This is a genomic window from Croceimicrobium hydrocarbonivorans (genome assembly GCF_014524565.1).
Classification (GTDB): Bacteria; Bacteroidota; Bacteroidia; order Flavobacteriales; family Schleiferiaceae; genus Croceimicrobium; species Croceimicrobium hydrocarbonivorans.
In genome coordinates this window covers 57,672-115,342 of record NZ_CP060139.1, presented here as the reverse complement: position 1 = coordinate 115,342, position 57,671 = coordinate 57,672, and the positions used below count along the sequence as shown (strand labels likewise).

The 57,671-nt window shown below is 41.8% G+C and carries 47 protein-coding genes, 1 tRNA gene and 1 pseudogene (2 of these 49 cut by a window edge); 25 read left to right on the top strand and 24 right to left on the bottom strand.

The genetic code is table 11. From position 1 onward, the window contains the following. The 4 genes from H4K34_RS00540 to gyrB form a co-directional block, all read left to right on the top strand. Positions 1 to 419, top strand: the 3' portion of a protein-coding gene (locus H4K34_RS00540) for a DUF4199 domain-containing protein (protein ID WP_210758884.1). It extends 121 nt beyond the left edge of the window; 419 of the gene's 540 nt are visible here — the last part of the coding sequence; the start codon falls outside the window, past its left edge; it ends in the stop codon at positions 417 to 419. A 3-nt stretch (positions 420 to 422) separates the two neighbouring features. Further along, complete coding sequence (locus tag H4K34_RS00535; protein WP_210758883.1) at positions 423 to 1,244, top strand: rhomboid family protein; 822 nt, start codon at positions 423 to 425, stop codon at positions 1,242 to 1,244. Between the two features lie 43 nt (positions 1,245 to 1,287). Next, positions 1,288 to 2,103, top strand: a complete 816-nt coding sequence (locus H4K34_RS00530; protein ID WP_210758882.1) for an enoyl-ACP reductase FabI — start codon at positions 1,288 to 1,290, stop codon at positions 2,101 to 2,103. A 251-nt stretch (positions 2,104 to 2,354) separates the two neighbouring features. Next, positions 2,355 to 4,298, top strand: coding sequence for a DNA topoisomerase (ATP-hydrolyzing) subunit B (gyrB, locus tag H4K34_RS00525; protein ID WP_210758881.1), 1,944 nt, complete (start codon positions 2,355 to 2,357; stop codon positions 4,296 to 4,298). 4 nt (positions 4,299 to 4,302) lie between these two features. Here gyrB and H4K34_RS00520 read toward each other — a convergent pair whose 3' ends face one another. Continuing rightward, positions 4,303 to 4,632 (bottom strand): zinc-ribbon domain-containing protein, encoded by a 330-nt coding sequence (locus H4K34_RS00520; RefSeq protein ID WP_210758880.1) that lies wholly within the window; start codon positions 4,630 to 4,632, stop codon positions 4,303 to 4,305. Continuing rightward, positions 4,629 to 5,213 carry an anthranilate synthase component II gene (locus H4K34_RS00515; RefSeq protein ID WP_210758879.1) on the bottom strand — a complete coding sequence of 195 codons (585 nt, stop codon included), beginning with the start codon at positions 5,211 to 5,213 and terminating at the stop codon, positions 4,629 to 4,631. The genes H4K34_RS00520 and H4K34_RS00515 overlap by 4 nt, the downstream gene beginning before the upstream one ends. Positions 5,214 to 5,238: 25 nt before the next feature. Between H4K34_RS00515 and H4K34_RS00510 the strand changes: the two genes are divergently transcribed. The 7 genes from H4K34_RS00510 (at position 5,239) to H4K34_RS00480 (ending at position 15,761) form a co-directional block, all read left to right on the top strand. Next, complete coding sequence (locus H4K34_RS00510) at positions 5,239 to 5,625, top strand: Rid family detoxifying hydrolase (RefSeq protein ID WP_210758878.1); 387 nt, start codon at positions 5,239 to 5,241, stop codon at positions 5,623 to 5,625. Between the two features lie 82 nt (positions 5,626 to 5,707). Then, positions 5,708 to 7,096, top strand: coding sequence for a dihydrolipoyl dehydrogenase (gene lpdA, locus H4K34_RS00505; RefSeq protein ID WP_210758877.1), 1,389 nt, complete (start codon positions 5,708 to 5,710; stop codon positions 7,094 to 7,096). Between the two features lie 238 nt (positions 7,097 to 7,334). Next, positions 7,335 to 8,225 carry a helix-turn-helix domain-containing protein gene (locus tag H4K34_RS00500; protein ID WP_210758876.1) on the top strand — a complete coding sequence of 297 codons (891 nt, stop codon included), beginning with the start codon at positions 7,335 to 7,337 and terminating at the stop codon, positions 8,223 to 8,225. 256 nt (positions 8,226 to 8,481) lie between these two features. After that, the gene (gene aroC, locus H4K34_RS00495) at positions 8,482 to 9,549 is read left to right on the top strand and encodes a chorismate synthase (RefSeq protein WP_210758875.1); all 1,068 of its coding nucleotides are present in this window, start codon (positions 8,482 to 8,484) and stop codon (positions 9,547 to 9,549) included. Next, the gene (locus tag H4K34_RS00490; protein ID WP_210760511.1) at positions 9,543 to 10,994 is read left to right on the top strand and encodes a dicarboxylate/amino acid:cation symporter; all 1,452 of its coding nucleotides are present in this window, start codon (positions 9,543 to 9,545) and stop codon (positions 10,992 to 10,994) included. The genes aroC and H4K34_RS00490 overlap by 7 nt, the downstream gene beginning before the upstream one ends. A gap of 11 nt (positions 10,995 to 11,005) precedes the next feature. Then, positions 11,006 to 13,807 (top strand): AsmA-like C-terminal region-containing protein, encoded by a 2,802-nt coding sequence (locus tag H4K34_RS00485; RefSeq protein ID WP_210758874.1) that lies wholly within the window; start codon positions 11,006 to 11,008, stop codon positions 13,805 to 13,807. After that, entirely contained in the window at positions 13,782 to 15,761 is a 1,980-nt protein-coding gene (locus H4K34_RS00480; RefSeq protein ID WP_210758873.1) for an OmpA family protein, read from the top strand. Before H4K34_RS00485 ends, H4K34_RS00480 begins: the two co-directional genes overlap by 26 nt. Positions 15,762 to 16,045: 284 nt before the next feature. Here H4K34_RS00480 and rplS read toward each other — a convergent pair whose 3' ends face one another. The 4 genes from rplS to H4K34_RS00460 all read right to left on the bottom strand — a co-directional run bounded on the left by rplS (position 16,046) and on the right by H4K34_RS00460 (position 18,632). Then, positions 16,046 to 16,393, bottom strand: coding sequence for a 50S ribosomal protein L19 (gene rplS, locus H4K34_RS00475; RefSeq protein WP_210758872.1), 348 nt, complete (start codon positions 16,391 to 16,393; stop codon positions 16,046 to 16,048). Between the two features lie 97 nt (positions 16,394 to 16,490). Next, positions 16,491 to 17,186, bottom strand: a complete 696-nt coding sequence (gene trmD / locus H4K34_RS00470; protein WP_210758871.1) for a tRNA (guanosine(37)-N1)-methyltransferase TrmD — start codon at positions 17,184 to 17,186, stop codon at positions 16,491 to 16,493. Positions 17,187 to 17,224: 38 nt separating this feature from the next. Then, positions 17,225 to 17,743 (bottom strand): peptide-methionine (R)-S-oxide reductase MsrB, encoded by a 519-nt coding sequence (gene msrB / locus H4K34_RS00465; protein WP_210758870.1) that lies wholly within the window; start codon positions 17,741 to 17,743, stop codon positions 17,225 to 17,227. A gap of 37 nt (positions 17,744 to 17,780) precedes the next feature. Then, entirely contained in the window at positions 17,781 to 18,632 is an 852-nt protein-coding gene (locus H4K34_RS00460) for an alpha/beta fold hydrolase (RefSeq protein ID WP_210758869.1), read from the bottom strand. A 178-nt stretch (positions 18,633 to 18,810) separates the two neighbouring features. Here H4K34_RS00460 and H4K34_RS00455 point away from each other — a divergent pair, with 178 nt between their 5' ends. Continuing rightward, positions 18,811 to 21,894, top strand: coding sequence for a PAS domain-containing protein (locus tag H4K34_RS00455; protein WP_210758868.1), 3,084 nt, complete (start codon positions 18,811 to 18,813; stop codon positions 21,892 to 21,894). Between the two features lie 191 nt (positions 21,895 to 22,085). Further along, the gene (locus H4K34_RS00450) at positions 22,086 to 23,768 is read left to right on the top strand and encodes a sensor histidine kinase (RefSeq protein WP_210758867.1); all 1,683 of its coding nucleotides are present in this window, start codon (positions 22,086 to 22,088) and stop codon (positions 23,766 to 23,768) included. On the opposite strand, the gene H4K34_RS00445 is transcribed toward H4K34_RS00450, so the two are convergent. After that, positions 23,769 to 25,196 carry a sensor histidine kinase gene (locus tag H4K34_RS00445; RefSeq protein WP_210758866.1) on the bottom strand — a complete coding sequence of 476 codons (1,428 nt, stop codon included), beginning with the start codon at positions 25,194 to 25,196 and terminating at the stop codon, positions 23,769 to 23,771. 249 nt (positions 25,197 to 25,445) lie between these two features. Between H4K34_RS00445 and H4K34_RS00440 the strand changes: the two genes are divergently transcribed. The 3 genes from H4K34_RS00440 to H4K34_RS00430 all read left to right on the top strand — a co-directional run bounded on the left by H4K34_RS00440 (position 25,446) and on the right by H4K34_RS00430 (position 31,097). Beyond that, entirely contained in the window at positions 25,446 to 26,372 is a 927-nt protein-coding gene (locus H4K34_RS00440) for a sensor histidine kinase (protein WP_210758865.1), read from the top strand. Positions 26,373 to 26,928: 556 nt separating this feature from the next. Continuing rightward, positions 26,929 to 29,580, top strand: coding sequence for a T9SS type A sorting domain-containing protein (locus H4K34_RS00435; protein ID WP_210758864.1), 2,652 nt, complete (start codon positions 26,929 to 26,931; stop codon positions 29,578 to 29,580). 5 nt (positions 29,581 to 29,585) lie between these two features. Then, complete coding sequence (locus tag H4K34_RS00430; protein WP_210758863.1) at positions 29,586 to 31,097, top strand: T9SS type A sorting domain-containing protein; 1,512 nt, start codon at positions 29,586 to 29,588, stop codon at positions 31,095 to 31,097. A 94-nt stretch (positions 31,098 to 31,191) separates the two neighbouring features. Here the strand turns inward: H4K34_RS00430 and H4K34_RS00425 are convergent, their stop codons facing one another. After that, a complete protein-coding gene (locus H4K34_RS00425; protein ID WP_210758862.1) occupies positions 31,192 to 31,731 on the bottom strand; it encodes an Arm DNA-binding domain-containing protein in 540 nt (179 codons plus the stop codon). A 125-nt stretch (positions 31,732 to 31,856) separates the two neighbouring features. On the opposite strand from H4K34_RS00425, the pseudogene H4K34_RS00420 reads away from it, so the two are divergent. Continuing rightward, a pseudogene (locus H4K34_RS00420) lies at positions 31,857 to 32,132 on the top strand (ATP-binding protein); the annotation flags it as partial. Positions 32,133 to 32,232: 100 nt separating this feature from the next. Here H4K34_RS00420 and H4K34_RS00415 read toward each other — a convergent pair. From H4K34_RS00415 to H4K34_RS00400, 4 genes are all read right to left on the bottom strand, one after another. After that, positions 32,233 to 32,571 (bottom strand): hypothetical protein, encoded by a 339-nt coding sequence (locus tag H4K34_RS00415; RefSeq protein WP_210758860.1) that lies wholly within the window; start codon positions 32,569 to 32,571, stop codon positions 32,233 to 32,235. A gap of 282 nt (positions 32,572 to 32,853) precedes the next feature. After that, on the bottom strand, positions 32,854 to 33,609 hold the full coding sequence (locus H4K34_RS00410; RefSeq protein ID WP_210758859.1) for a hypothetical protein: 756 nt from the start codon (positions 33,607 to 33,609) through the stop codon (positions 32,854 to 32,856). An 82-nt stretch (positions 33,610 to 33,691) separates the two neighbouring features. Beyond that, positions 33,692 to 34,513 (bottom strand): phospholipase D family protein, encoded by an 822-nt coding sequence (locus H4K34_RS00405; RefSeq protein ID WP_210758858.1) that lies wholly within the window; start codon positions 34,511 to 34,513, stop codon positions 33,692 to 33,694. Positions 34,514 to 35,259: 746 nt separating this feature from the next. Beyond that, positions 35,260 to 35,332, bottom strand: a tRNA-Phe gene (locus tag H4K34_RS00400). 81 nt (positions 35,333 to 35,413) lie between these two features. Between H4K34_RS00400 and H4K34_RS00395 the strand changes: the two genes are divergently transcribed. From H4K34_RS00395 to H4K34_RS00365, 7 genes are all read left to right on the top strand, one after another. Next, the gene (locus H4K34_RS00395; RefSeq protein WP_210758857.1) at positions 35,414 to 36,175 is read left to right on the top strand and encodes a type III pantothenate kinase; all 762 of its coding nucleotides are present in this window, start codon (positions 35,414 to 35,416) and stop codon (positions 36,173 to 36,175) included. A gap of 28 nt (positions 36,176 to 36,203) precedes the next feature. Then, on the top strand, positions 36,204 to 37,481 hold the full coding sequence (locus H4K34_RS00390) for a hypothetical protein (protein WP_210758856.1): 1,278 nt from the start codon (positions 36,204 to 36,206) through the stop codon (positions 37,479 to 37,481). Between the two features lie 14 nt (positions 37,482 to 37,495). Further along, complete coding sequence (locus H4K34_RS00385) at positions 37,496 to 38,914, top strand: tetratricopeptide repeat protein (RefSeq protein WP_210758855.1); 1,419 nt, start codon at positions 37,496 to 37,498, stop codon at positions 38,912 to 38,914. Beyond that, positions 38,914 to 39,480, top strand: a complete 567-nt coding sequence (lptC, locus tag H4K34_RS00380) for an LPS export ABC transporter periplasmic protein LptC (protein WP_210758854.1) — start codon at positions 38,914 to 38,916, stop codon at positions 39,478 to 39,480. The genes H4K34_RS00385 and lptC overlap by 1 nt, the downstream gene beginning before the upstream one ends. A gap of 1 nt (position 39,481) precedes the next feature. Further along, positions 39,482 to 39,685 carry a hypothetical protein gene (locus tag H4K34_RS00375; RefSeq protein WP_210758853.1) on the top strand — a complete coding sequence of 68 codons (204 nt, stop codon included), beginning with the start codon at positions 39,482 to 39,484 and terminating at the stop codon, positions 39,683 to 39,685. A gap of 3 nt (positions 39,686 to 39,688) precedes the next feature. Next, positions 39,689 to 40,942 carry a hemolysin family protein gene (locus H4K34_RS00370; protein ID WP_210758852.1) on the top strand — a complete coding sequence of 418 codons (1,254 nt, stop codon included), beginning with the start codon at positions 39,689 to 39,691 and terminating at the stop codon, positions 40,940 to 40,942. Between the two features lie 63 nt (positions 40,943 to 41,005). After that, a complete protein-coding gene (locus tag H4K34_RS00365; protein ID WP_210758851.1) occupies positions 41,006 to 42,811 on the top strand; it encodes a M28 family peptidase in 1,806 nt (601 codons plus the stop codon). Between the two features lie 255 nt (positions 42,812 to 43,066). Here H4K34_RS00365 and H4K34_RS00360 read toward each other — a convergent pair whose 3' ends face one another. The 3 genes from H4K34_RS00360 to murQ form a co-directional block, all read right to left on the bottom strand. After that, positions 43,067 to 43,975 (bottom strand): nucleotidyl transferase AbiEii/AbiGii toxin family protein, encoded by a 909-nt coding sequence (locus H4K34_RS00360; RefSeq protein ID WP_210758850.1) that lies wholly within the window; start codon positions 43,973 to 43,975, stop codon positions 43,067 to 43,069. Beyond that, positions 43,956 to 44,738: a type IV toxin-antitoxin system AbiEi family antitoxin gene (locus tag H4K34_RS00355; RefSeq protein WP_210758849.1), complete on the bottom strand. Its 783-nt coding sequence runs from the start codon at positions 44,736 to 44,738 to the stop codon at positions 43,956 to 43,958. Before H4K34_RS00355 ends, H4K34_RS00360 begins: the two co-directional genes overlap by 20 nt. Positions 44,739 to 45,319: 581 nt before the next feature. Further along, entirely contained in the window at positions 45,320 to 46,135 is an 816-nt protein-coding gene (gene murQ / locus H4K34_RS00350; protein ID WP_210758848.1) for an N-acetylmuramic acid 6-phosphate etherase, read from the bottom strand. A gap of 36 nt (positions 46,136 to 46,171) precedes the next feature. Between murQ and H4K34_RS00345 the strand changes: the two genes are divergently transcribed. After that, positions 46,172 to 47,641: a hypothetical protein gene (locus tag H4K34_RS00345; protein WP_210758847.1), complete on the top strand. Its 1,470-nt coding sequence runs from the start codon at positions 46,172 to 46,174 to the stop codon at positions 47,639 to 47,641. Here H4K34_RS00345 and H4K34_RS00340 read toward each other — a convergent pair. The 9 genes from H4K34_RS00340 to H4K34_RS00305 form a co-directional block, all read right to left on the bottom strand. Further along, the gene (locus tag H4K34_RS00340) at positions 47,638 to 48,849 is read right to left on the bottom strand and encodes an RsmB/NOP family class I SAM-dependent RNA methyltransferase (protein ID WP_210758846.1); all 1,212 of its coding nucleotides are present in this window, start codon (positions 48,847 to 48,849) and stop codon (positions 47,638 to 47,640) included. The genes H4K34_RS00345 and H4K34_RS00340 overlap by 4 nt on opposite strands. Continuing rightward, the gene (locus H4K34_RS00335) at positions 48,850 to 51,270 is read right to left on the bottom strand and encodes an alpha-ketoacid dehydrogenase subunit alpha/beta (RefSeq protein WP_210758845.1); all 2,421 of its coding nucleotides are present in this window, start codon (positions 51,268 to 51,270) and stop codon (positions 48,850 to 48,852) included. Between the two features lie 99 nt (positions 51,271 to 51,369). Beyond that, complete coding sequence (gene lepB, locus H4K34_RS00330; protein ID WP_210758844.1) at positions 51,370 to 52,533, bottom strand: signal peptidase I; 1,164 nt, start codon at positions 52,531 to 52,533, stop codon at positions 51,370 to 51,372. Next, the gene (locus H4K34_RS00325; RefSeq protein ID WP_210758843.1) at positions 52,517 to 54,901 is read right to left on the bottom strand and encodes a DUF2339 domain-containing protein; all 2,385 of its coding nucleotides are present in this window, start codon (positions 54,899 to 54,901) and stop codon (positions 52,517 to 52,519) included. The genes lepB and H4K34_RS00325 overlap by 17 nt, the downstream gene beginning before the upstream one ends. A gap of 44 nt (positions 54,902 to 54,945) precedes the next feature. Then, positions 54,946 to 56,007 (bottom strand): cytochrome-c peroxidase, encoded by a 1,062-nt coding sequence (locus H4K34_RS00320; RefSeq protein ID WP_210758842.1) that lies wholly within the window; start codon positions 56,005 to 56,007, stop codon positions 54,946 to 54,948. Next, positions 56,004 to 56,909, bottom strand: coding sequence for a T9SS type A sorting domain-containing protein (locus H4K34_RS00315; protein WP_210758841.1), 906 nt, complete (start codon positions 56,907 to 56,909; stop codon positions 56,004 to 56,006). Before H4K34_RS00315 ends, H4K34_RS00320 begins: the two co-directional genes overlap by 4 nt. A gap of 48 nt (positions 56,910 to 56,957) precedes the next feature. Beyond that, positions 56,958 to 57,401: a DUF1287 domain-containing protein gene (locus H4K34_RS00310; protein ID WP_322107641.1), complete on the bottom strand. Its 444-nt coding sequence runs from the start codon at positions 57,399 to 57,401 to the stop codon at positions 56,958 to 56,960. After that, positions 57,402 to 57,539 (bottom strand): hypothetical protein, encoded by a 138-nt coding sequence (locus H4K34_RS18150; protein WP_322107635.1) that lies wholly within the window; start codon positions 57,537 to 57,539, stop codon positions 57,402 to 57,404. Between the two features lie 39 nt (positions 57,540 to 57,578). Then, positions 57,579 to 57,671, bottom strand: partial view of a YgaP family membrane protein gene (locus H4K34_RS00305; protein WP_210758840.1) — the 3' end only. The gene runs 180 nt beyond the window's last position; only the last 93 of its 273 coding nucleotides appear in the window; its start codon lies off the right edge, out of view; its stop codon occupies positions 57,579 to 57,581.

The following is a 57,671-nucleotide window of genomic DNA, read 5'->3' as shown; positions in this document are numbered from 1 at the left end:
TCATGATTTTGGTTTTTGGCCTCATCCTATTTTTTGCCGTGCGATTACTGCAGCAAAAAGTGTTTTTAGGAGAAATCAATTTTTCGAGGGCCTTTATTGGTGGGTTTTACATAGTCTTGATTGCCTCAGTGGTTTATGCATTGATGTGGGAATTGTATTTCGCCAACCATGGCCATGAGTATGTAAGTGCCTACTTGGCGAAGATGAAGGAACGTTTGGATGCCAGTAGTCTGGGGCAATTGGAAATTGAATCTCGCTATACCAATCAAAAACAAATTATGCAGTCTTATGAGGATAGTTTCCTGGTTCGATTTGGTTTAACTACCGCAGAGATATTTCCGATTGGATTAATCATCGCTTTGGCCAATGCATTTTACTATTCTGTTTTGGCTCGTAAGACTGAAAAAAGCCATCTTTGATCCATGCATTCATTGGAAACAGCGGGCTTCCTGATTTTAGGTTTAACCGCTCTTACGACATATTTAGCTTTTCAAGATCGTCAACGTTTTGAGGCCATGCTCTTAAGGGTGGCCGATCTAAAAGCCGGTCAATATTATCGCCTCTTTACATCGGGCTTTATTCATGTAGACTGGACCCATTTCTTCTTTAATATGTTCAGCTTGTACATCTTCGCTGGCTCCTTGGAAGATTCATTAGGCATGCTCAATTTCGTTTTGATTTATTTCAGTAGCATGGCAGCCGGAAGCTTATTAGCCTGGTTTTACCACCAGAATAATCCGGAATATAGAGCGGTGGGAGCCTCCGGAGCGATAAGCGGAATTATTTTTTCGGCCATTGTTATGGAGCCGGGCATGGAGTTGAGTATGTTCTTCCTGCCTTTCTTTTTTCCTGCTTGGATCTATGGATTGGGCTTTATTCTCTATTCCATTTATGGAATCGGTAAGCAACACGATAATATTGGTCATGAGGCGCATTTAGGTGGCGCTTTAGCCGGATTGCTCTTAACATTGCTGCTCGAGCCACAGGTTATGCAAACCAATACAATGACGATTATTTACCTGGCGGTTCCCAGTTTAGTGTTCTTGATCATCTTGTTTTTCAGACCTCAATTATTGCAATGGAATACTGGTGGACCTGGTCAGTCTATGACCATTGATGATCGATATAGGGCTCGTCGGGCAGATCAAGAAGAGGAATTAAATCGTATTCTGGATAAGGTAAAACATTCGGGTCCAGAGACTCTAACTGATCAAGAACGTCAATTCCTTCGCGATCATTATTGAAGCTGGCTAAAAGCCGTATTTTAGCCCCATCTAAATCAGTAAAATGGCCAATAACTTATTAGCTGGAAAGAAAGGAATCATCTTCGGAGCTTTGAATGAAGATTCTATCGCCTGGAAAATTGCCGAGAAGGCACATGAACAAGGTGCTCAATTTGTTTTGACTAATGCTCCCGTTGCGATGCGCATGGGAGAAATTAATAATCTGGCAGCCAAAACCGGTTCGGAAGTAGTTCCTGCTGATGCTACCAGTATGGATGATCTTAATAACCTGTTCGAAAAGGCAGAGTCCATTTTGGGAGGTAAATTGAATTTTATCCTGCACAGTATCGGGATGAGCGTAAACGTTCGTAAAGGCAAGGAGTACACCGATCTCAATTACGATTGGTTAACCAAGGGATGGGATGTAAGTGCCGTGTCCTTCCATCGTGTAATGCAAGTGGCTTGGCAACGTGAAGCCATGAACGATTGGGGTAGCATTTTAGCCCTTACTTATATTGCAGCGCAACGTACATTCCCCGACTATAATGATATGGCTGATAATAAAGCCTTTTTGGAGAGCATTGCTCGTAGCTTCGGATATCAGTGGGGTGTGCGCAATAAAGTGCGTGTAAACACCATTTCACAATCACCAACTCCAACTACTGCCGGTAGCGGTGTTAAAGGATTTGGTGGTTTCATTAACTACGCTGAAAAAATGAGCCCATTGGGTAATGCTACAGCAGATGATTGTGCAGACTATGCCATTTCTCTCTTTAGCGATTTAACCCGCAAGGTAACCATGCAAAACCTCTTCCACGATGGTGGCTTTAGCAGCACCGGAGTAAGTGAAGCCGTAATTGAGCGCTTCGAGGAAGATTAGAATAAAGAATTTGTTTTAGAAAGGCCCTTCGAATTTCGAGGGGCTTTTTTTTTGTGACTATTCCCAAAAGGAATCCTATCACTTTGTAATTCAGGGTATCAAATTCACCTTTTTAAGGAAAAGACCCTTCTCATTAAGCCAATGTTAAAAACATGTGGAAAAAGCCTGCAATTAGGCCCTGGTAAAGGCTTTCAAGCTAGGTCTAATTCGGTATCTTTGAGAATTATCACATTTAGCGTAACTGCAAGAATATGAGTGAAGTACAAAAAGATTACGGCGCTAGCAGCATTCAGGTACTGGAAGGTCTGGAAGCGGTTCGTAAACGTCCTTCGATGTATATCGGAGATGTGGGGGTTAAAGGTTTGCACCATTTAGTATATGAGGTTGTAGATAACTCCATCGACGAAGCCCTCGCTGGCTACTGCGATACCATTGAGGTTACTATTAACGAAGACAATTCTATTACCGTAAAGGATAATGGACGGGGTATTCCAACGGATATCCACGAAAAGGAAGGTCGCTCTGCCGTAGAGGTAGTTATGACCGTTCTCCATGCCGGAGGTAAGTTTGATAAAGACTCCTATAAAGTATCCGGTGGTTTGCACGGGGTAGGGGTTTCCTGTGTGAATGCTCTTTCAGACTATTTAAGAGTAGATGTTCACCGTCAGGGTAAGAAATACTACCAGGAATACAAGCGTGGGGTACCTGATTATCCCCTAAAAGAAGACGGTGCCACGGATTACCGCGGAACCATCGTGAGCTTTAAGCCCGATGCGACCATCTTCCAGGTAATGGAATACCAATATGAAATTTTAGCTTCTCGTTTACGTGAATTGGCTTTCTTGAATAAAGGAATTAGCATTTCACTTACCGATAAGCGGGTTACTGATGAGGACGATAAGTACTTAAGCGATCGTTTCTTCAGTGAAGGTGGATTGGGAGAATTTGTAGAGTTCATCGATGAGAACCGTGAAAAACTGATGCCTCAGGTGATCAGCATGGAAGGTGAGCGTAACGATATCCCGGTAGAGGTTGCGATGCATTACAATACCTCTTTTAGTGAGAATATCCACTCTTATGTAAACAACATTAATACCCATGAAGGGGGAACCCACCTGGCTGGTTTCCGAAGAGCTTTAACTCGTACCCTTAAGCGTTATGCGGATGAAAGCGGAATGTTGACCAAGGAGAAGGTAGATGTGAGCGGAGATGACTTCCGTGAAGGTCTTACCGCCGTAATTTCGGTTAAGGTGATGGAGCCTCAGTTTGAAGGTCAGACCAAAACCAAATTGGGTAACTCCGAAGTATCGGGAGCGGTTGATCAATTAGTAGGGGAGATGCTTTCCAATTATTTGGAAGAAAATCCCAATGAAGCTAAAATGATCGTTCAGAAAGTTATTCTGGCGGCCAAGGCGCGTGTTGCTGCGAAAAAAGCACGCGAAATGGTGCAGCGGAAAACGGTAATGGGGGGCACTAGCCTACCCGGTAAGCTTTCCGATTGTTCTGAAACAGATCCCGAAGTATGTGAGATCTTCCTCGTGGAGGGTGATTCGGCCGGTGGTACTGCCAAACAAGGGCGTGACCGTAATTTCCAGGCCATCCTTCCATTGCGTGGTAAAATCCTCAATGTGGAGAAAGCCATGCAACACAAGGTTTTCGAAAATGAGGAGATTAAAAACATCTTTACCGCGCTTGGGGTAAGTATGGGAACCGAAGAGGATTCCAAAGCTCTGAATACTTCTAAGCTCCGTTATCATAAAGTAATTATCATGTGTGATGCGGATGTGGATGGTAGCCACATCGCCACTTTGATTCTTACCTTCTTCTTCCGTTATATGAAGGAATTGATTGAAGCGGGTAATATCTACATTGCCGCTCCTCCTTTATACTTAGTGAAGAAAGGCAAGAAAGAAGAATACGCTTGGAATGATGATCAACGTGATGTTTTAATCAGTCAGATTGGCGGTGAAAATAAATCTTCAGTAGGTGTACAACGTTATAAGGGTCTTGGTGAGATGAACGCTGAGCAATTGTGGGAAACCACCATGGATCCTGAGAAACGCACAATGCGTAGAGTTACGATTGACAGTGCTGCTGAGGCCGATCGCGTATTCTCCATGTTAATGGGAGACGATGTACCCCCTCGTCGGGAGTTCATCGAAAAGAATGCGAAATACGCCAAAATCGACGTATAAATTTTTAAAAGCCCTCTCCGGAGGGCTTTTTTAATGCTTCTTTGCGACGAAGATATTCCTCATCTGCCAGGCCATTAATAGCGGCTTGATTTAAGGCCGCCAAATCGCGATAGTAGTTTTGAGAGCTTTCCGGTATTTCTTGGGCCCAATGGCAAATAGGGCAGTGTTCTATAAGCTTGCGCTTAACCGGAATTACAGGAATAAAGAATAAGCTGATGAAGTTCTTTAATTCCAATAATTGAAAGTAGGAGCTATTATTACAATGGGGACACTTCCTCTCTTCAGTAGGGCCCAATAAATTCTCCTTTTGATCGTATCCGAAAATAAATATCATCCTTTTAATCTTTCAATCGTATTCATCCAATTCATCAGCATTTCACGTCCGCCCTCCGTCATTATACTTTCCGGGTGAAATTGGATTCCGGCTAAAGCAGTTTCTTCGGCTTCAAATGCCATAACAATAGAATTGGAGCGTTTAGCTACCACTTTAAAGCGATCTGCAAATTCTCCCTGAGGTCGAATGGCCCAACTATGATACAGGCCAACATTAAAGCTCTCATCCAAACCCTTTAAAAGCCAAGTGTTCTCCTCCCGATGTACTATCCGACTTATACCATGAGCCACCTCTTGCTGATTGTAGAGCTCGGCACCAAAGTACTCGGCGATAGCCTGTGCTCCCAGACAAATTCCTAAGATGGGCTTAGATCTATGATATTGATCGATAAGCTCCATGCAGAGTCCGGCATCTTGCGGCAAGCCTGGCCCTGGTGATAGAACCACAGCGTCAAATTCTTCAACTTCCTCCAGTTTAAAATCGCGATTGCGTTTCACCATTACATCGGCGCCCAATGCGCTGAAATAATGTTCCAGATTATAGGTGAAGGAGTCGTAATTATCGATCAGTAAAAGCTTCATAACTTGAGCGCAAATTGATGAAAAAATGAAAGAAATCGTATATACGGATCAGGCTCCAGCCCCGATTGGTCCTTATTCGCAGGCTACTGTGTTTGGAAATCAGGTTTTTACTTCCGGACAAATTGCCATTCATCCCCAAAGCGGAGACTTGATTACCGATACTATTGAAGCTGAAACACGCCAGGTTTTGGAAAATTTGAAAGCGGTTTTGGCTGCGGCCGGATGCGAAATGAGCGATGTTCTTAAATGCAGCATCTTTATTTGCGATATGAATCAGTTTCAAGCCATCAATGCGGTTTATGCCGAATACTTCGATGAAGCAATGGCTCCAGCTCGCGAAACAGTGCAGGTAGCAGTATTACCTAAGCACGTAAATATCGAGATATCAGCAATCGCCATTCGTAAGGGATAAAAGCCCAGCAGGGGAGGCAGCCTTGCTTCTTTTCTGCTAAATTTGTGGCTTCCAAATTCTACAATCATTAAAGCATATTTCAATGGAATTTGATTTGATCGTATTAGGTAGCGGCCCCGGAGGATACGTTACCGCTATTCGCGCTTCGCAATTAGGCTTAAAAACAGCCATCGTTGAGCGTGAAAGTCTGGGCGGAATCTGCCTCAACTGGGGTTGTATTCCAACTAAAGCTTTGCTAAAAAGTGCCAACGTATTTGAATACATCAACCATGCAGAAGACTATGGTCTGAAGGTGGATAATGCCGATAAAGATTTTGGCGCTGTGGTGAAACGTAGCCGTAGCGTAGCAGAAGGAATGAGCAATGGTGTGCAATTCCTGATGAAAAAGAACAAAATCGAGGTTATTAAAGGTGAAGGAAAAGTTCTTCCCGGTAAGAAGATCGAAGTAAAGGATGCTGATGGTAAAAGTCAGACCTATAGCGCTAAAAATGTAATTATCGCCACAGGTGCTCGCAGTCGTGAACTTCCTAACTTACCTCAAGATGGTAAGAAGATCATCGGATATCGTCAAGCGATGGTATTACCCGAGCAACCTAAGAAATTAGTAGTGGTAGGTTCTGGTGCCATTGGAGTGGAGTTTGCTTATTTCTACAATGCCATGGGTACTGAGGTAACCATTGTAGAGTATATGCCTAATATCGTTCCGGTAGAAGATGAAGAGGTATCCAAGCAATTGGAGCGTAGCTTTAAGAAAGCCGGAATTAAAATCATGACCAATGCCGAAGTAACCGGTGTTGATACCAGTGGTGATGGTTGTGTAGTAAAAGTGAACAGCAAGAAAGGCGAAAGCAGCATCGAATGTGATGTAGTATTATCCGCCGTTGGTGTTCAAGCTAATATTGAAAATATCGGCCTCGAAGAGGTAGGTATCCAAACCGAAAAAGGAAAAATCAAGGTAGACGACTTCTACAAAACCAATGTAGAGGGGTATTATGCCATTGGTGATTGTGTACCTGGCCAGGCTTTGGCACACGTAGCTTCCGCGGAAGGTATTATCTGTGTTGAGAAAATTGCCGGTCACCATCCACAAGCCTTAGATTACGGTAATATCCCAGGCTGTACTTATTGTTCTCCTGAAGTAGCATCAGTGGGAATGACGGAGAAGGCAGCTAAAGAAGCTGGATATGACGTGAAGGTGGGTAAATTCCCATTCAGTGCAAGCGGTAAAGCCAAAGCCGCTGGTCATGCCGATGGTTTTGTGAAAGTAATTTTCGATGCTAAATACGGTGAGTTCTTAGGTTGCCATATGATTGGTGCCAATGTTACTGAGATGATTGCCGCAGCAGTAGTTGCCCGTAAGTTGGAAACTACCGGAATGGAAATCGTGAAATCCGTACACCCTCACCCAACCATGAGTGAAGCTGTAATGGAAGCCGCCGCTGCTGCTTATGATGAAGTAATTCACCTCTAGGAGAACAAAGATTCCCTTTGGGAACAAACCATTTGAGATCCCTGATCGTATTCTTATTGCGATCAGGGATTTTCTTTTTTCGCAAGAACTGACAAAAACAGGTGCTTAAAATCTTAAAAAACCGCTAAGGCGGTGTTAAAAAGGGGACTTTAACATTTTAACTGCATTTAATTTTAAAAATTAGCCCCACTAACCGTTTATTCTTCCCAACTGCTACTCGGGCGTCAAATATTGTATTATGGCAAGTTTGAGCTTGAGGGAAGGAGTCCAAGAACACCTGTTATTAGAAAGGCCTATTCTGCAAGGTCATCTTGTAAAAGATTTTTCTGACTCCTGCCTGGATCGAAATGAAGGCTACAGTATAAAGTACGCCTACAATAGCCACGAAACCTATTGGTTGAATGGTAAAAAGTTTCATTTAGCTCCCGGCGAATCCCTCTTCATAAACCTTAAATACAGCAAAGCTTATCACTTCGAAGCTTCAAAGCTGTCTCGCGGACTCTGCGTTTACTATCAGGAAGAAGAACTTCAAGATCTCTTTCAGGTATTAAAGCAGCAAAAGATTATTGATTATAATTTCAGTGCTTTTGAGCAAATTCCTGAATTGCGTTTCGAAAGAGGAACGCATCTTAATCAAAAATTAAAATCCATTTGTAGTGATCTCCAAGATGACCATCATAAAATAGATTTGGCTGGTTTTGAGTCTATCCTGGAGGAGATGTTAATGGAAATAGATTGGGAGATAATTGGATATAACCGTCGATTAAAAGAATTTAATCCATCCACTCGGCAGGCTCTTATAAGGAAAGTTATGGCCGCAAGAAGATTTATGATTAATAACCTTCATAAAGCCCTAAAACTGGAGGATATCGCCAAGGAAGTGGCAATGTCACCCTTTCATTTTCAGCGACAGTATAAAAAGGCCACCGGAAATAGTCCTACCCGTCATTTAGTGGAATGGAGAATTGCCAGGGCTAAAGAACTATTGGAAGAAGATGAGCATTCCGTGTTGGAAATCTCAACTATGTTGGCCTACAATGACTTACCTACATTTTCTAAAGCCTTTAAAAGGGAAGTAGGATGTAGTCCCAGCCAATGGACTAAAAAAAATGAAGTTTTAAGTGTATAAATTTCAATAAATGCCCAACGCAAGAAACATTTATAACGTTTTAAGAATAGATGTTTCAAGGTATTTATTCGCACTAAAACTTTTTTGAAATCGTCTTGACCTGGTCAAAGTATGCTTTGATTTATTGGTTATCCTGAAAACCCGCTCTTGCTGCGGGTTTTCTTTTTTAACTATTTCTCCAAGATTTCCATCCTTGAAATTCTTACAAACGAAAAACAGAATGTAATTTCAGGGCCTATTTGCTTTCTTAATTACTATGCCCGGAAATTCCTTTGGAAAAGTCTTACGCTTAAGCACTTTTGGTGAGTCGCATGGCCCGGCAATAGGCGGAATTCTTGATGGTTTTCCCGCTGGGATTCAGCTGGACCTTGATTTCGTTCAAGCACAATTGGATCGTCGTAAACCCGGACAATCACGTTTGAGTAGCCAAAGAAAGGAAAGTGATAGCCTACAGGTGCTTTCCGGAGTATTTGAAGGTAAAAGCACTGGTACTCCCATTGGACTTTTAATTCCTAATGATGATTCTCGCAGCAAAGACTACGATCATCTGAAAGAAAATTATCGCCCTTCACATGCCGATCGTACCTATAGCCAAAAATATGGCCATCGGGATTATCGTGGAGGCGGCAGATCTTCGGCGCGGGAAACGGCAGTTCGTGTAGCAGCCGGAGCCCTGGCCATGCAAATCATCCCTCAGGTAAAGATCAGAGCCTATGTCTCTGCAGTAGGTCCTCATAGTATGGATCCTGCCCTTGATCTGGATTTGGAAAAAATTGATACCAATGATGTGCGTTGCCCCGATCCGCAATCGGCTCAAACCTTTGAAGCGGCCATCTTAGCAGCCCGAAAGGTGGGCGATTCCCTGGGAGGAATAATTACCTGTCGAATTGAAGGCCTGCCACCTGGATTGGGTGAGCCCGTTTTTGATAAACTCCCTGCCGAATTAGCGAAAGCTATGATGAGCATAAATGCGGTTAAAGGATTTGAGATTGGAGAAGGATTTAGAGCCGCTACCATGACCGGTTCTGAGCATAATGATACTTATGATGAGGTTGGAAACCGGATTTCAAATCACGCCGGTGGAGTGGAAGGAGGCTTAAGTACTGGTGAGGATTTGGTTTTTCGGGTAGCCTTTAAACCAGTCGCAACACTTATGCGTGACCAGCAAGGAATTAATGAACAAGGAGAAGCCGTAAACATTAAAGGTAAGGGACGCCACGATCCTTGTGTGGTTCCCAGGGCCGTGCCCATTGTTGAAGCTATGGCCGCTCTAGTTATTGCCGACTATTATTTATTAAATCGTACCTCTAAAATAGAATTATGAGATTAGCGCTACACTGGAAAATATTGATTGGCCTTGCTTTAGGAGTCGTATGGGCCATCCTGAGTAGCTATTTAGGTTGGAGTCAGTTTACCATCAATTGGATTGAACCCTTTGGAACCATTTTTATCAATCTCTTAAAATTGATTGCGGTTCCCTTGGTATTCTTCAGCATTATCTCGGGAGTTACCGGTTTAGGTGATCCTTCCAGCTTAGGTCGAATGGGACTTAGAACCCTGATCTTTTATTTCATTACCACCATTTTGGCGGTAAGCTTGGGTTTGATTTTAGTGAATACCATTAGTCCAGGCAAGATAGTAGATGAAGATAGTCGTATTGATAACCGCATTCGTTACGAATTATGGGCGGAGCAGAATGAAATAGAAGTAAAAGATAACATTCATTTTCTTCAAGATGATAAATACACCGATCGTATTCAGCGATTAAGTGAAAGTGAAGCACAGGTGGTTATTGACCCTGATGTGCAGGCGAAAATGGAAATAGCCAATAAGACCAAAGAGGAAGGCCCATTGCATTATTTAGAAGAGATTGTGCCTTCCAACATTTTTAATGCTTTGAGCGATAATACCAAAATGCTTCAGGTTATTTTCTTCGCTTTGTTCTTTGGAATCAGTCTTTTATTTATCCCGCAGGATAAGGGAGAACCGGTAGTGCGTTTGATGAATGGCATTATGGAGGTATTGCTAAAAATGGTCGATATCATTATGCAAGCTGCACCTTTCTTTGTCTTTGCTCTTTTAGCTGGAACCATTAGTAAAATGGCTGGTGATGATGTTTCGAAAGTCTTGGAAATATTTAAAGGATTGAGCTGGTATTCGGCTGTTGTTGTTCTCGGACTGGCAATGATGATATTTTTAATTTATCCATTCTTTCTCAAGCTATTGGTGCGAGTAATTCCATACAATGGCTTTTTTAAAGCGATGAGTCCTGCTCAAACTTTGGCCTTTTCAACCTCTTCATCTGCAGCAACCTTGCCGGTTACCATGGAGTGTGTGGAAGATAATCTGGGGGTAGACAAGAAGATCACCAGTTTTGTTTTGCCAATTGGCGCCACGGTTAATATGGATGGTACGAGTCTCTATCAAGCTGTCGCGGTGATTTTTCTGGCTCAATTCCACATGGTAGACTTGACCCTTGCTCAACAATTGATGATAATGCTCACCGCTACACTTGCCTCCATTGGCTCTGCGGCGGTTCCCAGTGCTGGATTGGTAATGTTGATTATCGTATTGCAATCGGTTGGCTTAAACCCCGCCTGGATTGCGATTATATTACCTGTTGATCGAATTTTAGATATGTGCCGCACCGTGGTGAATGTAACTGGTGATGCCACCGTATCCTCCATTATTGCGGCTCGCGAAAATCTGCTCAATTATCGTCCTGACCATAAAACAGACGATACCTTCAACCCTGACGTTAATCCCTAAATCCCTTGGCTATGAAAAGAATTTTTAGATTTCTCTTCTTCCTTATTGTCTTACTCCTGGCTAGTGCCATGGTTTTGCCCATTGTATTCAAAGACTCTATTCTTGAGCGCATCAAGCAGGAAGCCAATGCTAATCTTAATGCCAAATTCGACTTTAAGGATGTGGACCTATCCTTAATTACCACCTTCCCTTATTTCGGATTTAGTCTGGAAGGATTGGAGATTTCAGGGATTCAGGAATTTGAAGGAGAAAAATTGCTTTCAGCTGGAGAATTTAGCTTGTCCATTGACCTGATGTCGGTATTATCCGGGGAAAGCTATCGCATTGAGAAAATCGCAGTTAATGATTTGGATCTTAATGTTTTGATCCTCGAAAATGGTAAGGCCAATTTCGATATCATGAAGGAAACAGATACTGCTGTAGATACATCCGGCAGTAGCGAGAGTACTCCTTTCCACCTAGCTCTTTCTTCCTATGAGTTGAATAATATTAATCTCAATTATCGCGATTTAGAAGGGGATATGGCCTTTGCATTACAAGGCTTAAATCACGTGGGAAGTGGTGATTTCACTGAAAATATAGTGGGCTTAAAAACCCATACCGAAGTGGAAGCCATGAGCTTTAGTATGGAAGGTATGGATTATCTCAGTCGGGTTCAGCTCGAGTCGGACTTTGATATGGATCTGATTCAGGATAAGTTCCGATTCAATTTTGGGGAAAACTATGTGAGTTTGAATGGTCTGAAACTCAATTTTGAAGGTTGGTTTGCCATGCCAGATGAGTCTATGGACATGGACCTCAAGTTTAGCAGTCCAGACAATAGCTTTAAAAGCTTAATTTCCTTGATTCCAGCTCTTTACTACAAGGATTTTGAAAGCCTTAAAACCTCCGGTGAGTTTAAATTGAATGGCCTGGTTCAAGGGAAATACATCAATGAAATTTACCCAAGCTTTGATATTAATCTGATGATTCGCGAGGGCTTCTTCCAGTATCCGGATTTGCCTTCTGCTGTATCGGATGTTAATGTGGATTTCCAAATTGTGAACAAGAGTCGTAATCTCGATAATATGGAAATGCATATGCCTCGCATCGAAGCGAAGGTTGCGGGTAGTCAAATCAGCGGAAGCTTTGATTTAAAAGACCCCATGCGCGATCCCGACTTTAAATTCTTGGCTCAGGCTAAGGCCAATTTAGAAGACCTAAGCAAAGCGGTGCCTTTAGAAGGTTATACGATGGCCGGCACAGTTGATATAGATATGAATGCCGCTGGACGTCTTTCTATGATTGATAATGAGCAATACGAAGCACTCAAAGCTGGTGGCTATGCAAAGGCCAGCAATTTGCTGTTTGGCGGAGACAGTCTGGGTATGGAAATCAGTTTGCCTAAAGCCGAATTAAGTCTCAGCCCACAAATGGCCAAATTGGGTCCAACTACCTTAATTTATGAAGGTAATACCATGGAAATGCAAGGGCAGTTGGATAATCTCCTTTCCTATGCCTTAAGAGATGAACTATTAAAAGGTGAATTAGAATTTTACAGTCCTCGCTTGGATTTACTGGCCCTTGCTGGAGAAGAAAGTACCGAAGCTCGTGCCGATCCTGCAGAAAGCGATACCGCTGCCTTAGCGGTAATTCGTTTGCCTGAAAATATTGATTTCCATTTAAATGCCAGAGTAGACTCCTTGCTATACGATCAAATTCGAATTTCCCAATTAGTGGGTGGAGTGCGATTGAAGGAAGGCCGTGCATCTTTGGAAAACGTGAAAATGCAAATGCTGGGCGGTGCTATGCGTATGAATGGTGGCTATGACTCTAAGCCTGAACTACCCTTAGCAGAATTTGATTTTGCTATCGAAGGATTCTCTTTCCGCGAAAGCTATGAGGCCTTGGATATGGTGAAACAAATTGCACCTATCATGAAAAATATGGAGGGTCGCTACACGATGGACCTAAGTATGACTACGCTTTTAGGTTCGGATATGTCGCCCCAAATGAATAGCGTTAATGCTAGCGGTTCTTTGGCCACCAAGAGTGTACAAACCGGAGGAAAGGTATTCGATCAATTGGCGACCTTCTTAAAGAATCCCGATTACCGTCAATTAAAGGTGAACGACATTGATTTAGAGTTCACCTTGGAAGATGGTCAGTTAAAAGTAAAACCCTTCGACTTCAAATTGGCAGGTCAGAAAGCAGATTTGGGTGGAAGCATGAGTTTGGCTCAGGATTTAGATTTTGATCTGAATACCACGATACCCTTATCCGGGCTTAAAGCCGATGCCTACCTAAAGCAATTCCAGTCTTTAAGTGGAGGTACCATTCCTTTAACCGTTAAAATTGGCGGAACCGCTACCAGTCCTGAAGTTCGCCCCAGTTTAGGGAACCTTAAACAGCAATTGGGAGATGAGCTCAAGCAAAAGCTTAATCAAGCTGTGGATAGTGTTAAAACCCAGGTAAAAGAAGAGGTAAACAAGAAGTTGGATGAATTGGTGAAAGCAGCAGAGGAGCAAGGCGATAAACTGATTGCGGAAGCCAAAACTCGCGGTGATCAATTAAAAGCTGAAGCAAAGAAGCAAGCCGATAAGTTAAGAGCTGCTGGCGAAGAAGCTGCTCAAAAGATATTGAAAGAAGCGGGGAGCAATCCTTTGAAACAAGCTGCCGCTAAACCATTGGCCGAGAAAGCCAGAAAGGAGGCTAATGAAAAAGCTCAAAAGCTAGAAGATGAGGCAGCCCAACAAGCGAATGACTTGATCAAAGCGGCTGAAGAACAAAAACAAAAGTTGATAGAAGATGCCCGAGCCAAAGCTCAGATATAAAATTTTCGGATCCCTTATTTTAAGTTTAGTATTAGCTACTAGCAGTCTTGCTCAAGCACCAGAATTGGGTGAATGTGAACAGAATGTAGAGGAATTGCCCAGTAGCCAGTTGCCTAAAGCAATTCGCGCTTGGAATCAAAAGAATTTTCGGGAGACTGAACGCTATTTGGAGAAAGCGATTCGTTTTGATCCAACTTATGCCGATGCCCTTTATCTCTTAGGGGAGTTGAAACTTCGTCAAAGAGAGATTCGAAAAGCCCAATTCCTTTGGAGTAAATTGATGGAAGTTTGTCCTAATTATAAAGCTGAAATCGCCTACTTCCTGGGGGTAATGTATATGGAAGACAATAAACTGGATGAGGCAATTCCATTGATCGAGCAATTTCTGGCTAATCCTGAAAGGGATTTTGGCTACGATAAAGAGGCCAAAGCAGCATTAGAGGAGGCTAAAAAGAAACAAGCCTTATTACGTAATGAGGTAGTGTTTAATCCTAAGCCCGTGCAAAGAGTGAGTACTACAGCAGATGAATATCTGGCTACCATTTCTCCGGATCAAAGGACTTTATATTTTACTCGTCGATCACGTAAAACTGATCGCAAATCAGGCCCTGCGGCTTCGGCACGGATGGTGGAAGAGTTTTGTGCCTCGGTCTTACAGAATGATGGCACTTTTGAAGAGGGAGCTCCTTTACCCAGCCCTTTTAATACCAGTTATAATGAAGGTGGCCCCAGCATTACCGCAGATAATACCGAATTGTATTTTACGGTGTGTGAAGATTTAGATGGCTATAAGAATTGCGATATCTATTATACCGAAAAGGATATGCTGGGCTATTGGAGTACCCCTCGTTCGGTAGGTGATCACATAAACCGCAAGGATTCCTGGGAGTCGCAAGCATCAGTTACCGCTAATGGAGATTGGCTGTATTTCACTTCCGACCGCAAAGGTGGGATAGGAGGCTTGGATTTATATCGTTGTAAGCGGAAGGAAGATGGAACCTGGTCGGCGCCAGAGTTGTTGGATGCTCGTATTAATACACGTCGTGATGAGAAGTCTCCTTTTATTCATAGTGACTCCGAAACCCTGTACTTTACTAGTAATGGGCATCCCGGATTAGGTGGCTTTGATATTTTTTATGCAAGGGCTACAGATAGCTCCTGGCAAGCGCCTTCCAATATTGGATATCCCATTAATGGTGAGAAGGATGATTTAGGCTTATTTGTAAGCCTGGATGGTAAGACAGGTTATTTTTCTAGCAACACTTTAAGAGCTAATACTGGTTGGGATCTCTATTCATTCGAAATGCCGGAGGAAGCCCGACCAGAAGAGGTTTTCCTACTGCAAGGTACTTTAGATGTTGCGGAGGGAGAGGATATACAAGATGCCTCTATAAAGATTAAAAACCTTAAGACCAAGGAGATCACTGAAGTTAAGGTAGATGCGCAAACCGGCTCTTATGCGCGGGTTATTGAGAAGAAGGAAGCCTCTGATTATATTGTTAAAGTAGAGAAGAAAGGTGCGGCCTTTAGCTCACGATATATATCCAACAGCGAATTGAGTATGAAGCCTACCGTGGAGGCTGATTTGCAATTGGCACCAATGGAAGTAGGGCGGGAGTATACTTTAAACGATATCCAGTTTGCGAGTAATTCTACCCAGCTCAATGCTGCCTCTAAAAGTATCATTGAAGAGTTTGTCCTATTTATGAAGGAGAACTCAGCTCTAAGGGCTGATATTCAAGGACACACCGATAATGTGGGTGACCAGCAAAGCAATTTGCAGTTATCTAAGGATCGTGCGAAGGCGGTATATCAATATGCCATTAATCTGGGCGTGGAAGCCTCACGACTAAGTTGGCATGGTTACGGCGAAAGCCGACCGCTAGCAGATAATGAAGATGAGGCGGGTCGCGCTAAAAACCGGCGGACTGTTTTTGTAATAACGGCCCGCTAATATATTCTGGGTTCTTTTCGCGCTTCAGGCGATGAAATACATCTCGAGCTTGCTGTAGGTCGTTGAATTCAAACCAACGACTTCTAAAGCATAAGCCCCAGAAATAATAATTAATTAATACTACGAATCGAGAGCCATTCTTTGCGAAGAGGCTGATTGATTTCTTAGGTTTTTTATAACGATCGAGGATTTTAAATCCTCGGGGATGTCTTTCTTGTGGCATAATCCGGGCATAAAAAAAGCCGCTACAAAAGAGCGGCTTAGATATTATCCCGAAGTAAAGGCTACATTCTTCTTTCTTTAATTCGTGCAGCTTTACCGGTAAGTTCACGTTGATAGAAGATACGTGCGCGACGTACTTTACCACGTTTGTTGATTTCAATTTTGTCAAGTGCAGGCATGTTCAAAGGGAAGATACGCTCTACACCTACGTTACCACTCATCTTACGGATGGTAAAAGTTTCGGTGCTACCGCTTCCACGACGTTGTAAAACAACTCCACGGAAGAACTGAATACGCTCTTTATTACCCTCGGTAATTTTGTAGTAAACAGTGATGGTGTCACCCGCTGCAAAATCAGGAAATTCGTTCTTAGTAGTGTACTGATCCTGAACGTATTGTACTAAATCCATTCTTAGTAAAATTTATTTTGAGGATAGGCAACATTCACAGCTCTTGTCAGAGGTTGGCCACCCTTGCCCATTTTTGGGGCTGCAATATTACGATAAATCAATTGTCTAACAAAGAATCATCCTGCAAAAGATCGGGTCTTTTCCTTTGGGTGATTTCCAGGGCCTTAGCTTCTCTCCAGGCTTCAATTTCGGGGAAGTTTCCACCGGTTAAGATTTCAGGTACTTTCCAACCATTAATCTCGGCCGGACGGGTGTAAACCGGAGGGGCTAACAAATCATCCTGGAAAGAATCCGAAAGGGCAGAGCTTTCATCACCTAATACCCCAGGTAAGAGTCGGATTACCGCATCGCTAACCACCGCTGCAGCTAGTTCTCCGCCACTAAGCACATAACTTCCAATCGAAATCTCGCGGGTAATAATATGATCGCGAATCCGCTGATCTACCCCTTTATAATGACCGCAAAGGATCAGGATATTCTCTTTTAAGCTTAATTGATTCGCCGTCTTTTGATTGAAGAGATCACCATCCGGAGTCATATATATAAGCTCATCATAGTTACGATCCTTTTGTAAATCCTGAATCAGATTTAAAATAGGTTCTACCATCATTACCATTCCGGCACCACCCCCAAACTGATAATCATCAATCTGGCGATGTTTCCCCAAACCATATTCCTTAAGGTTATGAAGTTGAATCTCCACTAAGCCTTTGTCTTGGGCTCGTTTCAAAATGGAGTGTTCAAATGCACTTTCCATTAACCAGGGTTGTGCACTAATGATGTCTATTCGCATGGGGCAAAGATAGCTTAGCCTAAGCTTATATAGGAGGACTAATGTCCGGTGGAAGTGCTGTCGCTCTTGCTTTCTGAATTGCCATTAAAATCTAGGGCAACTGAGTTGATACAATAGCGCATTCCGGTTTCGGTAGGCCCATCATTGAACACGTGGCCTAAATGTCCACCACAATTCGCGCAAAGCACCTCGGTGCGAACCATGCCTAAACTGCGATCTACACGTTCGATAATGGCATCATTATCAGCTACATTATCGAAGCTGGGCCAGCCACAATGGGATTCAAATTTATCATCACTGTCGAAAAGCACCGCTCCACAAGCGGCACATTTGTATTCACCTGCCTCAAAATGGAGATTATACTTTCCGCTAAAAGGACGTTCGGTACCGGCTTCTCTAAGGATATAATACTCTTCGGGGCTAAGATCGCTTTTCCACTGTGCATCGGTTTTCTCAACATTCGGTTTCATAGCAACACTGTCTTTAGGATTGGTTTCCTGAGCTTGGCAGGATACGCTAATTACGCTTAAGAATAAAATAAGGGCCTTTGTTCTCATTACTTGTATTTTAACTAAGTACGAGGAAGGAGGTTCATTAGTTCTTAAAGAAATCATAAATAGCATTATGAACCTCTGGATCGCGTAAAACCCGACGATGTCCTAAGCCCTCGGTTTCTATATAGCGAGAACCTCTCCATTTTTGATGCATGTGTCGGGCATTTTCCACTGGAACGTCCTGATCTTGTTTGTCGTGAACGATTAAACCTTCCGGACGATACACCTGGCAGAGATAGTCAGAAGATGCTTCTAAAGCTTTAATATGATATTGGTTTTCGATATAGTCAATAATGCCTTTGGCTACCCGTTCATCCATTTCGAGTTTAGCGCAGAAATCGCCGACTACATTTTCAATACTGGCCGGTGAACCTATGGTTACCAATTTTTCGAACCAGAAACTACGGGCCAAAACATTGAATAAAACCATTCCCCCCAGGCTATGTCCAATGGCAAAATCAATATCTCCAAAACGTCTGCAGGTTTCTTCTACAGAGTCCACAAAATCGATCATATGAGTTGGACCGCCCTGTAATTCGCCATGTTCTGGAGCTTCGATACTGAGAATATGAAATCCTTTTTCGTGCAGGAAGTTGGCAATTTCAAAAAACTGACTACCTCTGCCGCTCCAACCATGCATCATTAAAACCTTCGGACCCTCAGCTCTTAGCTCAAATACCAAAAATTCGCGTGCGTTTTTGGTAAGTAATTCATGCTTAGTAGCGCGGTTTCGCATATCCTCTTCCCGCTTAGGGATGGGGAATGGCAAGGGTTTAAAAAAGAGTTTTAAGGCAAAGGAGGTCGCCCAAGTAACATTTATACGGTTCAGTAATCTGGCCGTACGACTTAGGTATTTGGGGATTTTAAAACTTGGAGTTACTTCGGGATTCAAAACCTGAACATTGGCCTGCAAAATTGCAAAAGCCTATTGGAGCCTGCAAGGCTTTTATTCTACTAAAGAATATTGATTTCAGCCAATAGGGTTTTCCCTGTATTTGAGGAAGGGGTTTTGAATTGCATTTTTTAACCACTAATTTCAATCTATCAACCTGCGAAAATGCCTCCCTATAGTGATTGAATTTAGTGAAAGTGATCTGTCAGTCAGTACTTTAATCGAACTTATTGAGCGATCAGTAGATTCGAAAGAGAAGCTCAATACACTCTATCTTTTTCTCAAAACCCTCTATCCAACCATCTACTGTGGACTCCAAGAGCAAAGTCAAGAAATTCAAATTTTAAATCATTGGTCTCAGGCTGACATCAAATTATTAGAAAGGCTAAATCTCAAATCGCGGTATTTTTTACAGCAGAAAGAAACCTTATTGCTTGATTTTGATGCAGATCGGCAAATGCTCTACATTCCAGGTTGTGGCATTAATCAAAAGGTGCGAGCAGTGTTTTTTATCTTGGATAAGCACATTAGCATAGACCATTTTAATCTGATCGAATCTTTAAAATTACTGGCTTCCCACATTTTTTATTCTTCAGGCTTAAATCGTGGCGCCGCGAAAGTTCCCATTTGGGTACTCAATAAAATGCTGGGGCAGGGCCGCACGATTGTGGCACTGATCGACCAGGAATTCCGCTATCAGTATGTGAGTCCCAATGTGGAGGCGATATTAGCGATAAGTCCCGATGATCCTATTGGCAAAAGAGTTACAGTAGGAATCCACCCTGAAGATCTAAACAAGGTTACACAGGTTTTTGAGGAAAATTTGGATCAAAACACAGATTTCGAATTACCGGTGTATCGTTTTCGTCTAAATGATAGCCAGCCCTGGTCTTATTTTTTAACGCATATCTCAGACCTTCGTAATGACCCACAGGTGGAGGGCTTTGTTTCCAATACTTTGGATGTAAGTAAGGAATATGCTGTGCGTCGTGAATTGGAGTTCTCCAAAGAACTCTATCGGGTAGTGAGCACCAGCACTGGAGATTTAATCTACGAATGGAATATTGTTAGTGAAGAATGGACCCGACAGGGTAGTCCACTCGAGAATCTTTGCGGTTACAAAGCAGAAGATGTGCAAGGGAATTTTAATGATTGGTGGCATTCACAGATTCATCCTAAAGATCGCGAACAGGCTGTTAGTGAGCAATTAAAACTCTTTGAGGAAGAAGGAGAGAATTACCTTTTGATCTCCTATCGCTTTCGAATGCGCAATGGTCATTACCGCTGGTTTCAAGAAGAGGCCAGAGTAGAAAGGGATGATGAGGGACAATTGATACGTCAGTTTGGTGTGATTCGCGATATAAGTGCAAGTAAATTGGATGGCATTGGAGAAAGGCTCTTGCTAAATCTCGCTAATAATCAAAGCGAAGACGGTTTTATTCGGGAGGAACTGGAAATATTTTGCCAGCAAGTAATTGAGGAATGCAAGGTAGACTCTTGCGAATTTTGGGTGCGTAGCACTTATAAGGATCAATTGAATTTAGTGGCTTTTGCCGGAGATAAACTAACCGAGCAAGAACTTCAACTGAAGCACCAACCGTATTTATTTTTCTTAAAAGGAGAGGGTTTGCCGGGCTTTGCTTGGATGGAAAAAGAGGCCATTCTGTGGGATGACTTGCCCAATCATAAAGATTTTGTACGCCGTAATTCGGCTAAAGTTGCAAAAATCAGAGCTGGACTGGCAATTCCGATAATTTTAGAAAACAAATTGCTTGGAGTACAGGTCCTGTTTTCGAAACTTTCCAAAGAAGATCTATTACCTTATAAAGAATTGTTTAGCCAATTAGGTCAGCGCTTTGCGGAAACCTTGAAGCATCGGATAAAGGATGATGAAATCATGCAGTTTTTTGCTGTTTCACCAGATATCCTGGCTATTTCAGATTTTGAGGGAAAGATTAAGCGTATTAATGGGGCCGTTTACCCTATAACGGGCTACAAACCGGAGGAATTGGTTGGAACCAGCTTAAGGGAAAAGGTAGATCCTCGCGACCGGGAAATTTTGCAGGATCGAATGGCCAATCTTCTAAAGGGAAATGACCAGGAGAGTGTTCAATTGCGTTTCATTGCCAAAAACGGATCGGTCTGTTGGCTGTATTGGTCCTCAAAGGTGCGTACCGAAGACCAGCTTATATTTTCAGTAGGTAAGGATATTACCCGAGAGAAGAAATCCGAATTACAAAGAGAGAGTGCCTTATTACGCTTAAAGAAGGCCATGGAAATTTCGGATTTAGGTTATTGGTCCTTTTTCCCGGAACAGAATAAAATTCGCTGGTCGGAAGAGATGTATCGCCTCTATCGTATTCCCCAAAATGGAGAAGATCTCAGTGTTGAAGAAATAGAAGATCTCTGGCCGGCAGAGCTAGTTAAAGAATTAGTGCGATTAAGAAGATTAAGTCACAGTCAATTAGAGACTTTCAATTCGGAGAGTGACTTAGAGTTTAAGCATAAAGTTTACTATGATGAGGAAGTTTTATGGCTAACTCATCATGTAGTAATGCGACCGAACTTAAGCCCAGGAGGTGAAATATATTTCGAGGCAACTTGCCAAAATCGCAGTCGACTTGAATCACATATTGAAGCCTTAGCCGAAAGTGAAAAACGATTTCACTATGCTTTAAAGGCTAGTAATGAAATGATTTGGGATTGGGATCTGGAGCGACAGGTCGTACATCGTGGTCATTATTTACAATCGGAAATAAAGTATACCGAAAATGATTCTGGGGGTTATGATAATGAATGGTATCAACTCATTCATCCCGATGATCGGGGCGGTGTAATTCAATCATTGGATACCAAATTGCAGGATGGGAGTAAGGATTGGTATCGAGAGTATAGAATCCAGCGCAAGGATGGCCAATATGCCTTTGTAGCGGATCGTTGCTTTATCATTCGGGATGCTAAAAATCGCGCTATTCGCTGCATTGGATCAACTCTGGATGTAAGTAAAAGCAGACGGCAAATGCTGGATATTCAAGAGAAGAATAAGCAACTAAAGGAAATTGCTTGGATGCAGTCCCATTTATTCCGAGCGCCACTGGCTCGGATTAAGGGCTTAATGCTATTACTCGAAGGTTCTACAGAGGTCGAGAAATCCGAGTTTCTACGATTGGTAAATGATACCTTAGAAGAGATGGATCAAGTGATTCATGAGATTACTCAAAAAACCATCTTGTCGGATCAAATGGGAATTAGCAAGGAATAATTGGTATATCCATTAAGGCTTTGCATTTCAAAAGTCTGGGTAATTTTAAAAAATGCCAGGAAGGCTAATCTGGCAAACATGAAGTAAAAGAATAAACGTAATTTCGAAAGCTGTTATCAATAAACCTGAATGTGAATTTTTTGGGGGTGGAAAGAAGTAGGATAAGCTTAGTTAGTCTGATGCTTTGCTTGATGGTTTTCAGACTTCAAGCCCAAAATGCTCAGCCCGAACAAAATCCGTATACAGATTCATTAAAGGATTTAATGTACGCTACCCTGGATCGAGGTCATATCGATTCAAGCCTGGAGTTCAATACTGCCTTGATTCGCTATTATCGTGATAAAGGCGAAGACTATGAATATGTAAGGCAAAATATTAATCGGGCGGAAATCCTTCGCATGATTGGTGGTCGGGAAGAGGCTTTGCGTGTTTTGGAGTCAGTAGAGGAATTATGCCTTTCTCTTCCTTTATCAACTGTTCGATCGAGCTTTTACAATCGTAAGGCTGCCATTTTACATGAGTCGAAAGAGCATATGGCTGCTTTGGATGCAGTGCATGAATCACAAAGAATTGATTCCCTTAAAGGTTATAAATGGCGATTGAGTTCTAACTTGATGCTTGAGGGAGCCCTGTATCGCGACCTATTTGAATTTGAAAAGGCCAGAGATGTATTATTGGAAGCCTATGAATTAGCCTTAGCTGAAAATGATACGGATGAACTATCATCAGCTGCTTACAACTTAACCTTGTTGTCCTCCCGTCTCGGTATTTATGAAGATGCGGTCCGCTATGGGAGACAATACTTAAGTTATGGCCCTCATTATGAGGTGAGTATTACCTATGGTGATGTGATTCATATTGTAGCAAAGGCCTACGAAGAATTGCAGCAATTTGATTCGGCATTTTATTATTTGGATTCTGTATATGGAATCCGCATGCGAAGAATGCAGCAAATCATTGATGATAATGCTGATAAATACAAGGTAGTTAACCAATTGGAAAAGGAGCGCCTTGAAAATTCGGTGTTGCAGTCAGAGCAGGACCAGAGTCATTTGCAATTGCTGATTTTGTTTTTGGCGGTCATCGTTGCTATTCTCTTGATTCACTTTGCCAATAAGCAGCGTTTGCATTATAAGAAGCTGAATTCTAAGCAAGAAGAGTTTAATCGGGAGCTACAAGAAAGTTTGGAGTTTAAGAATAAGCTTATAAGCATTGTAGCTCATGATATTCGCAATCCTATGGCCTCCTTAAAAGGATTAATTCATGTGTATAATGAAGGTCTGGTTGAAGAACAAGACTTACGCCACATGATGGGTGGTCTGGAGGCTACGGTTGGCAATGTAGATTTGCTTTTAGAGAATCTCCTTAATTGGGTACGTACCCAAAGTGAATCACTTCAGGCTTATCGCGAAGAAATTCAAATTCGGACTCTGGTGCATACTGCAATTTCCGAAGCCCAAGCTCAATTGAAGGCTAAAAACATCCACGTGAGTTTAGCGGAAATGGGAGAGGGCGACGTGGTAATGTCGGATCCTAATTTTGTCTCTTTTGCACTTCGGAATGTTTTAAGCAATGCCATCAAGTTTTCGGAGGAGAATTCTACTATTACTATAAGTTGCTCTCATTCAGAAGATATGGATTGCCTGGAAATCCGTGATTATGGACGGGGTATGAATGCCGATACACTGGAGCGTCTGCGAGCCAATAGCATAACCCGCAGCGGTAATGGAACCGGGAATGAAAAAGGTACCGGTTTAGGCATTGGTTTAAGTATGGAATTCCTTGAAAAAGTGGGGGGTATGCTGGAAATTGATTCAGAGCTAGGCGAAGGAACTCGAGTTAGAATTTGCTTACCTCGTATTGGGAATCAGTAATTAAGCATCATTTTCCTTTACAATCGAAGCCTTGGTTTCAGTAAGGGCATAAGGTAGATAGACTTCCACTGTGGTTCCTTTACCTATTTCAGATTGAAAGAGAATTTTCCCCTGATGTTCTTCAATAATGCGACGGGTAATACTCAAACCCAGGCCAGTACCAATTCCTGGTGCCTTGGTGGTGAAGAAGGGATCCTGAATCTTTTTTAAATTTTCTGCAGAAATGCCCGAGCCACTATCGCTAATCTTGGTGCAAATCGCATCCGCGGAAGCGTTAACCTCTAAATGAATAGTACCCTTACCTTCAATGGCTTGGGCCGCATTGGTGATCAAATTGGTAAATACCTGATGCAGTTTCCCTACATTACCATAAATGAGGGGTAAGTCACTCTGATAGTCTTCCCTAATTTCTATCCGTCCTGAGGTAAGGTGACTCAGCATATTGAGGCAGCTCTCCAGGATTTCTGGAATATTGCAGGTTTCATCGTAGTTTTCCTGTTCGCGGCTAAAGTGATTAAGGCCTTTAATGATGCCATTCATCTTGCTGCTACCTGTTTCGATAAAACTCAATAGTTGTTCTACTTCAGCGTCTATTTGTCCCTCTTCTTTTAATCGAGACTCTAGTAATTTGTGAGAGCTGCTGATGTAGTTTAATGGATTTTTAATTTCATGAGCAATACCAGCGGTGAGCATACCCAAGGAAGCGAGTTTTTCTTTGGCTAAGAGTTGATTTTGCGCTTCTTTAAGCTCCTTAAGTTTGGTCTGTAATTCGCGATTGGAGCTTTGTAACTCTTCGTTGACATGATGCAAATTAGCGGTTTTCTCGGCTACAGACTCTTCCAGATGATCCCGATGTTTTTCCAATTCAGAATAGGATTGGAGCAAGCCATTGCGGAAGAAGTTTACAATATCTAAAATGGCCAGACTGGTTAAAGCCACAATAGTCATATTAAGGAGCCAAGAAATGGGATTCGTAACATACTCATCCAAATTATAGTCGGCTTTTAGTATCCCTTGAACATATAGAAAAGCAAAGCTTCCATACATAAAGAGGCAAAGTCCCAAGGTATAAAGCGCTTTACGATAAGTAGTGGTAAGGTAGGTGAAGATGGGGACCAGGGTTATATAATAAATGGCCGCCGCTAAGAGCCCAAGTCTAAATAAACCGGCCGCTAAAACGATAAAAATGGTGGATACCAGGGTAGTAGAAATATAGCCACTGGGAATTTTTTCACGGTAGCGTCGCATGAAAAAAAGCATAGTAGCCACAGCCAGCACCACAATTAAGGTAGTCCATTCTTGAAACAGATAGGTACGTACCCCCAATACGGCGGTAGCCAATAATGCCAAGACAAAAAATACGTCTAGTGCTCGTTGTAAAATCCGAGCCTGTAATGCTTCAATCTCCCTGTTCCTAGCCTGAGACATGCTTCAGTGTAATCATTACACTCTGTAAATGAGTGTGTAAGCAGCGCGAATGTAAGTAAATCTGCTAATAGTTATTAAGAGAAATTTCATTCCACGGCTTTTCTAAGGTACGAAAGGAAATATTCGATTTACGCTCATGTCAGAGGATTATTGGAATACCGTAAAAATTTTAACAAATTGTATTAAAGAGTCATAGGGGGAATATGCATTATATTAGTGCCCTTAGGGGGAAATGCATTTAACGGAGCTATGCAGCGTAATTTTAAATGGGAGGAGTATTTAACTAACCCTTGGTTAATGGGGGTGGTTTCGGTGATCTTATCTGTTTCGGTTTACGGTCTGATTTTACTTTTTGTGGACTTGCAAGAGCCAATGATGGGCTTGTACATGTCTACTATTATTCCAGCTCTGGTTGCGCCACCCATTGCGATTTTAATTCGCAGAAGCGTTCGCCAGGTGAAGGAGAAGAATCGCGAGTTGGCCGAATTAAATGCGACCAATAAGAAGCTCTTTTCTCTGCTATCACATGATTTACGCAGTCCGATTGCCTCCCTTAAATCAGTAATGGACTTATTGATTGAGCAACGCTTGAGTGAGGAGGAAGCGCGAGAAATGTTTAAAGATCTTTCGCATAAGACAGAGCGAGTGCTGGATTTTCTGAACGATATTTTGACCTGGTCTTTGAAGCAAAGTGAGTTGAAACCAATGCAGGCCGACTATTTCCAGGTGAAGGATTCCATTGAATCCATTTTGGAATTATTTGAAGATCAAAGACGGGCCAAGCATATTAATCTAGATACCCAAAACTTGAATGAAGCGGTATTTGCAGATAAAGACAGCTTTGCCTTTGTATTTCGCAATGTTTATCACAATGCCTTGAAGTTTACTCCGGACGGAGGAGAGATTCAGGTATACACCGAGGTGAAGGATGGTAAGCTTCACACTGTGGTGGCCGATAGTGGGGTAGGAATGAATGATGAAACTATCGAAACCGTTTTGAATCCCGAAAAGTGGTTTAGCACCAAGGGCACCCATGATGAATCAGGCACTGGCTTTGGCATTAGTTCCTCCTTAAATTACCTGCGCGACAATCACGGTGAACTGCGCATCGAAAGCGAACCAGGCAAAGGCTCTCGTTTTATAATCGTATTGCCACAAGTGGCCGAAATGGCCTAGGTGTTTTCCTTCCGAATTGCATTTTTCCTTAAGCCCAGGAGTATGTTGATTAAAAAGCCTATTTGAGCTAAAAGCCAGGTGAGAAGGGCAATTGCGTTTATTAGAGTTTATAAATTAAGGCATGTGTGGAAGGATCCCATTTATTGCGATTCATGAGCATTAAATACATGGGAATAAGGAAACAGGCCAGCACATGAAAAACGCTGAGACGATTGATAAGTTTCCTTTTCCGCATAAGCCAATACAGTCCACCGCTAAGAATCAAGTAAACAGAATGAAGGATAATAATCTCCTTTTGACTGATCACATAATACGTGTCATGCAAATTGATGGTCCATCCATCGTCTTCTAAATTGCTTAAACTGAAGAGGGGGAAGAGGATAGCGAAGATCCAGAGGAGGAGGTAGGTGCTGTTTTCTAATTTGTCTCGGAAATTATAATAATACTGATCTTGGTATTATTATAATTCAATAAAAAAATGTGTATTAAATTACTGTAAAACAGTTTGTTGAGTGTTTAGCTTGGCTAAATTTGGAGAAATAAACAAACTTAGGTAATGAAAATATTTAGATTAATTTGTCTTTTGACTATTCTCTTTGGCCCGTATTCTTTGATTTCCCAAGAGCACCTAGGGCAAAAATTAGGTGGGTTTTTTGAGCAGTTATACGGAGGTTCGACAGATGAAGAAGCGATAGATATATGCTCTTCTCAACAAGATTATTTAGTTACAGGCTGGACTGATGTTAACACGGAAGGTGTTACTAAAGATGCAACCATATGGTATATAGATAATCTAGGTAGAAAAAACTACAAGATATTCTATGGATCTGGAGAAAAGGATGAAGTTGCAACTGGGGTAACGGACATTAATTCCGAATATATGGCTATATGCGTTCACTCAAGTAGTAGTTGGATTCAAGATTCCGTTCAGCCAAATGATTTTATGGTAGTCTACATGCTTGAGGTAGCTACAGGTTTAATGGAGTGGAGAGACACTTTAATGTTTGAGGATGAAGGAGTGGCCCCTGTAGATATCCATTATGACGGAGCGGAACACATTTATGCGCTATACAATAGAAGAGATCCTTCTGGAAGGGTTTCAAATCAAATTGCAAAATATGACTTAGGTGGCAATTTAATATGGATCTCAGATTCATACTACACTCAAGGGCATGGGCAATGGGCTAGTGAATTACTTCTGACGTCCAGCTCGTTGGTGATAATGCCCTACAGTTACTACACTAAGTCGCCTGAGGCTGTAGAATTCAATACTTCAGGAGTTATTATTAATCAGAATGACTTTGTCTCAGAGCAAGAGACTCGTATTTACGGTTTGATAGAGGAGTCATCTTCGGGTAATATTATTGGTGCGGGATATACTGTGGATGATGAGGATGATATTAATTCTTATTTACTAGAAATAACCCCTTCATTAGCATTTAGCCAGTCAGAGTCATTTGGTCAGGCGGGCGTAGAAAAATTTAGAGATTTAGTAGAGACCGTGGATGGCTTAATTGCAGCAGGTGTTAGAAATAATGAAGGAGAGGGTAGCTATGATTGTTATATTCATCATTTTGACAATAACTGGCAAACAGATCTCGAAGAAACATTTGGAGGCATCAATTCAGATAGGCTAAGTTCCTTAATGATTGACGCAACTGAAACTAAGGCATTTTTCGCAGGCTACAATACAGAGTATGGTATAACTACTAGCGGTAATGCATATTTGGGGGGAATAACAACTAAACTAGGAGTAGTCCAGGCATCTTGTGACTTCCCCAGAATTTTATTTATTGATGATTTGGTTGATGACAATGATCAAGACACACCTGATAACCTTTTAAACTATAATGCGATTATCTCAACATGTTCAACTCATAACATCAATACCGTATTTTTATATGATGTTGACAAAATATACCATCCTACCAATCCTTCAATACAAGATGTAAAAGACGATTTAGATGTTTTTTTAAATGCCTTATTAGGAGCTCAAATAAAGGTAGGTTTCATAGTGGGGCCTGAAATTGATAAAGTAAGAAACTTAACAGACATAATGAAAGGGGTAACCCAGAATAACACAAATTTTGCCGGTAAAATAAATTACATTATGCTTGAGCACGAGTTTTGGGGAAATAATAGCAATTACTCTGGATTTGTTCCTCTAAGTGTTTTGAATAACTCGGACTATGGGTTTAATTGGTCATCAAATCCATATCCTTCTGGGACTGATAATAAAAAGAATCACTATTTCTGGCACCTAACTAAGGATCATGAGACACTTTTAGAAGAGATAAATACTCAATTGCCAAATAATGCAAACTGGTGGGCTTCTTTTGACTATATAAGCTATCTAAAGAATTCTGGATTTACAAATGCAACTTATTATGACTACAACAGTAATGCAAACGGATTAGGTACTTTAACTACACTTACAGGTTCAGACCCAGTAATGCAACATCGAGAAGGCTTAGTAGAGCATTTCTTACCTTTAGTAGACTATACGTTTTTAGTAAACTATAGAGATGCAAGTAATTCCAAGCATTTCATGACTAGTGGCGGTAATCTTGTTCCAAATTTTGATGTTTCTTCACCTAATTCCACTTTAAGCAATTCAGATTGGTTAAAGCGATTGCAAGCCTATTCGAATAAGGCTAATCTATCAAAAAACTCTAGTACATTTTATTACATCAACCTACAGTCAAACGAAGAAACTGTATGCTCGGATGTGGGTGCCAACAAGCTCGGGAACTGGCTGGGTGGTGCAAATTCCTACAATAGGGCTGAACAAGCATATGTAGATCAGCTTCAAAACTTGAGTTCAACATGCATATCATGTGGAACAAACAGTGAAGTTGTAGCTCACGCTTGGTTTGATTATAGTTGCCATACAAGTAATAGCTCATTTTCTAACTATGGCTTAGTTTCTGGATGTAGTACCCAAATAAGTATTGAGGAACAAAACTCTTCAAGTGCGGGATTGAGCGTATACCCTAACCCAAGTAATGGACAGTTAAAGATTTCTGGTTTAAACAATAAAAAAGAGGTTGCTTTTTTCAGTTTAATCGATGTTTCAGGAAGAGTTTTACTTTCAGGTCCAGTTCCTGCAGATAATACAGTTAACTTACCCTCTCATTTAAAGGGGTTATTTATGTTGAAAATTGAACATGGAAGCAATTCAACTAGTTTCAGAGTTATTTTAAATTAAATACCATGAAAGGGTGTTTCCTTTTTATCTATATCTTTTTAATAGGGTTTAGCGCCCAAGCACAGTGGACAATTACCGCTAGTGATACGTATACAGGATCCCAAAATAGCGCTGTTTTTACAGTGCATAATTCAGGGGATACCTTATTACAGGTGGGTACGGTAATTACAGTTCGACCCAGCGGTGTGTTTTATCCCGTGTTAAGTGAGTATGAGATCTCTTCCGGAAGTAAAATTGACTCAGTTCCGCTTCAGGGCAGTGGTGCTGCTAGTGTTCCTGTAGGCTGTTCTTGGACTAATGACGGGTATTATGCTGTGTCTAGGGATAGTACTTCTCAGTTTATTGGTTATCAAAATGCTCTATCCAAACATTTAGAATTTAGAAGATCATTTGATCATCAAGGCTTATGGTCTACCAGCGGTTCGTTCTTAGTGCCAAATTTTTATGGCAAGGATATTTTTGTCAATTCCTTAGGGGCATTTTGGTTATACAATCCAATTCGCAATGAGCTGAATGCCCTAGCTACTCTCAACGGAGACACTATAATGACCTTAGATAGTGCAGACATGGCCTTTAAAATGGGCGTAGATAGTACTTATGAATTGTTAAGTGTTTATCTTGAAGGACCTCATTGGCGTAAGTCCGATACCTCGGTTGTTTACCTTGATTTTGGAAGACGAGATTCTTTTGGAACTTTTATTGAGTTTCAATCCAAATATGCCTTATTTCTGATAGATAGTTTGAAACCGATATCGTCATTTAGAGATTGGGGAATTGAGCCAAACATCGATTATGAAGATTTTACCTTAATTGAAAGTAAGGTTCATTTCAACTCTAATAATACCTTGGATAGGACTATTTATAAGAGGGACCTGCTGACCGGTAATATTGTAGATAGTTTAAAAGTTGATTCACTGACCTATAATCCAGATACTTTACAATACAATCCAGATCACTATAATCGTTTTTACTCTCGAGGAAGATTTAGTGTCTATGAAGAGGAGTATGATTATGTGGACACCGTGTCTGGATCTCGCACGGAGGGTTTTGTGATGTTAGTGCAAAAGATTCGCTTATATGAAGATGACCAGATGATATATGAAAGGGTTATCACGGACTCGGCCAAATCAGGTTTTTTAGATACCCGGTTTCTAGATTTAATACCTCTCCCAGATGGGGGAGTCATTCTAAACTTAAGAGTTAATTTTGACGGCAAGAGGGGTAGAATTGTGTATATCGACCCACAAGGCAATCATTATTTGCACTCAGAGTCAGTCATTCAGCCGGTGGTGGATATTTACCCAACAATGGTTGAGCACAAACTAAACGTGGCTTGTCGTTCTCAAAAATATCAGGTTTTGATATATGGTCTTGATGGGAAAGAAGTTGGTGAGTATAATATTGAAACTAAAACCGATTCATATCAAATTGATCTTCCGCAATTGAATTCAGGGGTGTATTATGTTCTTATAAGTTTTGGTGAGAATCGAGCACTTCGGAAGATTGTTAAGAGGTAAGCCCTCTAACCCTAAAATTAGATCGATCTTAGATTGAGAAAAAATTGTTGTTTATAAAAAGACAGCCCTGGCAGAAATGCCAGGGCTGTTAAATTTAGGAGATCACTGTTTTCCACTGCAGTAAAAAGTGCTCCAATGTCATTATCGTCTGCACACCTTCATTCGAAAAGAAGTTATCGTCCTGGTCTTCTATTTCATGCGCAAGTTGACAAACAAAGAAGGTAAGAAAGTAAGAGACCTTCGCTGGATCTGTAAGTCCCCCATTATCAGGATTGCGTTCAATGAAATCTGTCATGAAGCGACCTAGCTCAAAAAGCTCATTATTGGTATTGAGCTTTCTTTCAAAGAGCTCATGAGATAGAGCTAGACCTGATAGGTAGGTGTCATTAATGATCTGTTGGCATTTCTCACGGATTAGCTCCAACACCTTCATTTTTTCCAGTGCCTCTAGTCGTGATAAGCCCTTACCATCAGCCAGAGCTTGTTTTTCCTTATCCCAATTCTTTAAAGGGATGTGCTGGTTAGTGGAATAGTCTTTTCGCCTGCCATCAATTCGAAGAATAATGTACACAAGCGATGTGCCGTCGGCGCGCTTTTCTGCCCGCGGTCTTAGGGAGAACGTGATTTTCTGCATCGTCCACAATTTAAATTATGGCCGTCCACACATCGTCCACAAAAAGATGAGAAAAGGCGGCCAGGTTAATAAAAACGTGAACCACAGACTAAAAAAGAGAAACCCAGTGTTTTCCGGATGGAGGAGAGATACATGTATACACCGAGGTGAAAGACGGTAAACTCCATACGGTGGTAGCGGATAGTGGGGTAGGGATGAATAATGAAACTATCGAGACCGTTTTGAATCCCGAAAAGTGGTTTAGCACCAAGGGCACTCATGATGAATTAGGCACTGGCTTTGGCATTAGTTCCTCCTTAAATTACCTGCGCGACAATCATGGCGAATTGCGCATCGAAAGCGAACCAGGCAAAGGTTCTCGTTTTATTATCGTATTGCCGCAATTGGCCGAAATGGCCTAGGTGTTTTCTTCCAGGATAGCGTTTTTCCAGAAACCCAAAAGCAAATTGATTACAAAGCCTACCTGAGCTAAAAGCCAGATGAGAAGGGCAATTGCGTTTATTAGAGCTTATAAATTAAGGCATGTGTGGAAGGATCCCATTTATTGCGATTCATGAGCATTAAATACATGGGAATAAGGAAACAGGCCAGTACATGAAAAATGCTGAGGCCATTGATAAGTTTCCTTTTCCGCATAAGCCAATACAGTCCACCGCTAAGAATCAAGTAAACAGAATGAAGGATAATAATCTCCTTTTGACTGATCACATAATACGTGTCATGCAAATTGATGGTCCATCCATCGTCTTCTAAATTGCTTAAACTGAAGAGGGGGAAGAGGATAGCGAAGATCCAGAGGAGGAGGAAAGGGTGGATAGTCTGCTTAATCTGCTTAATCATCAAGTATGGTTATAATCAAGAGAATTGTAAACCAGAAATAATGGATTATAGCCTAGATATTTTCTGGATAAAAGACTAAAGTTTAACCAATTTATTCAATCTTCCAGAATTAGAGATTTTGGCGACAGAAATTTTTGAAAACCAAAAATCGGGATTAAGTAGCTTTAAGGAGATTAAGGAGACGGCTAATGGGGAAACTAAGTAGTAATTAATTAAGACTAAAAGAGCTTTTAGAATAATTCAGTAAGGTCCCCTTCAGTTAGTTTATCCTGAGGTAGCTTTTTAGTTAATCAGCCCTCTAAAATGTGGTTTTATTTCTTCTGCGAATTGGTCTCTATCTATTCGTGCTCCGCTACATATTTCAAAAAAAAACTCATCAGGATCTACTTCAAAGTTTTTGTTTTCTAAGTCAATTAAGGAATCTAAAGTAAAGTGCTCTATATCGGCTCCAAAAAAGTTACCCTCTCCATGCCAATGTTGATTTATTGACACCCATTCGTAAGCTATAATTAAATCAGCGTTTTCAGTCATTCTGCCATTCTTCAGCCGATGGTAGTAAAGCTCAAGAATTAAGAATTCCACTTTTCTGTTCAGATACATCCAAGCATTCTCCCTGTCTATTCCTTTATATTTGATTTGAGGGTGTAAGTGCAGGGGCGGTGGAGCGATGTATGTGCTAAAGAAACTCTTTCCTAATGTCATGCAATGTAATTCCTCTCTAATAACTTGATACAGATATAAAATCAAATCTTTAAGTTCAATTTTATCCGGGTCGACTAGGAAAGGGTAGGAAGGAATTTCAACTGTGTCATCAAACTTCTCAGCACCTTTTAAATCCAAACTTCTGCCAAGAATTTTGTTAGAAAAATGCCTACTTAAGCCTTGTATATACTCTGTCAAATAGTTATTCGTCTCGAATAGATAAGAGTTTGCATCGGCAAGCCGTCTTTGTTTATCTATCCATTTGGATTTGATATATATAGCTGTTATAACTAGAGCCAATCCAGAAAGCATCAAGATCCGTTCTTTTTCTGTCATTACATTTATTTAAGTACCTTTTAATATAAAGTGTAATTAAACCCTAGTCTGAAATTAAAGGAATAACCTCAGGTTAATACATTTAATTACTCATAGCCTTCTTCCAATTCTTTTTTAAAATTGGTCTGGAAAAACAGGTTTCACCATCTGATGATTCTCCGGAAAAATGGCAGTATTTTTCAGGATAATTTTCATCGCCAAATCGCTCCCAGGATTTAAAAGACTTATCTGAAAAAGGCATTTTCACATTAAAAGGTATACTCATTCCAGTCCTAATACAATAGCCCATTTTAGCGGCCTGGTTAGATGAGGATTTTTTAGGACTAGTCTTTCTAGAGGCTAATTCGTCCACTTTGGTGATAGAGTTTTTGTACTTATCAGCACTAAAGACTCTACCCTTTTCAAATTGAGGTTCAATATCAATAATAAGACGGGCATTTTTAACCACACTCCAGAAGTACTTTACTGCTTCTTGATCGAATGAAGTGGATCCTGTTATTGACGAACTTAAACTACTAATAATTCCCTTTGCCGTACCGTATACTCCAAACTCTATGTTATTGTGCTGAGAATATTCATACAAATTCATGGAGGAAAGAATAATCTCAGAGTCGTTCATATAGACTTTAGCATGAAGATCGCCCTCGTGCTTTAACTCTAAATTGGGGAGAGTTCTTAGAAACTCCAAATCCTCCTCATTTATACTTTTAAAAAGGTCATCATTGTTTTTACCGAAAACAATTGTTAGTCTTGTTTTGGGCCTGTTCTTTAAGTCAGCTAACCGTCTTTTAATAGGTGGTGAAAATTTGATATAGGGACTTATAAGGAAAAGGTTGTCTTGAGCATTATCTATGATGGACTCAATTTTTGAATTTAAATGTGACGAGGTTAAGAACTCAGGCATGATTTTTAAGTTTTGTTAATACAAGATATTAATGCATAATCGATCAACGACTATTAATTTTAAGGTTTTTTCCTGTTAATTCTAGTTCTGTATTTAGTTGGAACCTTCAAGATGCTTTGATGGGTTTTTAAGTCAATCTATCCCAATAATGAGCAACAAGGAATAAAGGAAGATGCCTAACTTCAGCATAAGGTTTCTATTTATTCTCAGGCCAGTCCTTTCTAAATAATAGTCAAGTACCAGAGTAGAACCTGGGATAATGGTTGGGTTCTGATTCTGCTATCGAGGGATTTTGATGTATTGACCTTGTTCTTCTTAATGAAAGTACTCCTTTCTGAGGTTTTTGATATCGGCGTAATGCATTCATGTAAATGCGGCAAAAAACGAAAAAATATCGAGCTTGCTGCTGGGTGAGGTTTTTAGGCTTAATAGCTTCGATTTTCTGTATTTCTTCAACTGCGCAACTTGGACGATCGAGTTCAAAGGGAAATTTTGAATAGGATAGTCATTTATAATTTTTCGCTTTCGAGCTTCAATTATTACTGCGTTGAGGTTTTTTACGAGTAAACAAAGAATTAAAATCTTTTCTTTCCCTCAAAATGTAAAGGAGCTCAAACAGCTACAATCTACGAGAGAATAATGCGGGAAAATCTGCACCGGATCTGCACGATAAAGTTGCATCTGCATAAAAAAAACCTGCAAACTAGACGTTTGCAGGTTTTCGCATTTCCTTGCAGGATGCTGGGTGGTGCCACCAGGAATCGAACCGGGGACACAAGGATTTTCAGTCCTTTGCTCTACCAACTGAGCTATGGCACCATGCTTTCGGGAATTTGAAGATTTCTCTTTCCCTTAGCGGGGCGCAAATGTAAAACTTTTTACATTCGTGCAAAACATTTTTTGAGCGCATTGAAAAATAATTTGGCCGCCGGAGCCCTGCATATCGTGATTGATGCTGGTAATACCCGCATCAAAGTGGCTCAATACCAGAATCAAACTTGCGAGGATCTCCACTACTTTGAGGAGCAAAAAGAATTTGAAATTTTTTTAAAAAAGTTTCCGAAAGAGGCTCCTTGCATCTTTTCCAATACCGGTTCCTGGGATTTAGAAGTGGTTCGGCAGCATTTTGACTATTGCTTAAGCCTGAATCCCGAAAGTCCTTTGCCTTATATTATCTTATATAGTAGTCCTAAGACCTTGGGTAATGATCGACGGGCCTTGGCTGCTGCTGCCCATCGATTTTTTCCGGGAGAAGCTTGCCTGGTTCTAGACTTGGGTACCTGCCTTACCGCCGACTTTATCGACGCACAGGGAAATTACCACGGTGGAGCGATCAGTCCGGGATTAAAAATGCGATTTAAATCTCTTAAACATTTTACCGCCAATTTGCCCAAAGTAGATTGGTCGGGTATTCAATATCCGAATTTAGTAGGGGATAGTACCGAAAATTCCATCCTTAGCGGCGTAGTACGAGGTTACGCCGCAGAAATTTCTGCGAGCATCACACAATATGAAGAAGAATTTGGCGCTATTCGAACAGTAATTACGGGAGGAGACCATTCCTTGTTGCTCCCGTGGTTGAAAAATGACATATTTGCACCTTCAAATTTTTTGCTGAACGGCCTTGATTACATCCTTGAGTACAACCTCCGTCAGAAATAGAGCTTTATACCTTAGCTTATTGCTATGTATGGCTGGCATTAGCTATGCGCAAACCAATTCGGTTTCGCCTTATTCCCGCTTTGGTTTCGGGGATTTGTACCATGGCTTAAATGCACGCTATACGGGTATGGGAGGCGCTTCTCTGGCTAGCCCCGATTTCCTGAATATCAACTTTGGAAGTCCCGCCTCATACACTAATTTAAAATTAACCACCTTCGATGTAGGCTTCGAAGCGACCCGCATCAATCAAATGCAAGAATCGCCAGCGGTTAATATCGATAATTCCCGTTCCGGAATGCGTAACCTCTCGGTAGGGGTACCTATTATGGATTGGTGGGGTTCTGCTGTGTCTATCCAGCCTTATAGCTTTAAAGGCTATCAGATTAATAGTAGTCGTATACTTCCTTCCGATTCCAATGTAACTATCACCGATCAGTTTAATGGTCAGGGTGGACTCAACTCCGTAATTTGGGGTAATAGCTTTGAAGTGGCTAAAGGCTTAAGCTTGGGAGTGAATATGCATTATGTATTTGGTTCCCTCCGCGAAAACAACATTGTAAACTTCGACGACTATACCTTCCTGGATACTCGCAGTGATCGTGAAAGCCAGATTAGTGGAGTATTCTTTAATTATGGAGCCCAGTATCAATATTTAATGCCTAAGGATCGATTCCTTTCGGCAGCCCTGCGTTTCCAGAATGCCACCAGCATTAATTCTACCGACCTTAGTTTCGATTATACCATTGATGGCAATACCGCCCGCGATACTCTAGTTGGAGGGAGCTCCAATGAGGGTAGTTATACTTTACCTTCTGAGCTTGGCTTTGGCTTAAGCTATGGAAAGATGAATCTGGAAAATCGTCAGGTTTCCTGGGCGGTGAATGCTGATTTTGAAAGCTATAATGGTTCCGAGTTTAAATCTTCCATCGGTGGAAACCCCTTGGTAAATGGATATCGTTTGGAATTAGGTGGCTTTATGACCCCTCAAATGACCTTCAAATCATTGGAACGCGGAACAGGTTTTTTCAATAACACTGAATATCGCATAGGCGGATTCTATGAGAAAACCCCCTTAAATATCTCAGGACAAGATATTTACAATTACGGCATTACTTTTGGATTAGGATTACCGATCCGCCAAAGAAACATGGCACCCGGAGAGCAAAAAGTAAGCACCATCAATTTAGGAGTGGTAGCCGGTCAACGCGGCAGCCTCGCAAACAATTTGATCCGCGAACAGTATATAAGCTTCTACCTATCTGTCACGTTTAATGATAAGTGGTTCATAGATTATAAATACCGATAACAAAAACAACCCAAATGAAAGCAACCCTGTACACCCTGGCATTCCTAATCGGATTGGGTGGATTGCTCAAGGCCCAGGACTACGGAGAAGACAGCCTCCGTTGTAGAGAAAACCTTTATATCTATTACGAACTGGCCCAAAAAAGACAGTTCCTCGAAGCCTACGATTCCTGGCAAATCGTTTACGATATCTGCCCAGGTTCTAGCAAGAACAATTTCATCTATGGCCCTTATATCGCTAAGGCTAAGATTGACCAGGCTATCGAGAATAAGGATACTGCTGCTGAACGTAAGTTTAAAAATCTCATGATCGAAGTTTACGATCGTCGAAATGAGTTTTTCCCAGGCAATGAAGCAGATGTTGCTACGCGTAAAGCTTTGGATTTCTTCAAATACAATGAAGAGAAAAACAAGGAAGCGCATGACCTCTTTAAATATGCCTTAGAAATTGGTGGAGCAGAACAACCCGCTGCTTTCTACAACTATTACTTCATTACCGCAGCGCGTTTATTTAATGAAAAGATTTTCGAAGTAGAAGATGTTTTCCGCGATTACAACCTTGTAAACGAGGGTATTGAGGTGAATAACAACGCCTTAAACGTTGTAATTGAAGAACTGATTCGCAAACGCGATTCTGACAACGTTGCTTTGGATACCAAAGAGTTGAAAGAGTTGGAAAAGGCAGAGCGTGAATTGGAGCGCTATACTGTAGTTGAGTCTAATATCGAGAAGATTCTTGGTCCTATCGCTACCTGTGATAAGTTGAACTTGATCTACAATGCTGAAACCTTTGCGGCTAATAAAAGCGATACCCTTTGGTTGAAGCGTGCCGCTAAAATGTTGCAGAAAGAGCGTAAGAATGAAGAGGGTGAGTATGAAGATTGTACCGACAACCCTATCTTCTTTGGTATCTCTGAAGAGCTTTACAAATTACAGCCTTCTGCACCTTCAGCTCGTGCGATGTTCATCATGTCCTATCGCGGTGGAGACTATTCAAAAGCAACTCAGTACATCAAAGAAGCTATTAACTTCGAGTTAGACCCTATCAAGCGTTCAGCGGATTATTTGAAATTAGCTTCCATCTACATCAAGCGCGGTAGCTTGGCTCAAGCTAAATCAGCTTGTATTAATGCGGCTAATTTGGATAAGAAGAACGGAGACCCCTATGTAATGTTAGCAACCATTTACGCTGCTGCTGACGGATCTTGCGGAAGCAATGTGTTCGAAAAGAAAGCGGTTTACTGGGCTGCTATCGACAAACTAAACTATGCTAAGTCTATTGATGCATCGGTTACTAATAAAGCGAACCGTTTGATCAATGCTTACAAACAACAACTTCCAGATAAGTCGGCCAGCTTCCAGTTAGGTCACGTGGGAGGTGAAAAATATTCTATTGGTTGTTGGATCAATGAAACCATTACCGTTAACTGGTAATGCGATTCAAGCTTCATAATCTTAAGAGCATCGCTACCTTAGTGGCGATGCTTTTTTTATGGACTGCCTGTGAAAACGAGGTAAAGGAGGTACAAGCCCTAGCTCGCGATGAACGTATTCCTATGGAAGTACAGCGTGATTTTGTACTTCGCTATTCCGATAGTAGTTATTACCGGATGGAATTAATGGCGCCATTGGCGGAAAGCTATCCTCAATTGGATATTCCACAGCGTGAGTTTCGTGAAGGAATAAATGTGCGATTTTTGGATGCCCTCGGACAGGAAACTAGCAGACTACGTGCCGAATACGCCCTACAGCTCATCGATAAAGATCTATGGGAAGCCCGAGGGGATGTAGTGGTGGTAAATGAAAAGGGTGAGCAGCTGAACACCGAAAAACTCTTTTGGGATGCCCGCACCGAAAAGATTTACAGCGATGAATTTGTGAAGATCACCACCAAAGATCAAATTATCATGGGGGAGGGTTTTCAAGCGGACCAGAACTTTAGTAGCTACGAATTGGATCGGGTAACCGGCCAGCTAAATATTGAGGACGATGCTTCTTAGAATGTTAAAATTTGTTGAGTTTGTTTGGGTTGGGATGGGCTTTTTATGCGCCTACCAATTGTATATGACCTGGAATATGGACGGCAATTCGCGCTATATTTTTGGTGGAGGCCTCCTAGTATCTATCTTTATGTTCTTCTTCCGTCGTTATACCCGTCAGCGTTACGAGCGAATACAGGAAGAAAAACAGGCCAAACAAGACTAAACATTGGAAGTCGCACTGATCATCATTAGCACCATTCTCGCTTCTGCCTTTTTTTCGGGAGTAGAGATTGCTTTCATTTCTTCCAATCGCTTCCACATTGAGTTGGAGCAACAAAAGGGAACTTTCATTTACCGAATTATTGGTTATCTGGTAAAAAATCCTTCTCGATTTATTGCCGCCATGCTGGTGGGAAATAACATCGCTTTGGTTATTTATGGCTTGTTCATGCCATTGGTATTGGATCCCTATTTACCCTTGGAGAATGCCTATCTCTTGCTTTTGGTGCAAACAATCCTGAGTACGATATTCATTCTCATTTTTGCCGAATTCCTACCCAAGGCCATATTTAGTACCAATGCCACTAGCTTATTGGAGTTCTTTGCCTTGCCCAGCGGTTTCTTCTATATAGTATTTGCCCCCATTGTTTGGTTAATGATGGGCATCAGCAATTTCGTGATGAAATACATTCTCGGAACCGAGGAGGAGGAAGGACAGAAAGCCTTTAATAAGGTAGATCTCGAAAACTATATCAGTGAACGTACCGAGGCCAGTGATGAGCAAGAAGACGTGGATCATGAAATCCAGATATTCCGAAATGCCCTAGACTTTAGTGAGCGTAAAGCCCGCGAATTTATGGTGCCACGGACCGAGATTGTGGCCATGGATGTGGAGGAGCCCATCGGTAAACTCAGTGAGGTATTTATTGATAGCAATCTTTCTAAGATTCTTATTCATCAAGGGAATGTGGATAATATCATTGGCTATGTTCATTCCTTTGAGCTCTTTAAAAAACCTGAGGATATTCGTTCTATTCTTCGCCCGGTGAGCTTCTTACCAGAAAGTATGCCGGCCCATGAAACCTTAAACCTGCTAATGCGAGAGCGTCGTAGTATTGCGGTGGTTTTGGATGAGTTTGGGGGTACATCCGGATTGGTGACCATTGAAGATGTGGTGGAAGAAATTTTTGGAGAGATTGATGATGAGCATGATGTGGAAGAGCTGCTGGAGCAAAAAGTAAAGGAAGGCGAATACCTTTTTTCTGCTCGCCAGGAGATCGACTATCTTAATGATAAATACAATCTTAAACTTCCGGAAGATGAAGCCTACAATAGCTTGGGAGGTTTAATCATTAATCACTTGGAGTCGATTCCTGAGAAGGGCGAAGAACTCCGTATAGATGGCTTCCACTTGAAAATGGAAGAGGTGAGTCATAGTAAGATTGAAATCGTTCGCTTACGTCAAACTGAAGACGACTAAAGACCTAAGAGCTCCTCGAACCTTTTAAAGGTATTTCCCTTATATTTCTCTAAACAAAGGGAAATGAGGAATTTACTATTCAGTTGTACACTATTATTTTTCGGGTCGCTTTCGGCTCAAAGCCTTTCCAGCCCTGAAGTTTTAAATATCCTGAAGGGGCAATACAATCCAGGCCAATATTCTGCTAGTACGGCAATTAAGGCCAGTGATCAAATTGCTTGTGAGCTCCTCAATCGGGTTTCTGCCGATAGCTTATCCCTTAATTTACAAATCTTAAGCAGCTTTGCCACTCGACATGCCTGGTCAGACACCACCAGTGCTAACTATGGAATTGGGGCTACTCGTCGTTGGATTTACAGTGAGTTTCAGAAATACAGTAGGCTAAATGAAAATCGATTACGTCCCGCTTATTTCACTTTTGATGTTCTGAATAATACTTGTGGTGACCTTCATGGTACCCGAAATGTATTGGGCGTGTTGCCTGGCGCCGATACCACAGATTCCTCTATAATTCTGATAATGGCGCACATGGATTCGCGTTGTGAAGCTCGTTGTGATAGTAATTGTTTTGCACCAGGAGCGGATGATAATGGTTCGGGAACTGTTCTGGTAATGGAGCTGGCTCGGGTGCTCAGTCGCTATACTTTCGATCATACTTTGGTCTTTATGCTAACCAATGGGGAGGAGCAAGGTCTTTTGGGAGCTAGGGCATTTTCGGATTACTGTGTGAGTCAAAATATCGCGGTGAAAGCGGTGCTCAATAATGATATTGTAGGGGGGACGATCTGTGGTCAAACCGCTTCTCCTCCGGGATGCTCACCAGCGGGTGATATTGATTCGATTAGAATCCGAATGTACGCAAACCCTTTATCAGACCGTAATACCTATCAGGGTTACGCGCGCAGCGTAAAGATGAATTTTGATGAAAAGCTTCAACCAAACTTCCAAATTAAGCCTGAAATAGAATTGGTAAACCTCGAAGACCGAAGTGGTAGAGGAGGAGATCATATTGCCTTTAGAGAAAACGGATTTTTGAACCTTCGCTTTAGCTCCGCCCATGAGCATGGCAATGGAAACCCCTTAGGGACTCCCAATTATAAAGATCATCAGCATACGGGTTTGGATGAGATTGGGGTAGATCTCGATAGCAATGGAACTATCGATAGCTTTTATGTCGACTTCCATTATTTGCAGAGAAACGTGATCATAAACGGAGCTTCAGCCGCCATGATTGCCGCAGCACCGGAAACCCCCAATTTTACTCTACACAATGAAAGCACCGGACTGCGCATCGAAGTCTTGGATTCAGATTTGGCTTTTGAATATCGGGTAGGAGTTAAAAATTCAGCTGGCGCCGTTTATGATTCCGTATATCGCTTTCAGGGACGAAATTTTGTAATACCGTCTTTACAGGCGAATCAACTATATCTAATCGGATTAGCGGCTTTGGATAGTAATGGAATTATGAGCCCCTTTAGTCAGGATGAGCGCGAAGTAGCGCCGATATCCACTGCGGCTGGTCAATTAGATCCCATGCCTTATCAGTTTAACTGTATGCAGGTTTCCTTGCAGGAATGGTCCCAATATCCGGAAGGCAATGGTTTGGAAGTACTGCCTCCACGTCCGAATCCCTCCAAAGGTGAAAGTCAATTATGGTTCTGGGTAAAGGATAGCCAATGGGAAGGCCCAGCTCAATTAAAGGTTTATGATTATCAGGGGCGTAAAGTACATCAAGAGCCCATTATCTTGGAGTACGGGGCCAATAGTATTCGCTATCAGCATTCGGCCAAAAATGGCATGTTCTACTATTTCCTGGAGCAAGAAGGCCGAAGATCCATTAGTCAGCGCCTATTGGTTGAACGATCCTAATTAAAGGCTTTTCTGATGCGCATCTACTGCAGCTCATATTGAGTAAAACCTATAACTGAGCTTTACCGATATAGGAACTTATTACTGAGTAGGAGAAATGCGGTAATTATAGGCTCCATAGGTACTAGGAAAACACTAAAAAATGAAGGGTATCAGTGAGGTAGAAGGTAGGATAGCAGCTCTAGCTGGTCTTGCCTAGTAGTACAACAGAGGATGGTGATGGAGTAAATTGATTTTCTCCAGTAACTGAGCTATTTATGATTTAGAGAATAGGTGTTCTTCAAGATTCTCGTATAGTTTCTGGTACTTATCAAGATTTCTTTGCCGAAGCTTTTTAAGGTTTTGCAGTTTCCATTGAACCGAAGGAAATTGTTCAAAATCATAGATCTGCCAATCAGGTCTTAGTTTTTTTACACTAAGTAGAAATTGTTTATCAGCTTCATTTAGGCATTGATTTACTGTGCGGATAAGCACCTCCCTTGTAGTTTCATAATCTTTGTAAGTGAAAGGAATCATGGCCATTCCGTCAAATTGATTTTCAAAAGCTTGTTGTTGATCGCTGAGATTTGGATTTAACAATTCGTGGATAGGTCGATTACTACTTAAGAGAGCCAGAAGAAAACCTTTTTTTATATCATCAGTGAATCCCTCATTCTCCAACAAAAGCTTTACATCAAACAAATCTCTTGGATGTTGCCTGTCAAGAGCTGCGCACAATTTTCCACCATAAAGTTGACCCATTGAAACCACCGGAATATCACAAAATGCATCAAACTTTTCTTGGGCTATATCGCACAATATGAGTTTTTGGGGAGGGGCGTAAATACCCCGGTTGGTTTGATTCACTTCTATTTTTATCTGAGCGTGATGGTCTGAAATCTGAAGTTTGGAGATTTCCCGCTGATGCTGAACAAAGGATGCAGGTAGCGCTCTTTCGATATTAGCCTTTAAGCGGGCTAGCGCTTCAAATATATTTTGTAGAGATGTGTTTCTATCTTCAATTGGAATGTACGTAAGGTCGATATCTACAGAAAGACGAGGCATTTCCCTTACAAAAAGGTTGATAGCCGTACCACCATGTAAGGCAAAGCAAGATTCTTTGGCTATCTCCGGGAGTACTTTAAGCAAGAGTTCTACTTGTAACTCATAAATTGCTTTGGTCATGCATTTCAAGCGTTTTAGGTACGGTTATTTGATATTTGGCTATATAAACACCCTCAGGTACGACGCTGCGTTTTCCTTTTCCCAAATTTATTTTTTCTACATCCAGAAATTCAAACCACCTATGCCGCGCTTTTTCAGCCATATAAAGGAACAGGCGTTTCACCTTTATAGAAGTACAGTTCTCTAAAAGCTCCTGCACCAAATTTGGGCGTAGGTTGTTCATAGACTCCATTAGCTCATAGCATTCCACTAAATCCTGTTTATCAGGGCTAAGGTATAGACACTCCAGCAGGGCCCTTGCCGGACCAGATATATTGATGGTAAATTCTTTTGCTTCAAAAGGAATGAATCCTGCCGTGCTGTTTAAAAATTTGCTGGAAACATAATTTACTTTTAGCCCCCAATGGTTCTTGCTAAACCAGGCCGGTAGTTTCTCATCTTTGTTCCCAAATAGGATTGCCTTTGAATGAGCCAGCTCCAGATAGTGCGATTTGCCCTGCATGGCCAAGGCTGTTTTAGCTCCTAAGTGTATACTCAACCCCAGTTGAGTTTGTAGGGTATAGATGGCTCCTTCCAGGTTTACTTTATCTCCGGTGCGTATCATAGCCCCGGAACCTATAGCCTCCAACCATTGGCTATGCCTGTATTTACGCTGTAGATCAAAGCTATAGCCTTTATCTAAAAGCCAGGATGCCAGCAAAACTGTTCCCTTCGGTTGGAGTTGAAGCAGTTGGTTTATTTTACTTGGATTAGTCGTACTCATGGTACGAATTTAACGATTATTATAAACCAAATTTCACTTTTGGTTTATTTTGAGTTGAAAATTCGTACTTAAGATACGGTTTTAAGAGTTAAAATAAACTGTATTACTTAAAAAATGAGAAGTATGCTCGCAAGGGACTTATAAAAATTGATAGCTTAGAAATGTTCTACCAATAGGCATGATGGCCAATTCCTTTGAGTTTTACATTCGATACGTAGAGCATTCTCTGTAAGAAGGTTGATGCCAAGTATAGTCTTTATTTGCCAGATTTACAGCGAATAACATCTGCACTTACAAGTGGTCCAGTGCTTAATACTGGTTTTGGTACATTAACAAATACTTGAATTAATCCGGTTTAAAAATTGGTTTTCGAACCAAGAGATCGGCAGAATGGCTCCCTTTCTTATGAATACAATGCTGGCATCAGGAGGCTGTCCCTAGACGATTCTTCCGCTAGGTGAAAGGGATAATTATACAGAAACTTTGGAACAAGCCAATGTAAAACAAGATATATCTGCCTTTGCCTTATTCATAGCGGAGCCGGTACAGAAATAGATAGGGTAAACTAATCCGGCTAATACTCAAAGGCCTCTCTGATGCGCATCTACCGCAGCTCTTACACTACCATGCTCTTTGAGTAAGGCTTCTGCCTGAGGGGCTAGCAATCCGGTATCCGCCATTACCATGCGGGTACCGCGATCTACCAGTTTGTTATTGCTGAGTTGCATATCCACCATTTTATTGCCGCGCACCCTACCTAATTTCACCATCACAGCGGTAGAAATCATATTGAGGACTAGCTTTTGAGCGGTACCAGCTTTCATACGGGTGGAGCCAGTAATAAATTCTGGTCCAACTACTACTTCAATGGGGAAGTCAGCTTGATCGGCCAGCGGAGAGTTTTCATTGCAAACTACACAAACAGTACTGATCCCTTCGGCCCGAGCCTGCTTTAAAGCCCCTATCACATAAGGAGTGGTGCCACTGGCGGCTATACCTAAAACAATATCATTATAATTGGGCTCAAAGGCTTGTAGATCTTTCCAGGCGCCCAGTTCATCATCTTCCGCGAATTCAACCGCTTTGCGAATGGCCGTATCGCCCCCGGCAATTAAACCGATAACCCAATTAGGATCGGCTCCAAAAGTAGGAGGGAGCTCAGAAGCATCAACAATACCTAAGCGACCACTGGTGCCAGCGCCGAGGTAAAATAACCGTCCGCCTTTTTGCATTTGAGCGACGATATGATCCACGGCTTTCTCAATATTGGGAATAACCCGAGAAATCGCGATGGGAACACTACGATCCTCGGTATTTATACTTTCAAGAATTTCGCCGGTAGACATTTTATCGATGTTTTCGTACCGACTATCGGATTCTGTGGTCCTTAAGCTCACGTTTTTTCCTAATTTAAAGCCCTGATCTGCTTTTTCATGCGCAAGGTACAATGCATTTTGGGCTTCTTGCTCTTTTCTACCACAATTTGGGGACAAGGTTTTATTCGCGATCTAATAATCCCAGAAGTATTGTGGCGGGGAAATTGGAATTTTTACGACTTACAATACGGACGTAATGAGGGGGAACTACAACTTTGGATTGGTCATGATATTATTGGGTACAACCGTAAGGTGTACCAGTATTATCCGGCCCAGAATAGTTATGGCTTTTTAAAAACAGCAGCTGGCGGCCCATCAGGTCCAGCTATCCAACAGTATCAGCTTAATAAAATATGTATTTGGGATGGAGCAGGAGGAGGCTACAGTTCCAGGCCTTATTGGAAATTTTGGGATCTGAACTCTGGAATAGAAAGGGAATTTTACCCCAATCATCGAGCGGCAAGTTTCACGAGCTTCCGTAATGATTCCGTATTCATTCTATATGCCAAGCCAAATTTCAATCTTCCGGACTTCAGCTATAATCGAACTGAAAACGATACCAATACTCAGTATTATCTCTGTTATTTAAATCCGCAAAAGCAGCAGGCGGAGATTCTCGATTCATTGCGGGTTCCCTTCTATCTGGATAATGCTGATCTACATTTCGATTCGAGATCAAATAATTGGATTGTTCTCTTTGAAGATTGGTATATCAGCTTTAAAAAAGGAGGCTCAGAGCCCGATACCATCTTTCAGGACCCCAGACTTAGCCTTGACCATTTTATTCAGTTTTCAGCAGTTGGACCCGAAGAATATCGAAAGAGGTTTTACCAAGATGGTATCACCTGGATCTTTTTCAACCCCGATTCAAATAAGGTGGTTTCGGCATTCTTCAGTCCAACGGATACGCTTTATTATGATTATTCCGAAATTCTCGAGTATGCCGACTTTGATCATTATGGGGAATTAGGGGATTCTAGGGAATCCAAGTACACCGGCAGTTTAGCAAGCTTGGGTTTAAGGAATAGAGCCACAGGCATTAGAGATATTATGATCTCTCGTGACGATTATTGGTTATTCTTTCGTTTCGAAGATTCAAAAATTACCCACTTCCAAAAAATTGCCCGTGCCAAACTACCGAATGCTTTTTTTCGAGCAGTACTAAGTACTTCAAAAGGAGGTTTTTACATTGGGGCTAATCGCCTTACGAAAGGCTTAGATGGAAAGGATAGCTTGATTTTAATATACCTGGACCCACAAGGAAGAACCTCCGTACTGCAGCCTGGCGAAGCCTTTAATCTTCATTATGATTCGCAAAACAATCAATTAAAAATATTCTACCCTAAGCCAGAAGCAAAATTGAAGTATCGGATAATTGATGCTTCAGGGCGGGCCATGCAAGAAGGAGATTTTACCGTTTATGAAGGTCTGAGTCTAGGGCCATGGCAAGCTGCAGTGTATTACTTGCAGTTATGGGAAGAAGACGGCAATTACATCGGACAACAATCCTTTTTGAAATCCAATTAGGCTTTTTCCAGCAAAGCCATATAAAATCCATCGCTCCATTCAGATGGATTAACCCGCTCCTGGCGGATAAGACTAAATTCAGGATGCCTTTCTAAAAAACGTTCTACCTGAGCTTCATTTTCAGAACGCAAAATGCTGCAAGTAGCGTAAACCATTTTACCGCCGCTTTTCAGCATTTTGGAATAGTCCTCCAGAATATCACCTTGAATCTTTCGAACCCGATCTAAATGTTCGGGCTTCAATTTCCATTTGGTATCCGGATTACGTTTCACCACCCCGGTTCCAGAGCAGGGAACATCTAAAAGAAGGCGGTCGGCAGAATCCTGCAAACGCTTTATGCTTTTGGCATTTTCAATAGGACGGGTTTCAATATTATGAACACCATTCCTGCGAGCACGTTTTTGCAATTCCTTCAGCTTCCAGGCTTCTACGTCCATGGCAATAATCTGCCCTTTGTTTTCCATCAAGGCGGCCAGATGTAAAGCTTTACCACCAGCGCCGGCACAAGCATCAATCACCCGCATGCCAGGCTCCACCTCTAAATATGGGGCAATCATTTGACTGCCACCATCCTGGACTTCAAAAAAACCGGATTGGAAACTGGGCAAACGAAAGGTGTTTTTCCGCTTTTCCAAAATGATCCCAACTTCATTAGCTTCCAATGGGCGGGCTGGACAAGCTTCTTCCTCCAATTGTTTTAGGAGGCTATTGCGGTCAATTCTCAGGCTATTGGTACGAAGGAATACTTCAGCCGGAATATTGGAAGCTTTAGCAATAGCCGGCCAGGCATCTCCTAATTCTTCGGATGCCACTTCAGCGAGCCAATCGGGCCAGCTTTCGCGGATATTAAGATCTGCTTCCAGCTCTTTAAAACGCTCATCAACATTGAGTCCTCGTACGGTATCAAAGGCAGGCCAATCGGGTAAGTCATTACCTTGCCATTGCCACCAAATTCCAAAAAGTCGATATAAATCCTTACGCTTTAAACTGGGTTCTTTGCCATTAAGCTCCCAAAGCAAGCGCCACCAGCGTACCATTTCATAGGTACTTTCAGCAATAAAACCACGATCGCGCGCACCCCATTTAGGATTGCGCTTAAGGATACGTTCAATTACTTTATCGGCATAGTAGCCTTTGCCAAAAGCCGTTTCGAGGGCTTCAATTACGGCCGCTACCAGATTCTTATGTAAGCGTGGACTTTGACTCAATTAAATGGCCGGATACTGGGCGGGATTAAATTCGTGCATCATGCTGTAAACCTTGTCGAATACATCTTCGGCACTAGGCTTGCTAAAATAGTCACCATCACTACCGTAGGCAGGGCGGTGGGCTTTGGCGCTTAAGCACTGAGGTTTAGAATCCAATAGGCGGTAAGCTTCCTGCACATCTACAATCTGTTGTAAGATAAAGGCAGAAGCACCACCGGGAACGTCCTCGTCCACTACTAATAGGCGATTGGTTTTGGCCACGCTTTCGCGGATGCTATGATGGATATCGAAAGGTAAGAGTGATTGGGGATCAATAACTTCTACTTCGATTCCGAATTCAGCTAATTGCTCCGCTGCTTCCATTACAATACGCAGGGTAGAACCATAGGATACGATGGTGAGATCTTTTCCTTCGCGAATGGTTTCCGGAATTCCCAGAGGAGTGCGAATCTCAGCCAGGTTATCCGGCATTTGTTCTTTCAAACGATAGCCATTCAAACACTCTACAATCAGCGCAGGATCATCACTGTCTAACATGGTATTGTAGAAACCTGCGGCTTGAGTCATATTGCGGGGTACCAATACATGTACACCACGTACGGCATTAATAATAGCACCCATGGGAGAACCGGAGTGCCAAATACCTTCAAGACGGTGTCCACGAGTACGCACAATTACCGGAGCTTTTTGACGGCCCTTAGAACGGTAATGTACAGTAGCTAAATCATCACTCATCACCTGTAAGGCATAGAGCAAATAATCGAGATATTGAATTTCGGCAATAGGGCGGAGACCACGCATGGCCATACCAATACCCTGACCTAAAATCGTAGCTTCTCGAATACCGGTATCATAAACGCGGTTTTCACCATGCTTGTCTTGCAAGCCTTCCAAACCTTGGTTTACATCCCCAATTTTACCGCTGTCTTCTCCGAAGATCATTACCTCCGGACGCTCAGCTAAAATGCGATCGAAATTATCACGAAGGATAATCCGGGCATCCACATTAGGGCTTTCTTCAGAATATTGTGGGGCAACGCCTTCCACTTTCATAGGAGAAAGGGCCGACTCACTGTAAAGGTGGCTGCTATAGCGATCGTGATTGGCTTGGTTTTGTTCTTTCAACCAAGCTTTGATACGCTCTTTTAAGCCACTTTGATCCTGACGTAAGTAACGTAAGCTCTTGCGTAAAGCGGCAATACCGTCTCTGCGCAAAGGCTCAGCGCTGGCCGCTAATTCCTGATCCATGGCCTTAATGGCTTCGGCTTCAGGGGCAGCTGCAATTGCTTCAGCCAGGAGGGAACGTACCGTAGCAATTTCTTCTTTAATAGGGGCGATATACTCTTTCCAGGCAGCAGCCTTGGCGTCGCGAGCGGCTTTTTTCGCTTCTTTTTCCAATGCGTCTAATTGCTCTTCATCGGCCAAACCAGCGGCTACGATAAACTCACGCATCTTTTTAATACAATCGAAATCCCGCTCCCAGGCTAAGCGTTGCTCGTTCTTATAACGCTCGTGCGATCCAGAAGTAGAGTGACCTTGGGGTTGCGTAACCTCGGTAACGTGGATCATTACCGGGATATGCTTCTTGCGGGCAATCTTTTCGGCTTTCTCGTAAGTTTCGATTAAGCTGGGATAGTCATGCGCTTTAACCCTTAAAATCTCATAACCAGATTCCTCACCATCGCGTTGGAAACCTTTGAGGATCTCAGAGATATTCTCTTTGGTAGTCTGATATTTGGAGTGTACAGAAATACCGTAATCATCATCCCAAATGGAAATTACCATAGGGATTTGAAGTACGCCAGCTGCATTAATGGCTTCGAAGAAAGGACCTTCAGATGTAGAGGCATTGCCAATGGTTCCCCAGGCAATTTCATCGCCATTATGCGAAAACTGTTTAAAGTCTTTTAAGCCTTTATTCTGGCGGTAATGCTTACTGGCTTCGGCCAAACCTACTAAGCGCGGCATTTGACCGGCGGTAGGGGAAATATCCGCTGAACTGTTCTTTTGAGCAGCAATACTTTTCCAGTTACCATCGGCATCTAAACTCTGGGTAGCAAAGTGACCATTCATTTGCCTTCCGGCAGATGCGGGCTCATGATCATGATTGGTATCCGCATACAAGCTGGCGAAAAACTCCTGAGTACTTAAGGCACCAATGGCCATCATAAAGGTTTGGTCACGGTAATATCCCGATCGGAAATCCCCGTCTTTAAAAACCTTAGCCCAGGCGATTTGAGGTAATTCTTTTCCGTCGCCAAAAATTCCAAATTTGGCTTTTCCGGTAAGTACTTCCCTACGACCAATTAAACTGGCCTCGCGGCTTTCTACCGCCAAACGATAGTCGGCTAAAGTTTGGGCTTTGAAAGTTTCTTCGGGAGAGCTTTGTTTTTGCTCGCTTTGCACGCTGGTTTCACTCATGCTCATCTTGCTTTTTAAGAGGCTGCAAAGGTAAGGAAAAAGGGGGCTTTTTTGTGGAATGGGCTAATTGCTTGAGACTTTGAATTTAGCCTGCCAGAACTAAGGGTTTTGCTTTAAGCTTTTGCCAATGCGAGTCCAATCACGGGAATAATAGAGGTAGAGGGCTTTTCCTTTAATATTTGATTCGGGTAGAAAACCCCAATAGCGCGAATCCAAGCTATTGTCACGATTGTCACTCATCATGAAATAATAGTTCTCTTTGAACTTATAAGTGCTTTGATACTGACCATTAAGGGAGAGTGAATCTGAGTGAAACTGTATATCAGAATGAGAGTTTTCTCTTCGGATTAAATCACCATACAATAGGAGGGAGCTTGAGTCCAGTTGTATTTGGCTTCCTTTTTTAGGAATCCATAAGGGACCTAGATTGTGAGTGGTCCATTTTTTCCTTTCGAAAGGAGGGTAGAGGCCCATATGGCCAATGAATATATCTCTTGAAATTGTAGGTTGCAGGGAATCTAGAATGATATTGGTGCAAATTGCTTGAACCTCATTATCAGTTAAGTTCAGGACCAAATTACTAGGCCTATTCCTGGTAGTAACTATTTGTTTTTTTAAGCTATCTGGAATTTCGGAGCGGTAAATATTTGGGACCAAATAGTATTTCCTAAGAACTAAGGCCGTGTCCCTAGCGATTCCGTTGACTTTACTACTGTTATTATGGATTAATAGGCTATCTCCTGGACCAGCAATACAGCGAGATAGGTACAATTGCCCGTTAGTAGGATGAGTAAAAACAACTATGTCTAAAACCTTTACGGCCTGGCAATATTCATAAGCCAAATGATCACCTACTTTAAGGCTGGGCTCCATAGATGGTGTTGGTATAGAGGCAAAGTTTATTTGTCTTCTTAAAAGATCTGCCGGGCCACTAACAGCATAAGGAATCAATAGAGAAATGGATAGGTAAACCCCTAAATAAACCAAGGAGTGATCCCATTTCGCAATGATAGTGATGGTTTCCCTTTTTGCGGTGCGATAGGCATGGATTGCGATCGGTATCCTAAAAAGTACAACTAAGAAGAATACCCCAACAAAGGCAAAAAAGCTCTTACTAATACTATCAACTAAGTAAAATAAGCCTAAAATGAATATCCAAATAAAGGCAAACTGCTTGTACTTATGTAGGTAGAGATGACCTAGACTTGGAAAGAGAATACTGTAAAGAGCGGCGATCCATGGTTTTTTAACTTTCTCCTTCACTAGTACTCAGATCTTCAGGTTCGGGTTCAGCTTTGCTTTTGCGCTGGCGATTATACCAGAATGAGCTCAGCAATAATACAGCTCCTACAGCCATCAAAACAATGGTTTTCGAGAGGCTGTTCAAAGAACTCAAATCCCAAAGAATCAATTTCAGCAAGATCAAACCAAAAAATACCATGGCTGTGATGCGTAAATGTTTCTTGTTTTTAGACATCCCTTGAGCTATTAGGAAGAAGCTGTACAATGCCCACAATATGCTTAGCAGTAATTGATTGTAGCCATCGAAATGGGCAAGTTTGAAAATATGTAATAATTCAGCTGAGAGCATCCAAAGCACGGTAATGTGAATGAAGATTTCCAAAGGATTTACCTTGCGATAGGCCGAATAACTTTTCTGACTGCTACGCCAGCTGAAATAAAGCAATAGGCCTAAGGCTAAGAAGGCGGGATAACGCAAAAGCATTTGACTTAAGCTGGCTTTTTGATGTAGGTCCTCTAAGGCCGTGCTGTAATGATCGGCAATTTCGGCTAGGAAGTAAATACCAGCAATTAAGAAAGCGGGAATTGCCAGCCAATTCAGGTATTTAAGGGCATTGGCCATTAGCTTAGAATGCAATCGCCATTGATTAACAATCTGTAAAATCAGCAAAAACAGAATACCAAAAAGGAATTCCCAGGCCCAGCCTAAATAATCGTAATTCGAATTATAGCGTTCATAGGAATAATTGGTCATCTCAATTTCATATTCGCTTAAGAGATAGAGCTTATTCCAATAAAAATGAATTTCCTGGCGAAAGATGAACCAAGTGCTAAAGAGGCTGATTACCGCAATGATGCGATCAAAACCGACAGTTGTATCTTCAGTTTTAACCTGTGTTCCCCGGCTGCGGTTTTGCATCCATAAAATGGCATAGCCAAAGCTTACCGTAATGAGGCTATATAAGAAGGGTAGATTGAAAAAGCTGGTTCTATTACTTTTTATTTCCCGACTAATTTGAAAGTAATCTTCATTCCAATCACTCATCAAACTGAAAAAACCGAGTATAAAAAGGGGATAGGCAAAGTATTGAAAGCTCTTGAGCTCCTTTTCCAAGGTCAACCAAAAGAAGATTAGCGCTTCCAGAGACCAAATCAGAGTGATGGTATTCCCATCAAATTGAGCAGGAATAGCCAGGCTAAAGAATAAAATAGCCAGGGCCATTTGCACCCAATACAAGTTGCGATTTTCGGGCGCCCAGCGGTAAACGGCATAACATAATAAACCATTAAAAAAGGCCAGACTAAAACTGAAGAGACCTAAATACTGATCCATTTGGCCAGCCTCCTGCAAGAGATAATAGCTTAAACCATAGTAGATTAGATTATTACTGAATAAGGCAGGAAGGTCCAGTTCCTTAAGTGGAAGTTTCTTAATTAGATGATAGCCCAATCGGGCTGCAACGAAAATCAAAAAGAAGAGCGCTAGGAAGAAGTGAGCACTGTTCTGACTACTATTTTCATAATCCATACCTGCCCACACCCCGAAAATGAGCCATGTGAATACAAAGGCTGAATAATAGAGCGATTGCCAGTTTCTTCGGATGGATATAAAAAGGATGCCCAGATTAATTATCGCCATATAGGCAAAAAGCACCTCGTAATTCCCAGACTCGGTGCTTACTAAAAAAGGAATGGCATAGGCTCCTACTAAGCCAAAATGGGCAATTACCGAGCGATTTAAATGAAGTGCTGCTAATACAGCTCCAAGGGTAACCACAAACATTAAGATTGAGGTTAAGCCTAGGCTATAAAAGGCATAGAATGAATAAGCAGCATAAGAAATGAAGTATAAAATAGCCAAGGAACCACCCAAAAGCACCGAGCTAAAATTGAGGTAGTTTTTCTTGAGCTTTAAGCTGATGCCCAATAAAACAAATCCCGTTACATAGCCCAAAATAATGCGGGTGGCAGGATTAATCATCTCATGATCAATGGCGTATTTGGCACCCACTATTACTCCAATTACTGTGAGTAAGATTCCGATTTTGTTTATGAGGTTTTCGCCAATGAATTTTTCTAAATCCCAAGTCAGGCTGCGGTTTTTAGATTTTGGAGGGACTTTAAATTGACCGGCATCCCTAGCCTTTTCGGGTTTAACAGGAGCTTTGCTATTTGGTTCCTTAGAGGAAATTGCCTCAACCGGCTTTTGGTCTTCTTTCACCGCCTCTGTCCATCGTTTATCGAGGGCAGCAGCCTCTGTATCTTCACTTCTTAAATTGGCAATTTCGGATTGAAGCAAACGAATTTCTCGATTGTTCCTTTCATGTTGGATTTGAAGGTTTAAGAGCCTTTCTTCCAGTGATTTAATTTTATCCGAATCGATACTCATATACTTAGGGAGAGGGTTTAATCAGCGAAAGCTAAGCAATTCCCTTAATTCGAAAAGGGATTAGCAAAGGCGGGGTTCTTAATAAATACACTATCAGTTAAGGTATGGAGGAAGGCTATGAGCGCTTTTTTCTCCGGATCACTTAAGTGCACACCACCTTTATGGGCATGTTGCAGTTTGGAATCTACATTGTAGGGTCTTGCTAAACCTTCACTATAAAAGTCAATGACTTCTTCTAAAGTCTTAAAACGGCCATCATGCATATAGGGAGCAGTAAGAGCTACATTGCGAAGAGAGGGAATTTTAAACCAGCCATTCCGATCCTGACCGCGAAATTCGATTTGACCTTTATCGACATAATCCATCGGCCTTCGAGCCGAATCCAGACCATTATTACTAAAATCACCGCTAGTACCCAAGGCATGAGCATCGGTAATATGACACTGCATGCAGTCGCCCTTATCCTGCAAATTAGCTAAGGTATAGCCTTGATACTCCAGAGCAGTAAAATGATCTTCACCTCGCAATACCCGATCGTATTTTGAATCTTGAGAGAAGAGGATGGATTGAAAATCAGCTAAGGCTTGGCAAATTAAACTGCTGTCGATTTCCTTCCCAGGATAGGCCTTCTCGAATAGAGCAGGGTAAAATTCCGATTGGCGGATTCTGTTTTCGGCTTCCGGCCAGTTAAGGTTCATTTCCAAGCTGTGGCGTACCGGAAAAAAGGCTTGCTCTTGCAAACTGCTTGCTCTACCATCCCAAAAGAAGCTTTGTTGCCAAACCAGATTAAAAAGGCCAGGGGTATTGCGATTCAATTCCCTGCCTGAAACACCACGGCTAAAACGCTTATTGCCGTCAGCAAAGGCATATTCTTGTTGATGGCAATGGGCGCATGAAATTTTTCCATTGGCACTAAGAATGGGATCGTAAAACAGGTACCGGCCTAATTCAACCTGTGCTGTGCTAGGTGTTTTAAAGTCGGCCGGTAAGGGAGGGAAAAAAAACAATTGAGGTATGGGCCAGTTTTCGCTGGGTGACCGATCTGCCTTAAAGGCAAAAAGAGCAAGCAGCAAAAGGCCAAGAACAATTCTCAGACTTTTAATCAAGGCTGCAGCATTATACGGAACTCTTCTTTCTTGATATTGCTCTTCACTCTTAAGATATAGACCCCGGCTTTTTGTCCGGAAATATCAATATCAAATTTAGTGGGGCTTTTAGACCAGCTTTGCACCACTTTACCTGAGAGATCTAGCAATTCAATGGATTCAATATATTGCACCTGGCCGGTTTTACGCGCATTAAGCTTAATTGGGCCCACGGTGGGATTAGGACTGGCGGTCATAAATTCTCCTTGGTCTACCTCATTTATGGTGTGAATGCCAGTTATATGCACATTGAAATTATCGAGTAACCAGCCATCTTGCTGAGTATCCACCGAGTCACTAAGAATTCGGTATCGCACTTCAATTGTATCGGTACTAAACTGTGAAAGCCAGCTCATATCTAGGCAAAGCCAAACATTATGCATGTCTCGAGTACCGGTAAAGGCCAGCTCACCATTGGGCAGTGTTGCTACATTGGAGTTATCAAAACCAAAGAAATTATAGACATAAGGATTGTTAAAGGCACTTTCCCAAGCGGAGGTATCGGTATAGCGAAATTCTAGGATTCCCCCGTCAATACTGTCTTCGAAATCAAGTGCTTGCATCCATTCTATGGCCAGAATTCCTACCGGTGCCCAAATGGGAACTTTGAAATAAAAGGTAGAGCTATCATTAATAGGATAGGAGTTGAGCGTGTCCGTAACAATAGCATTGGGCTGTGTGGCGGCCTGCTGAAAAAAGTTTTTAGAAGGGGCGCCAATCTGCCAACTACTATTGCTGTCAATTATGGCAAAGACTGAATTATAGACAGAGGTATCAGCACCATGGAAATATTGACGATAGTATTGAGCAGAAAGACCAGGACCTAAAAGTAGGATCAGGGCAAAAAAGTAGATTTTCTTCATTAGGGACAGATTTGCCCTAATTTACATCTTTTTAGGCTCGAGAAGCCTTTAATTCTTAGGAGGGTATCGATAATGACCAATAATTTTAAACTGGAATAAGCAATCGGCTAAAACCTGACCAGAGCCAATATTGTGCACAATCATTGGAATGCCATCCGCCGAAAGGCGATCTACAACCAAGCCGATATGAAGAATACCACTACCTAAATCCCAACAAACAATATCTCCGGCTTTATAATCTTTTGGCGACTTTGAGAGACTCAAAGTCTGTCCCTTGCGACTGAAGAACTTCATCAAATTGGGAACCCGTCTATGATCGATATTAGAGTCCGGGCCTTTCAATTGCCAATTCTGAGGATAGAGCTTAAAATTGGCTTTCATATCCTCATGTACTAATTGTTGGAGATCTACGCCCAATTTCCGATAGGCACGAATAACCACATCAGTACAAACCCCTCGATCGGCTGGTACATCGCCATTGGGATAGGGGATTCAAAAATAGGATGGATCGTAAATCACATCGTCTTTGGTGAGTTCCAAAGCCGCTTTAGACAATTGCTGGGCCCAATTGCTTTGGGCTTGAGCGAGCGGGCTGAAAAGGACTAGGAGAATTAAAAATCGGTTTAGCATTTAGCTAAAACGAGAAATTCAAAATCCCATTGTCTTGAATTAAGCCTCCAAGATTTGACGCTTATCGTGGTAAGGATGTCCGTAAATTTTTAACTCTTCTTCACTAAAACTGTGCAAGCGTAAAAGGTGTAA

What these genes read in the sequence shown, in the direction of transcription:
- H4K34_RS00355 (WP_210758849.1), bottom strand. Translation starts at nt 44,738, where the DNA reads ATGAGTACGACTAATCCAAGTAAAATAAACCAACTGCTTCAACTCCAA.
- H4K34_RS00440 (WP_210758865.1), top strand. Translation starts at nt 25,446, where the DNA reads ATGCAGCGTAATTTTAAATGGGAGGAGTATTTAACTAACCCTTGGTTA.
- trmD (WP_210758871.1), bottom strand. Translation starts at nt 17,186, where the DNA reads ATGCGAATAGACATCATTAGTGCACAACCCTGGTTAATGGAAAGTGCA.
- H4K34_RS18150 (WP_322107635.1), bottom strand. Translation starts at nt 57,539, where the DNA reads ATGCTAAACCGATTTTTAATTCTCCTAGTCCTTTTCAGCCCGCTCGCT.
- H4K34_RS00430 (WP_210758863.1), top strand. Translation starts at nt 29,586, where the DNA reads ATGAAAGGGTGTTTCCTTTTTATCTATATCTTTTTAATAGGGTTTAGC.
- H4K34_RS00510 (WP_210758878.1), top strand. Translation starts at nt 5,239, where the DNA reads ATGAAAGAAATCGTATATACGGATCAGGCTCCAGCCCCGATTGGTCCT.
- H4K34_RS00410 (WP_210758859.1), bottom strand. Translation starts at nt 33,609, where the DNA reads ATGACAGAAAAAGAACGGATCTTGATGCTTTCTGGATTGGCTCTAGTT.
- H4K34_RS00450 (WP_210758867.1), top strand. Translation starts at nt 22,086, where the DNA reads ATGGTTTTCAGACTTCAAGCCCAAAATGCTCAGCCCGAACAAAATCCG.
- rplS (WP_210758872.1), bottom strand. Translation starts at nt 16,393, where the DNA reads ATGGATTTAGTACAATACGTTCAGGATCAGTACACTACTAAGAACGAA.
- lpdA (WP_210758877.1), top strand. Translation starts at nt 5,708, where the DNA reads ATGGAATTTGATTTGATCGTATTAGGTAGCGGCCCCGGAGGATACGTT.
- H4K34_RS00360 (WP_210758850.1), bottom strand. Translation starts at nt 43,975, where the DNA reads ATGACCAAAGCAATTTATGAGTTACAAGTAGAACTCTTGCTTAAAGTA.
- H4K34_RS00345 (WP_210758847.1), top strand. Translation starts at nt 46,172, where the DNA reads ATGCGCAAGGTACAATGCATTTTGGGCTTCTTGCTCTTTTCTACCACA.
- H4K34_RS00325 (WP_210758843.1), bottom strand. Translation starts at nt 54,901, where the DNA reads ATGAGTATCGATTCGGATAAAATTAAATCACTGGAAGAAAGGCTCTTA.
- H4K34_RS00335 (WP_210758845.1), bottom strand. Translation starts at nt 51,270, where the DNA reads ATGAGTGAAACCAGCGTGCAAAGCGAGCAAAAACAAAGCTCTCCCGAA.
- lptC (WP_210758854.1), top strand. Translation starts at nt 38,914, where the DNA reads ATGCGATTCAAGCTTCATAATCTTAAGAGCATCGCTACCTTAGTGGCG.
- H4K34_RS00535 (WP_210758883.1), top strand. Translation starts at nt 423, where the DNA reads ATGCATTCATTGGAAACAGCGGGCTTCCTGATTTTAGGTTTAACCGCT.
- H4K34_RS00405 (WP_210758858.1), bottom strand. Translation starts at nt 34,513, where the DNA reads ATGCCTGAGTTCTTAACCTCGTCACATTTAAATTCAAAAATTGAGTCC.
- H4K34_RS00520 (WP_210758880.1), bottom strand. Translation starts at nt 4,632, where the DNA reads ATGATATTTATTTTCGGATACGATCAAAAGGAGAATTTATTGGGCCCT.
- H4K34_RS00435 (WP_210758864.1), top strand. Translation starts at nt 26,929, where the DNA reads ATGAAAATATTTAGATTAATTTGTCTTTTGACTATTCTCTTTGGCCCG.
- msrB (WP_210758870.1), bottom strand. Translation starts at nt 17,743, where the DNA reads ATGAGAACAAAGGCCCTTATTTTATTCTTAAGCGTAATTAGCGTATCC.
- H4K34_RS00445 (WP_210758866.1), bottom strand. Translation starts at nt 25,196, where the DNA reads ATGTCTCAGGCTAGGAACAGGGAGATTGAAGCATTACAGGCTCGGATT.
- H4K34_RS00365 (WP_210758851.1), top strand. Translation starts at nt 41,006, where the DNA reads ATGAGGAATTTACTATTCAGTTGTACACTATTATTTTTCGGGTCGCTT.
- H4K34_RS00485 (WP_210758874.1), top strand. Translation starts at nt 11,006, where the DNA reads ATGAAAAGAATTTTTAGATTTCTCTTCTTCCTTATTGTCTTACTCCTG.
- H4K34_RS00375 (WP_210758853.1), top strand. Translation starts at nt 39,482, where the DNA reads ATGTTAAAATTTGTTGAGTTTGTTTGGGTTGGGATGGGCTTTTTATGC.
- H4K34_RS00500 (WP_210758876.1), top strand. Translation starts at nt 7,335, where the DNA reads ATGGCAAGTTTGAGCTTGAGGGAAGGAGTCCAAGAACACCTGTTATTA.
- H4K34_RS00390 (WP_210758856.1), top strand. Translation starts at nt 36,204, where the DNA reads ATGGCTGGCATTAGCTATGCGCAAACCAATTCGGTTTCGCCTTATTCC.
- H4K34_RS00480 (WP_210758873.1), top strand. Translation starts at nt 13,782, where the DNA reads ATGCCCGAGCCAAAGCTCAGATATAAAATTTTCGGATCCCTTATTTTA.
- aroC (WP_210758875.1), top strand. Translation starts at nt 8,482, where the DNA reads ATGCCCGGAAATTCCTTTGGAAAAGTCTTACGCTTAAGCACTTTTGGT.
- H4K34_RS00415 (WP_210758860.1), bottom strand. Translation starts at nt 32,571, where the DNA reads ATGATTAAGCAGATTAAGCAGACTATCCACCCTTTCCTCCTCCTCTGG.
- H4K34_RS00515 (WP_210758879.1), bottom strand. Translation starts at nt 5,213, where the DNA reads ATGAAGCTTTTACTGATCGATAATTACGACTCCTTCACCTATAATCTG.
- H4K34_RS00315 (WP_210758841.1), bottom strand. Translation starts at nt 56,909, where the DNA reads ATGAAGAAAATCTACTTTTTTGCCCTGATCCTACTTTTAGGTCCTGGT.
- H4K34_RS00425 (WP_210758862.1), bottom strand. Translation starts at nt 31,731, where the DNA reads ATGCAGAAAATCACGTTCTCCCTAAGACCGCGGGCAGAAAAGCGCGCC.
- H4K34_RS00385 (WP_210758855.1), top strand. Translation starts at nt 37,496, where the DNA reads ATGAAAGCAACCCTGTACACCCTGGCATTCCTAATCGGATTGGGTGGA.
- gyrB (WP_210758881.1), top strand. Translation starts at nt 2,355, where the DNA reads ATGAGTGAAGTACAAAAAGATTACGGCGCTAGCAGCATTCAGGTACTG.
- H4K34_RS00530 (WP_210758882.1), top strand. Translation starts at nt 1,288, where the DNA reads ATGGCCAATAACTTATTAGCTGGAAAGAAAGGAATCATCTTCGGAGCT.